At 59.4% G+C, this 57,671-nt stretch carries 48 protein-coding genes and 1 pseudogene (1 of these 49 running past the window's edge); 32 read left to right on the forward strand and 17 right to left on the reverse strand.

The window, feature by feature from the left end; genetic code table 11:
* The 4 genes and pseudogenes from QMX86_RS05645 to QMX86_RS05660 form a co-directional block, all read left to right on the forward strand.
* Positions 1-546 (forward strand): annotated as a pseudogene (locus QMX86_RS05645) (hypothetical protein); the annotation flags it as partial.
* A 143-nt stretch (positions 547-689) separates the two neighbouring features.
* On the forward strand, positions 690-4,337 hold the full coding sequence (locus QMX86_RS05650) for a Tc toxin subunit A (protein ID WP_282384442.1): 3,648 nt from the start codon (positions 690-692) through the stop codon (positions 4,335-4,337).
* A gap of 65 nt (positions 4,338-4,402) precedes the next feature.
* Complete coding sequence (locus QMX86_RS05655) at positions 4,403-8,530, forward strand: neuraminidase-like domain-containing protein (protein ID WP_282384443.1); 4,128 nt, start codon at positions 4,403-4,405, stop codon at positions 8,528-8,530.
* The gene (locus QMX86_RS05660) at positions 8,523-12,584 is read left to right on the forward strand and encodes a hypothetical protein (RefSeq protein ID WP_282384444.1); all 4,062 of its coding nucleotides are present in this window, start codon (positions 8,523-8,525) and stop codon (positions 12,582-12,584) included. The genes QMX86_RS05655 and QMX86_RS05660 overlap by 8 nt, the downstream gene beginning before the upstream one ends.
* 9 nt (positions 12,585-12,593) lie before the next feature.
* Here the strand turns inward: QMX86_RS05660 and QMX86_RS05665 are convergent, their stop codons facing one another.
* Genes QMX86_RS05665 through QMX86_RS05690 form a run of 6 tightly spaced genes read right to left on the reverse strand, consistent with a single transcriptional unit; the run spans position 12,594 to position 19,292 of the window.
* A complete protein-coding gene (locus QMX86_RS05665; protein WP_282384445.1) occupies positions 12,594-13,922 on the reverse strand; it encodes a DUF58 domain-containing protein in 1,329 nt (442 codons plus the stop codon).
* The gene (locus tag QMX86_RS05670) at positions 13,919-14,920 is read right to left on the reverse strand and encodes a MoxR family ATPase (RefSeq protein ID WP_110646271.1); all 1,002 of its coding nucleotides are present in this window, start codon (positions 14,918-14,920) and stop codon (positions 13,919-13,921) included. Before QMX86_RS05670 ends, QMX86_RS05665 begins: the two co-directional genes overlap by 4 nt.
* Entirely contained in the window at positions 14,917-16,080 is a 1,164-nt protein-coding gene (locus QMX86_RS05675) for a DUF4350 domain-containing protein (protein WP_282384446.1), read from the reverse strand. The genes QMX86_RS05670 and QMX86_RS05675 overlap by 4 nt, the downstream gene beginning before the upstream one ends.
* Positions 16,077-17,615 (reverse strand): DUF4129 domain-containing protein, encoded by a 1,539-nt coding sequence (locus QMX86_RS05680; protein WP_282384447.1) that lies wholly within the window; start codon positions 17,613-17,615, stop codon positions 16,077-16,079. Before QMX86_RS05680 ends, QMX86_RS05675 begins: the two co-directional genes overlap by 4 nt.
* Positions 17,602-18,579, reverse strand: a complete 978-nt coding sequence (locus tag QMX86_RS05685; protein ID WP_243242327.1) for a stage II sporulation protein M — start codon at positions 18,577-18,579, stop codon at positions 17,602-17,604. The genes QMX86_RS05680 and QMX86_RS05685 overlap by 14 nt, the downstream gene beginning before the upstream one ends.
* Positions 18,576-19,292 (reverse strand): RDD family protein, encoded by a 717-nt coding sequence (locus tag QMX86_RS05690; protein ID WP_130929637.1) that lies wholly within the window; start codon positions 19,290-19,292, stop codon positions 18,576-18,578. Before QMX86_RS05690 ends, QMX86_RS05685 begins: the two co-directional genes overlap by 4 nt.
* 267 nt (positions 19,293-19,559) lie before the next feature.
* Between QMX86_RS05690 and sbcB the strand changes: the two genes are divergently transcribed.
* The gene (gene sbcB / locus QMX86_RS05695) at positions 19,560-20,990 is read left to right on the forward strand and encodes an exodeoxyribonuclease I (protein ID WP_243242329.1); all 1,431 of its coding nucleotides are present in this window, start codon (positions 19,560-19,562) and stop codon (positions 20,988-20,990) included.
* Between the two features lie 98 nt (positions 20,991-21,088).
* Here sbcB and mvaT read toward each other — a convergent pair whose 3' ends face one another.
* Positions 21,089-21,466, reverse strand: a complete 378-nt coding sequence (mvaT, locus tag QMX86_RS05700; RefSeq protein WP_016773476.1) for a histone-like nucleoid-structuring protein MvaT — start codon at positions 21,464-21,466, stop codon at positions 21,089-21,091.
* A 337-nt stretch (positions 21,467-21,803) separates the two neighbouring features.
* Here mvaT and purU point away from each other — a divergent pair, with 337 nt between their 5' ends.
* A complete protein-coding gene (gene purU / locus QMX86_RS05705) occupies positions 21,804-22,652 on the forward strand; it encodes a formyltetrahydrofolate deformylase (protein WP_016773477.1) in 849 nt (282 codons plus the stop codon).
* Positions 22,653-22,733: 81 nt separating this feature from the next.
* Positions 22,734-22,910, forward strand: a complete 177-nt coding sequence (locus QMX86_RS05710) for a hypothetical protein (protein WP_167351306.1) — start codon at positions 22,734-22,736, stop codon at positions 22,908-22,910.
* Here the strand turns inward: QMX86_RS05710 and QMX86_RS05715 are convergent.
* The 4 genes from QMX86_RS05715 to QMX86_RS05730 all read right to left on the reverse strand — a co-directional run bounded on the left by QMX86_RS05715 (position 22,894) and on the right by QMX86_RS05730 (position 27,904).
* The gene (locus QMX86_RS05715; RefSeq protein ID WP_243242330.1) at positions 22,894-23,892 is read right to left on the reverse strand and encodes a lysylphosphatidylglycerol synthase transmembrane domain-containing protein; all 999 of its coding nucleotides are present in this window, start codon (positions 23,890-23,892) and stop codon (positions 22,894-22,896) included. The genes QMX86_RS05710 and QMX86_RS05715 overlap by 17 nt on opposite strands.
* Positions 23,889-24,659 carry a polysaccharide deacetylase family protein gene (locus QMX86_RS05720; RefSeq protein ID WP_282384448.1) on the reverse strand — a complete coding sequence of 257 codons (771 nt, stop codon included), beginning with the start codon at positions 24,657-24,659 and terminating at the stop codon, positions 23,889-23,891. Before QMX86_RS05720 ends, QMX86_RS05715 begins: the two co-directional genes overlap by 4 nt.
* Positions 24,652-25,743 (reverse strand): glycosyltransferase family 1 protein, encoded by a 1,092-nt coding sequence (locus tag QMX86_RS05725; RefSeq protein ID WP_282384451.1) that lies wholly within the window; start codon positions 25,741-25,743, stop codon positions 24,652-24,654. Before QMX86_RS05725 ends, QMX86_RS05720 begins: the two co-directional genes overlap by 8 nt.
* A 271-nt stretch (positions 25,744-26,014) precedes the next feature.
* Positions 26,015-27,904 (reverse strand): methyl-accepting chemotaxis protein, encoded by a 1,890-nt coding sequence (locus QMX86_RS05730; protein WP_282384449.1) that lies wholly within the window; start codon positions 27,902-27,904, stop codon positions 26,015-26,017.
* Between the two features lie 186 nt (positions 27,905-28,090).
* Between QMX86_RS05730 and QMX86_RS05735 the strand changes: the two genes are divergently transcribed.
* On the forward strand, positions 28,091-29,578 hold the full coding sequence (locus tag QMX86_RS05735) for a helicase HerA-like domain-containing protein (protein ID WP_282384450.1): 1,488 nt from the start codon (positions 28,091-28,093) through the stop codon (positions 29,576-29,578).
* Between the two features lie 91 nt (positions 29,579-29,669).
* Here QMX86_RS05735 and QMX86_RS05740 read toward each other — a convergent pair whose 3' ends face one another.
* Positions 29,670-30,125, reverse strand: a complete 456-nt coding sequence (locus QMX86_RS05740) for a DciA family protein (protein WP_071173369.1) — start codon at positions 30,123-30,125, stop codon at positions 29,670-29,672.
* Between the two features lie 308 nt (positions 30,126-30,433).
* Between QMX86_RS05740 and secA the strand changes: the two genes are divergently transcribed.
* The 4 genes from secA to QMX86_RS05760 all read left to right on the forward strand — a co-directional run bounded on the left by secA (position 30,434) and on the right by QMX86_RS05760 (position 36,272).
* Positions 30,434-33,175 (forward strand): preprotein translocase subunit SecA, encoded by a 2,742-nt coding sequence (gene secA, locus QMX86_RS05745; protein WP_038861039.1) that lies wholly within the window; start codon positions 30,434-30,436, stop codon positions 33,173-33,175.
* A gap of 122 nt (positions 33,176-33,297) precedes the next feature.
* The gene (gene argJ, locus QMX86_RS05750; protein WP_024014097.1) at positions 33,298-34,515 is read left to right on the forward strand and encodes a bifunctional glutamate N-acetyltransferase/amino-acid acetyltransferase ArgJ; all 1,218 of its coding nucleotides are present in this window, start codon (positions 33,298-33,300) and stop codon (positions 34,513-34,515) included.
* Positions 34,516-34,695: 180 nt separating this feature from the next.
* On the forward strand, positions 34,696-35,328 hold the full coding sequence (locus tag QMX86_RS05755; protein WP_282387354.1) for a glutathione S-transferase family protein: 633 nt from the start codon (positions 34,696-34,698) through the stop codon (positions 35,326-35,328).
* Entirely contained in the window at positions 35,325-36,272 is a 948-nt protein-coding gene (locus tag QMX86_RS05760; RefSeq protein ID WP_282387352.1) for a Nudix family hydrolase, read from the forward strand. Before QMX86_RS05755 ends, QMX86_RS05760 begins: the two co-directional genes overlap by 4 nt.
* Before the next feature lie 111 nt (positions 36,273-36,383).
* On the opposite strand, the gene QMX86_RS05765 is transcribed toward QMX86_RS05760, so the two are convergent.
* Genes QMX86_RS05765 through QMX86_RS05775 form a run of 3 tightly spaced genes read right to left on the reverse strand, consistent with a single transcriptional unit; the run spans position 36,384 to position 39,971 of the window.
* Positions 36,384-36,968 (reverse strand): cob(I)yrinic acid a,c-diamide adenosyltransferase, encoded by a 585-nt coding sequence (locus QMX86_RS05765; protein ID WP_282387350.1) that lies wholly within the window; start codon positions 36,966-36,968, stop codon positions 36,384-36,386.
* 3 nt (positions 36,969-36,971) lie between these two features.
* Positions 36,972-39,008 (reverse strand): HAMP domain-containing sensor histidine kinase, encoded by a 2,037-nt coding sequence (locus tag QMX86_RS05770; RefSeq protein ID WP_076563949.1) that lies wholly within the window; start codon positions 39,006-39,008, stop codon positions 36,972-36,974.
* A gap of 45 nt (positions 39,009-39,053) precedes the next feature.
* Complete coding sequence (locus tag QMX86_RS05775; protein ID WP_282387347.1) at positions 39,054-39,971, reverse strand: putative 2-dehydropantoate 2-reductase; 918 nt, start codon at positions 39,969-39,971, stop codon at positions 39,054-39,056.
* Positions 39,972-40,111: 140 nt separating this feature from the next.
* On the opposite strand from QMX86_RS05775, the gene QMX86_RS05780 reads away from it, so the two are divergent.
* Positions 40,112-40,597 (forward strand): YajQ family cyclic di-GMP-binding protein, encoded by a 486-nt coding sequence (locus QMX86_RS05780; protein WP_016773491.1) that lies wholly within the window; start codon positions 40,112-40,114, stop codon positions 40,595-40,597.
* 152 nt (positions 40,598-40,749) lie between these two features.
* On the forward strand, positions 40,750-41,592 hold the full coding sequence (locus QMX86_RS05785) for a mechanosensitive ion channel family protein (protein ID WP_016773492.1): 843 nt from the start codon (positions 40,750-40,752) through the stop codon (positions 41,590-41,592).
* A 224-nt stretch (positions 41,593-41,816) separates the two neighbouring features.
* Here QMX86_RS05785 and QMX86_RS05790 read toward each other — a convergent pair whose 3' ends face one another.
* A complete protein-coding gene (locus tag QMX86_RS05790; RefSeq protein ID WP_056787902.1) occupies positions 41,817-43,169 on the reverse strand; it encodes an OprD family porin in 1,353 nt (450 codons plus the stop codon).
* Positions 43,170-43,245: 76 nt separating this feature from the next.
* On the opposite strand from QMX86_RS05790, the gene QMX86_RS05795 reads away from it, so the two are divergent.
* The 3 genes from QMX86_RS05795 (at position 43,246) to QMX86_RS05805 (ending at position 44,695) form a co-directional block, all read left to right on the forward strand.
* On the forward strand, positions 43,246-43,608 hold the full coding sequence (locus QMX86_RS05795; protein WP_163032922.1) for a hypothetical protein: 363 nt from the start codon (positions 43,246-43,248) through the stop codon (positions 43,606-43,608).
* Between the two features lie 451 nt (positions 43,609-44,059).
* Entirely contained in the window at positions 44,060-44,485 is a 426-nt protein-coding gene (locus QMX86_RS05800; protein ID WP_016773494.1) for an HIT domain-containing protein, read from the forward strand.
* A 3-nt stretch (positions 44,486-44,488) separates the two neighbouring features.
* Positions 44,489-44,695, forward strand: coding sequence for a SlyX family protein (locus tag QMX86_RS05805; RefSeq protein WP_016773495.1), 207 nt, complete (start codon positions 44,489-44,491; stop codon positions 44,693-44,695).
* Between the two features lie 63 nt (positions 44,696-44,758).
* Here the strand turns inward: QMX86_RS05805 and QMX86_RS05810 are convergent, their stop codons facing one another.
* Positions 44,759-45,361, reverse strand: a complete 603-nt coding sequence (locus QMX86_RS05810; RefSeq protein ID WP_016773496.1) for a cold-shock protein — start codon at positions 45,359-45,361, stop codon at positions 44,759-44,761.
* Between the two features lie 311 nt (positions 45,362-45,672).
* Here QMX86_RS05810 and QMX86_RS05815 point away from each other — a divergent pair, with 311 nt between their 5' ends.
* The 15 genes from QMX86_RS05815 to ybgF all read left to right on the forward strand — a co-directional run.
* On the forward strand, positions 45,673-46,143 hold the full coding sequence (locus tag QMX86_RS05815) for a Dps family protein (RefSeq protein ID WP_016773497.1): 471 nt from the start codon (positions 45,673-45,675) through the stop codon (positions 46,141-46,143).
* Positions 46,144-46,324: 181 nt separating this feature from the next.
* On the forward strand, positions 46,325-46,663 hold the full coding sequence (locus tag QMX86_RS05820; protein WP_038861040.1) for a ribbon-helix-helix domain-containing protein: 339 nt from the start codon (positions 46,325-46,327) through the stop codon (positions 46,661-46,663).
* Between the two features lie 130 nt (positions 46,664-46,793).
* Positions 46,794-47,015, forward strand: a complete 222-nt coding sequence (locus QMX86_RS05825) for a zinc ribbon domain-containing protein (protein WP_016773499.1) — start codon at positions 46,794-46,796, stop codon at positions 47,013-47,015.
* Between the two features lie 98 nt (positions 47,016-47,113).
* Positions 47,114-48,889, forward strand: coding sequence for an aspartate--tRNA ligase (aspS, locus tag QMX86_RS05830; RefSeq protein WP_039758189.1), 1,776 nt, complete (start codon positions 47,114-47,116; stop codon positions 48,887-48,889).
* Positions 48,890-49,008: 119 nt separating this feature from the next.
* Complete coding sequence (locus QMX86_RS05835) at positions 49,009-49,755, forward strand: YebC/PmpR family DNA-binding transcriptional regulator (protein ID WP_024014089.1); 747 nt, start codon at positions 49,009-49,011, stop codon at positions 49,753-49,755.
* A 157-nt stretch (positions 49,756-49,912) separates the two neighbouring features.
* Positions 49,913-50,440: a crossover junction endodeoxyribonuclease RuvC gene (ruvC, locus tag QMX86_RS05840; protein ID WP_016773501.1), complete on the forward strand. Its 528-nt coding sequence runs from the start codon at positions 49,913-49,915 to the stop codon at positions 50,438-50,440.
* 114 nt (positions 50,441-50,554) lie between these two features.
* Entirely contained in the window at positions 50,555-51,163 is a 609-nt protein-coding gene (gene ruvA / locus QMX86_RS05845; protein WP_024014088.1) for a Holliday junction branch migration protein RuvA, read from the forward strand.
* Entirely contained in the window at positions 51,164-52,225 is a 1,062-nt protein-coding gene (gene ruvB / locus QMX86_RS05850; protein WP_282386146.1) for a Holliday junction branch migration DNA helicase RuvB, read from the forward strand. It abuts the gene before it with no gap.
* 127 nt (positions 52,226-52,352) lie between these two features.
* The gene (ybgC, locus tag QMX86_RS05855) at positions 52,353-52,820 is read left to right on the forward strand and encodes a tol-pal system-associated acyl-CoA thioesterase (RefSeq protein WP_041479792.1); all 468 of its coding nucleotides are present in this window, start codon (positions 52,353-52,355) and stop codon (positions 52,818-52,820) included.
* Entirely contained in the window at positions 52,810-53,505 is a 696-nt protein-coding gene (gene tolQ / locus QMX86_RS05860; protein ID WP_008080223.1) for a protein TolQ, read from the forward strand. Before ybgC ends, tolQ begins: the two co-directional genes overlap by 11 nt.
* Positions 53,506-53,528: 23 nt before the next feature.
* The gene (gene tolR / locus QMX86_RS05865; RefSeq protein ID WP_160767866.1) at positions 53,529-53,981 is read left to right on the forward strand and encodes a protein TolR; all 453 of its coding nucleotides are present in this window, start codon (positions 53,529-53,531) and stop codon (positions 53,979-53,981) included.
* Positions 53,981-55,057 (forward strand): cell envelope integrity protein TolA, encoded by a 1,077-nt coding sequence (tolA, locus tag QMX86_RS05870; RefSeq protein ID WP_016773505.1) that lies wholly within the window; start codon positions 53,981-53,983, stop codon positions 55,055-55,057. The genes tolR and tolA overlap by 1 nt, the downstream gene beginning before the upstream one ends.
* A 17-nt stretch (positions 55,058-55,074) precedes the next feature.
* Complete coding sequence (gene tolB / locus QMX86_RS05875; protein ID WP_163032924.1) at positions 55,075-56,355, forward strand: Tol-Pal system beta propeller repeat protein TolB; 1,281 nt, start codon at positions 55,075-55,077, stop codon at positions 56,353-56,355.
* Between the two features lie 52 nt (positions 56,356-56,407).
* Positions 56,408-56,905 carry a peptidoglycan-associated lipoprotein Pal gene (pal, locus tag QMX86_RS05880; RefSeq protein WP_003178634.1) on the forward strand — a complete coding sequence of 166 codons (498 nt, stop codon included), beginning with the start codon at positions 56,408-56,410 and terminating at the stop codon, positions 56,903-56,905.
* Positions 56,906-56,911: 6 nt separating this feature from the next.
* A protein-coding gene (ybgF, locus tag QMX86_RS05885) for a tol-pal system protein YbgF (protein WP_282386148.1) crosses the window boundary here: on the forward strand, positions 56,912-57,671 show its 5' portion. The gene runs 80 nt beyond the window's last position; 760 of the gene's 840 nt are visible here — the first part of the coding sequence; the start codon lies at positions 56,912-56,914; the stop codon falls past the right edge of the window.

Genomic DNA, 57,671 nt, shown 5'->3' on the forward strand with positions numbered 1-57,671 from the left:
CAGCAAGTGGTGGTATGCGGTTTTGGCGTGCCGGGCGATACGGTTACGGTGACGCTGGTCGGTGCCACGCGCTCAGAGCCGGCAAGTGGAATCGTGCAGGAAAATCGCACCTGGTCAGTGATGCTCGATGCAAGCCCGCCCGACGGAGGGCTTTATCGGCTGGAGGCAGTCGCATCTCTGGACGGGTTCGAATCATTTGAAACCCTGCGCTCGGTCATTTTGGGTACTTTTGTGCCAGCCCTCGACGAGCCGGCGCCGGGACGCTGGGTCAGCCATCCAGTGCAGTTCAGCGGCAAGGGCCGCCCGGGCGTGGGCGCCGTCGTGAGTTGGTACAACCCGGATGTGCAATGGGTGCCGCAGCTGCCCGTGGACGGTGAGCAATGGCGCGGAGACGCGGCGCGGGCACTGCCTCTGGGGGGGAACTGGTACCGATTCCGGCAGACGCTGACTGACGCAGCGGATGACGCAACGATGTCCGATTGGGCCGATAGTGCGCGTTTTGAAGTCGAAGGCGCGCGCCTTTCCACAACAATTCCTGAAGCCTGACTTCCGACGAACGGTTATCAAGCCTGTCATAAATGACAGTGGACTGAACGGCTTTCGCAGCGCTAAATCGTACTTACTGAATGTGCAGCCCGACGAAGGATGTCGGGCTGTGCGGGCCAGTTGTCGCCTAAAGGAATCTGATCATGGTTGATTCGCGCCGTCCCGCCCTGCAACTGTTCGACCAGTTGTTCAGCGAGAAACAACGAGCACAGGACGTCGGACTGCAGAACCTCGAGACTTACCTGGAAAACGGTGGATCAATTTATCCACTGGTTGAAAAGGGTGTTCAAGGCATGCTCCAGGAGCACCCGCAACTCAGCTTTGAGCAAGCGCAACAATTCTGGCGCGGCGCCAACAGCATAGCCACGTCTCAGCGGCGCCAGTTTATCGAGAGGACGCTGAGGGGGAACAGGGACGCGCCAAAGCGCAGCTCCAGCGGTTTGCTATCGATCGTGGACGGTCCCAATTATCACGCTCTGATCGGTACCGATTTTGCTGCACTGTGCCCGCCAGATGCGCTGGAGTCCATCTGGTCGCCAGTAGCCTATCTGATCGACTTGTTGCGCTGGGTTCGTGACCGTCTGGAGGGCATCAACAAGGAAGAAAAATATGCGCTGCATAACCGGCGCACGGATTTGCTGGCACTGAGCGTCGACTTCAATGCGGTTTATCAGTCGATCTCGTCTGTGGACATCATCGTCGAGGTGCTGGAGAAATTCATTGCGGCGAACACGGATGTCGAGTCGATCGAAGACGCGCTGATCGCAGCTCGCTACCCCAACGGCCTGCCTTATTACCAGCATTGGGTCACGATTGATGGTATCGCGCAGGTTCATGATCTGTCGGTGGGCGATTTTGAGCACCGGGTCGACCTTGCTTATCCGTATTTTCTGCAAACCAATGGTCGGGGTGCCAATACTGCAAAGGGTTTCGCCCACGCTTCGCGGCTTGGCCCTTATCAGCGCCTGTTGCTGACAGAAACCCGGGCGGATTTCGAAGATCGCGAAAGTTTCTTTGCGGATAACTTTGGTACCACCAAGCTCGACGAATACCGGTTACTCAATCAGGTGGTGTTCCTGGGTGAGCGCACCAAGCTCGACAGTCGGCAGATCGAAGCCCTGCTGTCGATTGGCGACTTTGCTCCGGTGCGCTCGACCAATGTTACCTATATGGATGACAAGCCCGAGCATCCGGAAAGCGAGCGCTCGGGGTCAATCTATATCAATGACAACACTGCGCCGGCGGTGCGTATCGATAATGCAAGCGAGCTTCGGCATCGATTGACGGCAAATCCCGACGAGTCCATCGGGTTCAATCGTTATGACCGACTGAATCGGATGGTGCGCCTGGCCAGCTGGACCGGATTGCCGTTCGATCAGGTAGACGTAGTGTTGGCAGCTGCCATCAGGGCGACTGCGCTCGGCAATCGGCCTGAAGACTCTTCAGACAAAATGGAAATAACCAATGGCGTCGTGCATGCACTTGGCTTGTTTCAAAAGTTGCGCGAGCGCTACCAATGCACTGCCGCGGACTTCGCGGTCTTTATCGGTGAGATGTCGGTTTATGGCCGCGGCGAAGCGCTTTCGCAGTTCGATCAGTCGTTCAATTTCGAATCAGGCTATCGCGAACCTTTCAAGCTCGACAACGGTGCGTTTGCGGTAACACCTGTGCCTGGCATGGTGGATCTGACGATCAGCCAGCTCTGCAGTGGCCTGGCGATTGATCCGCAGACTTATTACGTTCTGGCGAAAACAGTGGCCAAGGCTTACGGCTTGACCGAAACACTGAATCGCAACGCAGCGATCATCTCAAGTTTTTATCGTTTGGTGTCGCTGCCCCGGCTGTTGAACATCACACCGGTTGAAGGTGTACTGATGCTGTCGATGCTGGGCGGCGATGAGTGGATCAACCGCTTCGCCGGTGTCCCTGTCATTCACGATGTTCCGGACGGTTTACCGGATGCGCTGGAACTGATCGAGGCTATGCAAAGTTGCGTGCAGTGGTGCGTGCAAAACAGTCTGCCGGTGTCGTGGATGTTGCAGCATGCGGTCAACGCGCCACCGGTACAGGAACTGTCCGAACAGGATGAGCAGTTTTTCGAGCAGATTCGCAATTTGCTGCCGACGGCACAGCTGTCCAATAGCACTTTCCTCATGGCTGGCGTACCGACCGCCGGTGCTACTGACTGGATCGAATTCCTCGCGACGTCCGCCGACAGCCTGGGGCCGATAACCGATTTGTATGGGCTGATCCTGCCCTATGAGCAAGACGCTGAAACGTATCCGGCCTTCGTCCTTCAAAAGATCTCATGGGCGGTCAATAGCGCCTTGGGTGAGATCGAGCCAGCATTGCGGCAGAACATCATCACCAGCATGGTCAGTGCTTTTCTACAGATGCGCGATGCTCAGACTTCGCTGGTAAGGGAGACGCTGGCTTCATACGCCGGCGTGGGTGTGGATCAAGCGTTGCTGGTCCTGGATTGGGCAGGCGTCACGGTGCATCAATTACTCCTGCATGTATTGGAGCGAACCGATACGCAAGCCGAGGCGTCCGGCCGTACACGCGACCGAGCCGCAAGCGCATCATTTGATCTGCTGGCTGAAATTCGCCGGCGCAGTGAGGTGGTGTCGACACTTGGGTTAAGCGCCGCGCTGTTGCAGGAATATCTGGATAGCGGCTACAAGGACTGGCTTGTTCAGGCCGACAAACATACGTTGACGGTGCGCACTCTTTATTACCTGACGACGCTCACTCGCGCTTTTGCCCTCGCTTCAGCCGCGAGCGGCCAATCGCCACAGAAGCTTTTGGATTACCTGCGTCAGGTCAACGCATTGCCGGCAGTCAGTGGTGATGCGAAAAGGCTTGCGCAACAGGCGTCTGCCATCAAGCTGGCGAATTTTTTTGGCTGGAGCGTGCAGGACGTGCGCGAATGTGTCAGCCGCATCGATGTCGACGGGATTCTGAAGAACCTCAGCCAGCTCGATTTGTTGATGCGCGTGCTGACGCTGTCCACCGCGACCGGTATGGATGCCTTAACGATTTTTCTGATCGGTAATCTGCCCGAGACGGTCGATAAAAGTTCCTACGCCAAGGCCGCTGAACATGCCCTGCTCGGCGAGTCCGGTGCGCAGGCGCCAATTGTGCATGCACCGGGCGACGTCACAGGGCTGGTCACGATGACGTGCGAAGTGGTGGATAACAGCACCGTTGTGGCCAATAAGCCAGGCGAAAAGGTCACTTACAAGGTGACCCTCAAAGACGCCAACGGGGAGCCGCTGAGTGGCGTCACCGTCCATTGGCGCGCCACATTGGGCACCATTAAAGACGACACCACCCTGATCGACGGGACGCTTGTGGCTGAGTTTATTCCCGGCAAGGTCATGGGGCACGACACGCCAGTGCTCTGGCTGGATTTGTTCGAGCCGCAATATGCCCCTTCCATCGAGATCACAGCCGATTTCGCTACGCTGTTTTTCCCGCTTGAGGAACTTTCACCTACGCCTCTGGATACAGTGGAATACGGCCATGAAGTAGAACTTTATGCGGTGCTGGAAGACGCCTACGGAAACCGCGGACAGAACTCGCTGGTGGAGTGGTTCTGGACAATCGAAGCGCCCGCGAAGAGGGATGCCGTCACTATTCGGCCGGCGCAGGGTTTCACTGATCGGCAGGGGCTTACACGGGTTTTTGTTTCAAGCAGGACGGGCGGCACATTCGAGTTCAGTGTTCGTACTCAGTCTGGGGAAAGCGAAAGAATATTCACCAATGCCATCACGTTCGCCCGGAGCTAGTGGCAGGACGTTGCGTACTGCCTGGCGAACGTTTGTCCCCGGGCCATATTCCAAGGAGCGAGATCATGGCACTGAGTAACATTGGCGGGCTGCTGGAAAAACGTCGCTCGGCCCTGCTCGAATACTGCATTGGTCAAGTGGCCAATACCCGATACCCGTTTCTGAAAACGCCTGAAGATCTGTTTGAATTGCTGCGCATCGACCCGCTTGACACCTATCAGGTGAAGAGTTCCAGAGTTGCCGAAGCGACAAGCTGTGTGCAGCAGTACATTCATGCGGTGTATCGAAAGCTGGAGCCAGGCTTTGGAGATCATGAGTTCGACAAGCGTCATCTGCACGAATGGATTTTTTACAGCAATTATTCCGATTGGTCGGCGATGCAAAAAATTCCATGCTATCCGGAAAATTTCATCATTCCATCAGTGCGACTGCGCAAAACCAGTCTGTTCAGAAATCTGGAAAACAACCTTAACCAGGCCCGTTTGAACAACGATACCGTGCAGGCTGCGCTGCAGGAGTATCTACAGGCATTCGAAAAAATCTGCGATCTCGATGTGATCAGCTGTTTCATGGATGGCATGACACCGGCCAAAGCCGATTACTACTTCTTGGGGCGGCAGCGAGTGCAGCCGTTTCAGTATTTTTGGCGCAAGGCCGAGATCGAACTGAGCCCGGCCAGCGCGGCGGTCAACCCGGCGGCCTGGAGTGAATGGCAAGCGGTGGAAATCCCCACCACCAATCAGGTGCTGGATATCCGCCCGGTGTTCTGGAATGGCCGGTTATGTGTGGTCTGGGCCGAATGGCGTGACGCGGTCGTCGGCAGCGCAGCGGAGGCTTTCAGCCCGAGCAAATTGGTGATCAATCTGGCATTCATGACACAGAACGGGCAGTGGTCGGCGCCGTTGTGTGTGCACAGTTCAGAGTGCAAGGACAACCTTTTGGCGAGCCCCCCCCGACTGATTGCGACTGTGCATGCTGATTACCTTAATCCGAAGGGCAAGTTGGGGATTCTGTTAAGTGGCAAGTTCTCTAAGAAGTCACCCGCAGATTCTCCACCGGAAGATTCTGCTGAAACGGATCTGAAAGTGCATGCGATTTACGACGTGCTGATGCGCCCCCTCCTGGACGGTGGCGCGTGGCTGGATCTGGCACTCGAGGAGCGATTCGTCAGCAGCGATACGGTTCAGCACCCGCTCGACATTCAGGTTACTGCTGTCCCTCGCATAACGAGCCATGGTTCCCTGACTCCCTATCTTGGTCTGAACGTTATGGCAACGCGCGTCGATGACAACGATGTGCTGACGGTTCAGGGTTTCTGCAGTCCCACGGGACTTGAAAGCGCTACGTTGAATATGGTGCTGCAAGTGACGGGATCGTCTGATATCGATCCGCCGCCGATTAGTGAACTCCAGGATGCAAGCGGTGGCTGGACAACTCAAGCGTGGACTTCCCGGCGGGCGAAAGGCACATGGGCTACGCCAGTCACGGTCTTATTCGCCTCTCCCAGTTCCCCTACAGGACAGAAAGAGTTCGACCTGACGATTGTCGATCTCATGGACTTCGTCCCGCCAACTCTGCACAGGAGCAGTGCAGGCACGGCACAGTTCCTGTCATTCAATCAAGCTGGACTGGCGTTGAAATACGTTCGGCTCAATTCATTATTCGGTTCGGAACTGGTGAGGTGTTCGAATATTTCCGTGGACGCCGTGCTGGACTGGTCCAACCAGTTCATTCTCGAACCGTCGCCGACCGGCGCAGAATTTGTTGAACTCAATGGTCCCTTCAACGGTGCCAACGGTCTGAATTTCTGGGAATTGTTTTTTCACCTGCCGCATTTGATAGCCACCCGGTTGCGTGATGAAGAGCGCTTCCAGGAAGCGCAGGACTGGCTGCATTACGTGTTCGATCCACAGGCAACCCAGGATCGGAAAGATCCGCCGGTCCCGATCATGAACCCGAAACCGGCGTACTGGCGTTGCCGGCCTCTGGATATAGAGGGGGCGGGAAGTAATCCGGGGTGGGAAATCCAGAATCCCTCTGATCCGGATGCCATTGGCTATGCCGCACCCGCGCATTTTCAGATCCTGATGTTCACTGACTATGTGGAAAACCTGATGGCGTGGGGCGATTGGTATTACCGCCAATTGACCCGTGACAGTCTGGTGGCCGCCAAGCTTTGCTACGTCCAGGCCGGGTTTCTGATGGGCAAGGCGCCCACCGCCGACACAGCGACTCGTTGGCAGACCGCCACCGTTGAAAACCTTCTGGCCCAGAGTGATTCACGACCGCCTCTTGAAGCGCTTGAAAATACGCAGGATTTCAACCTGGCGGATTACCCGATCGCTTCCGATACCCCGCCGATGCTGGGATTGTTGGCAAGCAAACCTTTTGAAATTCCGATCAATCAATCGCTGCTCGACCTGTTTGCAAGGCCGCAGCAACGGCTTGGTTACCTGCGCGACAATCTCACCATCGATGGCAAACCGCTGGACATATTGCTGTTCAGCCCGATGACGGATCCCAGGCAATTGCTCCGCGATCTGGCCGCTGGCAGCGCGGCCGGACCCAGACCGATGGGGGGGCGGCTGGTGGTCAATGCCTACCGTTGGCGTGTCACGTTCGAAGTCGCACTGCGTGGGGTACAGAGTCTGCGGGATTTCGGCAGTCTGGTGCTGCGACTGCTTGAACAACGCGACCGTGCCGAACAAGAGGAACTGCAGCAGAACCATTTGCTGGAGTTGGGCCGTTACGCCGAAACGGTGCAGGAACAATCCATCGCCCAACTGGAGGCGAATGTAACAGCGCTGCAGCAAAGCCGGGCAATGGCGCAGGAGCGGGCCGATGCCTATGCAGCGCGTTACAACGAGAACGTTTCGCCGATCGAGTATCAGGTCATGGCCAGCCTGCAGCAGTCGAAAACATCAGCCCTGCAGGCCAAAGCCGTCAGAGTGGCAGGGGGCGTCATCGCGGCGTTGCCGAAAATCTATGGTACTTCCAACGGTGGCTTCAAGCCCGAACACGCATTCGATGCAATGGCTTTCGGTTTTGACGTCTCTTCGTCACTGCTGCAAATCGACGCCGACCGACAAGCCACGACCGAAGGCTATCGTCGCCGCCGCACTGAATGGGCGCTGCAACGCGATCAGGCGCTGGCGGAGGTGGACGCAATCAATGCGCAGATCGAAGCGCAAAGCCATGCGGTCAACGCAGCAAGATCCAGCCTTGAACAGACGCTTCGGGCCAACAGTCAAGCGTTGACCATGTTCAACTTCCTAAAAAAACGCGCGAGCAATGCCGAGTTGTTCGGCTGGATGCTTGGCCAGCTAAAAGCCCTGCACTACCAGGCGTACGACGCGGTCGTCAGTCTGTGCCTCAGTGCGCAGGCTTCGCTGGCTGCTGAAACCGGCGATTATGATGCACCGGTCCCTTTGCCTCAGGCCTGGCTCGATCACCGTTATGGTCTGGGCTCTGGCGAACAGTTGCACATGTATCTGCTGGACCAGGAACGCAGGCGCTTGCAAAGCTACGAGCGGCGGCTGGAGCTGGTCAAAACAGTTTCCTTGCGGCAGTTGTGCGACGACGGCATCGAGCCTCAAGAGGGCGTGAGCAGTTGGGCAGATGCACACCAGCAATTGATGGCAACAGGTGTATTGGAGTTCAGACTGACCCAATTGCTGTTCGACCGGGATTACCCCGGCCATTTCTGCAGGCAGATCAGTTCAGTGGAGGTGGATCTGCCTGTCCTGACCGGTCCTTACGAGGATGTCCGGGCAACCTTGCTGCAGATCAGTAGCGTGACGGCGACCCGGCCCACCACACAGTCTGTGCAGTACCTGCATACGCCGACCTCAGGTGTACCTGGCGATCTGGTGTTCAACCTGCGCAGCGCTCAGCAGATCGTTTTATCGGTAGGGCTTTCCGACAGTGGCCTGACCCACCAGAAACCTGATGAAGGTTTACTCAACCCGTTTGAATGCACGGGTGCGGTTTCCCACTGGCGACTGAGTTTTCCTCGACCGCTAAAACAGCCACAAGCTGCAATGCTCAAATCCTTGACCGATATCATTATCCGCGTGCGCTACACCGCCAAAGCCGGCGAGCCGACGTTCGCCCAAAAAGTCACAGACCTGGTTACCAAGGCTGAAAACGCCAGTTTGAAGATGCCAGTCGAAGGAGCAGGCGACCATGAGTGAGCCCGTCGTGCAAAACAATCAGAATCTGGTGCTCAATGGTGACTTCAACGATCGGCTCAAAGAGTGGCGCCCCAGCGGGATGATTGGCCTGGCGAGAGAATTCTATGCTGACGAGTTAGTCAATTTCATGGAGGTCGGTGTCGGGGCTTCGGCTACACAGGTAATCAAGGCACCCAAGACCCCCGGCGCCCGCGCGGGTTACGAACTGACGTTTCTATGCGAACTGCGTCCCGGAGTTTCATGGTCGGGCGAATCGGGCTGGTTGCACATCCGCAAGAGCGGCGATGTGTTAATGAGCATCGAACTCACGGCAGAAGAAGGCCGGAAACAGGTGCACGAAGACGCCGGACTGGGGGCGGAGCAGCCGCTGGAATTCAAGCCGCGGGTGTATCAAAGATCACTGGATCATTTGGCGTTCGTCGAAGATGACGAATTGAGCTTCGAGGTCAGCGGTGTCCCGCGCAACGCGGGCGACCGTAGTTCGACAATCTGCATCACTCGAATCGACCTGCAACTGAAGCTTGAACCGTTGCAACTGCAGACGGTGCGACTGGATGACGAAGTTCTGCCACCAGGCCAGACGTTACACCTTTGCCTGGGCGCTTCCCTTGGCGATGACCCGGACGGCTCTTTGTACATTGCGCATCGTCTGTCTTTTACCCCTGTAGACGGCAGCGTCTGGCTGGGTACGGATATCGCACTGATCATTCAGGGCAACCCATTGGAAGCAGTCAAGGCCACCCCTGACTGGGGAGTCGATCAACCGCTGCTGTCGCAGTGGTCGCTCGACTGCCCGGATATGGGAGAAGAGAAAAGTCATGACTTCACAATAAACCTGGTGAACCAGTACAACACCGAGCCTTATGCGATTGACGTGTCGCTGGGGCATCATCGATTGGCGCTTCGCGAAGTGCAGACCGCGGCGTATTACCCCGTCCTCGAGTATGCACAAAGCGTCCGGTTGGGCGTGCAGGTCCTTTCGTTCTACACCGGCCGTTCGCTTGATGGTCGAGAGGTCAGGTGGACGAGTATCGGGCAGGGCGTGCAGGGCACCGCAGTCACTGATGAACAGGGCCTGGCTTACTTCGATTTCGTCCCTGAGCAAGCCGGCGATTTTGTCATCACAGCGTCGGTCGACAGCGCTTATTACGGCAATGGCGAGGTGACTCACGAATTTCCAGTCACGGTGCTGGCGACCGACCCCTGGCGCGACTTGCATTGCGTTGTCGAAGAGCAGGTAACCCTGTGGGGCGCGACCGGTTATCCCAATCGCGGCACTGATTACCCCTTCATCGTGCGCTTGCCCGCCGACAGCCCTCTGCTGGCGACTGATCTATCGCTGCACTGGAGCGGCGTCGGGCATGAAGAGTTGAAGGTCACGGTCAACCCGCCACTCCAGCAACCGGTCGCTTTCAATGGCGACGATAGTCTCTGGACGCTGGCCTGCGAGGACTGGCTGGATGGTCGCTTCGAACTGTCATTGGTCTGCTCGAAGTTGTTACTGCCATCGCCGCGTAAACCCATGTCGCTGGCGCGCAACAAGGTCAGGATCGCTGACACGCGCGGCCCGAATATTTCGCCGGTTGTCGAGAACTACGAAAAGACCTTGATGCGAGTGCAGGTGGTGCATGTCACTGACAAAGGTGCCGGTGAGCCGGTAATTGATGCGTTCGTCGACTGGCAAACCCCCGAGGGTATTGTCGAGTCTCGTACTGGCAGCGGTGGCTGGGCCAGCCTGTATTACCGGCCGTTGAAGGCTTTGAGCAACGAGACGATTACCGCCAGTGTGAGAGCCTACGAAGGCGGGCCGGCAGATGGACACACGTTTTCGGTCACGGCGTTTGCACGAGACGAGTGGAAGGACAAGGTCAGGATCACGTTTGATGGCTTTCAAATTTCCAGTGACGGAATCGCTTGCAAGCGAGGCAAGACGCACATCCTGACGATCCGTGCATTTGAGAACAGCCCGCTGATTGGCGAGGCAATTACGCTCGGTTGGCGCAACGCAAAGCCAGAGATCGGGCTTGCGGTGAGCGACCTTGATATGCCGAGAATATTGCGCGAAGGGGAAGATCTGAGTTGGTTGTTCAGCTCTGATCGTATCGAAAGTACCAGCAGTATTTTCGAGGTAAGTTTGCTCACCGACACTCTCACGAACAAGGATTTTTCTTGCCGACTGTTATCACCTGACCTCCATGAAGAAATGACCGTGGTCCTGGATCAGATGACCGATCTCAGGGGGCAGCCGCTCTTTCCGTGTATTGGCGCTATACATCGCTATATCTTCCGCACCAATGCGCTGAGTCCTTTAGTGGGTATCCCCATGGATCTGATATGGACTGGAAGCCCGGCGGCAGAGCTCGGAGTCGAGTTGAGCCCACCCCCCAAAAGCGAAAATGTTGTGGACGACAGCGGGTTTACCTGGACGCTGGACTGTTCAAAAAGTACCAAACCCGGGGTTTTCAAACTTCAGTTCATTATCAGTTTCTTTGGCTTGAGCGACATCAATACGATGACCCTGGGCCACAATAAAATCACGATCGAAGACGCCCGTGCATCTGCGGTGGATCCAGTCATTGGGCAGGATCCTGCGTGGATGTGGCTGAAGGTACGCTCCCCTTATCGTCCCGACCTCCCTCTGGAGCAAGTGCCTGTTCAATGGACAGCCGACGGCAGCACCGAAGTGCACGGGACGGCTGCCGATGGCTGGAGTGGTTTTCCCTTTGCGCCAACCACGGCAGGTGAGCATGTGGTGACAGCGGCGGTTATCAGCCCTTATGACCGTTTTGAAGAGCGCCGCTCCATGCAGGTTCTAGCGCTGGAAGGGGATCCGTGGGACGGATTCGAATACAGTTTCGACTCCCGACCGTTTCAGCCACTGGGCCATAGCGCTGAATTCCCTCGGCGCAACGGGCAGCACCAATTGCGCGTGAGTGCTCCGCCGGGCAGTGCGCTGCATGACCAATATCTGACACTGGGCATGACCGGCACCGGGCCGGCGGAATTGGGCTTGCGCTTCGAGGAACCACGTCTGGGTGATCCCAGGTTTTTTTCGGAAGCTGGAATGACCTATCGGTTCAACGCGGGCGACCTCAAGGACGGGAGTTTCGGCTTGCGCTTTGCCTCGGCGCGGTTGGCCAGGCTTTCTCCAGTTATTGCGATGTCGCTGGGGCAAGGCGAACAGGTGGTAAAGATCGCCGAGCGTTCGCGAAGCAGTCAGACACTGCTCTGGGGCGAGGCGGTGTCGGAGCAGGTCGTCATTGTTTCGGCCATCAGTAACAGGCCAATGGTGGGGATGAAGGTTGTCTGGCGCAGTCCGGACCTTGGTGAGGTGACCACTACTACCAACTTCTACGGTGAAGCGCGGATACGGTTCGTGCCGACAACACCGGGTGCGGCGCAACTGACCGCCACGGTGGGCGATGCGCTGTATTCGGAGTCGATTTCCTTACCGTTTTTGCTGCACGAGCCCCGGGAGATCAAGGAACTGGTCAGCGATGATCCGAGCGGGTATCCGGGGCAACAGATGACCGCGCAAGTCCTGGTCGTTTCAGCCAGTACCGCGCAACCCTTGGCCAATGTCGAAGTGATGTGGGAGTACGACCGCACCTCGCTGCCGACAACCCTGACGGATGTTGAAGGCAAGGCAACGGCGCGCATTGTCCTGGAAGGAGCAGGCGAGGCTGCGTTGCGGGCGTCGGTAAAGGGTGGTTTGGCTGGCTGGGTGGTAAAAACGCTCTGGTTGACCGTCACTGAGCGTCCAGCAGCGGTGGAATCCGTTGTTGCGTCGCCTAATCCGGTTCCCTTGCAGACCTACGTCTCCATGACCGCGCTGATTGTGGCCAAGGAGGGGCGAGAGCCCATGCCCAGACGGAAAATCCTTGTTTCCACTAATGGAGCACCGTTCACTGAGTCGTTTACCGATCACAACGGGCGATACCAGGCTCACTGGCGGCCGATGAACCTTACGGATCAGATTTCGCTGGTCGTCAAAGTAGAAAACAGCGACGGCACTTCGGACAGCGACGCTGTGTATGTTGCAGTCACCAACTGATCGAATCTGTCAGATCGCAGCGGTCTTTTTCCAGCTCATGTAGCTTGTCACCAGTCCGGCCCCCAGCTCGGCGGGCCGAACATCCATCACTGCAACGCCATGGGCAGTCAGCCGCTCATGGAGTTGCGAGCGGTCATTGAGAAAATCGATGGTGCCGCAGTAGGCGAGTGCCTCGGGCAACGTTTGTACCGTGCTCTGGCGCAATGTATCCAACGCCTGTTCACGCAGGCTCGCCACCAGCACCCGATGTTGCGCGCTCAACCGTTTGACCGCGCCCAGCACTTGATCATCGTCATCGCGCAAGTTGGTCACCAGCACTACCAGCGCCCGGCGCTTTTGGCGGGCCAACAACTGGTTGGCGGCAGCCTGGTAATCAGCAGGGCGCTGGGTGCTCCGAAGGTCATAAACAGCGTTGAGCAAAACGTTCAGTTGGCCGCTGCCTTTGACTGGTGCGACATGGCGCGGCTCATCAACGGCAAAGGTACTCATGCCCACCGCATCCCCTTGGCGCAACGCCACATAACTGAGCAGCAGGCAGGCATTGAGCGCGTGATCGAAGTGCGACAGCTCACCATCGTGACTGCGCATCTGCCGGCCGCAATCGAGCAGGAAGATGACCTGTTGATCGCGTTCATCTTCGTACTCGCGGGCAATCGGCGTGCGCTGGCGGGCGGTGGCTTTCCAGTCGATCTGGCGCAGGCTGTCGCCCTCGCGAAATTCGCGCAGCTGATGAAATTCCTGACCCTGCCCGCGACGTTGCCGCTGACGTATGCCGAGCTGGCTGAGCCAGTTGTCGACGGCGCGCAACTCACCGCCGTAAAGCCGGGCGAAGTCCGGGTAGACACGGGTCTCGTCGCCGACGCTGAGCAGGCGTTTGCCGGACCATAATCCCAAGGGGCTGGGCAGGTTGACTTCGCACTGTTCGAAGCTGAAATGCCCGCGTTCGAAAGGGCGCAGACGGTAGCTGATCTGGCTGACATGGCCGGGTTGAAGCTCGACAAGCATCGGCAGATGTTCAAACGCGAGGCCGTCGGGAACGTGGTCGAAGAGTCCAATGGCCAGTGGCTCGGCAAACTCATGGGCGATTTGCAGCTTCACCTCTCCCCAGCGCCCGAGCGCCAGGCTGCCGGGCATCTGCCGTTTGATGCGCGGCGAGGGCAGGCGTCTGAGGCGCACAGCGTCGATCACCGCCAAGGCCAGCAGCGCCAGGAGCAATCCCCAGTTGATCGAAATCAGGCTGGACGGGAGGTCGATCTGCAACGCCTGCAAGGCGCCGAGCACGATACTGATAACTGCCAGCAGGGCCAGCCAGATCAGCAGCAGCCGAGACGGTTTCACAGGCGCGGCGCCGGCACTTGATCGAGCAATTGCGTGAGCACCTGATCGACCTGCAGGCCTTCGATATCCAGCTCCGGCGCGATGCGCACGCGATGACGCAACACCGCCAGCGCGCAGCCTTTGATGTCATCCGGGATTACAAACTCGCCGCCGCGCAACAACGCCCGGGCACGGGCACAACGAACCAGTGCAATCGAGGCGCGTGGCCCGGCGCCGAGGGTCAGCCCCGGCCAAGTGCGCGTGCTGCGCGCCAGGCGCACGGCGTAATCAAGGACCTGATCGTCCAGCGGCAGATCGCTGGCAATACGCTGCAACGCCTGCACGTCTTTGGCTTGCAACACTGTGCGCAGCGGTTGCACATCGAGCATGTCGGCGCGGGTCGAACGACAGACCTGACGGACCATGTTCAGCTCCTGATCGGCGTCGGGATAATCCATGCGCACCTTGAGCATGAAGCGGTCGAGTTCGGCTTCCGGCAGCGGATAGGTGCCTTCCTGTTCGATCGGGTTCTGCGTTGCCAACACCATGAACGGTTGCGCGATGGGCAAGGCGCGACCCTCGAGCGTCACCTGGCGCTCCTGCATGGCTTCGAGCAATGCCGCCTGGGTTTTTGCCGGGGCGCGGTTGATCTCGTCGGCCAGCAGCAGGTTGGTGAACAGCGGGCCTTTGCGCAGCTTGAACTGCTCGGTCTGCAGGTCATACACGGCGTGGCCGGTAACGTCGCTGGGCATCAGATCCGGGGTGAACTGGATGCGTGCAAACTCGCCGCCGAAGCATCGCGCCAATGCCCGCACCAGCAAGGTCTTGCCCAGCCCGGGCACGCCTTCGAGCAGCACGTGGCCGCCGGCGATCAGCGCGGTCAGGACATCGTCGACCACCGCATCCTGGCCGATCAGCGCCTTGTTCAATTCATTGCGCACTGCCTGCGCCAGCTGGCTGGCGCGCTGGCGTTGCTGGGCGGCGTGCGTCACGCTGCCGGGCTCGATCTGTTCAGTCATAACGCGTTCCTCAAGGTTTGCAGATGAGCGACCTGACGGCTGAATTCGGCGCTGGACAAACGCTGCTTCGGACGTGGGCTCAGGGCCTGGCTGATGGCCCGGGTGGGTTGCCGGGTCAGGCGCGATAACGCCAGCCATTGCTCGGCCACATTCAATTGATCGAAACCGGGATGGCGGCGGCGGGCGCGGCGCAGGATGTCTTGCTGCAAGGCTTGCAGCAGCGCCTGCTGGCCGTTGTGGCGCAGCAGGAAGTCGGCACTGGCACGCAGATGCTCCAGCAGTTGGCGGCGACCCGCTGGCGCCGGCATTTGCACCGGGCCGTGACGCGCGCCGGCCTGCCACAACCACAGGCCGATCAAGCCGAGCAGGGCGACTATGGCCTGCGGGAAGTAGCGCCAGAGCAAGGTCCACAAACCATCGTGCGTCGTGTCGTAAATCAGCGTGACGTCGGTGTCGGCGCTCAGATACCAGAGCAGCCAGGCGTTGTCGTATTTGCCGATAGCGCCGGTTTTCCACAGCTCGGCATCGGTGACCACGGTGATCGTGCCGAGGCCGTACACCCGTTGCATCATGTGCGTGGCTTTGGCGCTGTTGGCCCAGGCTTGCGCGACATTGTTCGGGTCGTCGAGGTGGAAGTAGGTGTCGAAACCGGCGTAGGCCGGCGCGTCTTCGTCTTCCAGATACAGTTTGGTCAGTTTCGGGAAGCGGTCCTTTTCCCCGCCCTCGGGAGGATCTTTCAAGTCCTTGCTCAGCGATTGGTGCAGTTGCACCTTATCGAGCAGCAGATCATTGCTTTGCCCGGTTTGCGCATCCCACAGCGACTCGGCGACGAATACCAGACGTCCGCCGGCGCGAGTCCAGTTCAACACTTGATCGACTTCACGCGGCGTCATCCGCGCGCGCTCGCCGAACAACAACAAGGTGTGGCTATGCGGATCGATCTGCGGCAGCACCGCCAGGGTCTCGGCGTGACTGACCGCGAGGCCGCGCTCGCGCAGGAACATTTCTGCCGCCAGATAAGGATTGGCTTGCGCGGCAGGCGAGGGGCCGTGATCGACGGTTTCCTGATAGGGCCGGGCCTTGAGGTAAAGAAACAGACTCAAGCCGCCCAGCAGCAGAAGCGCCAGCGCAGCCAACGACCAGCCGATGCGCCGGTTCAATGCCTGGATCCTTTGCCGAACAATTCACGCCAGCCGTTGCACAGCTCTGCTTGCAGGTGCGCCGCTGGAAGTCGGTGCCCGTAGGCCATGTTCTGCCAGTGAACAGTGAGGTTGCGGCTGTAGGCGAGCAGGTCCGGGCGTTGTAATTGCTCGATGCGGTTGAGGATCTGGCTCTCGGTGTCGGCGGCTTTCAGCGTCAGGTTGAAATCATGCAGCAGACGGCTGAGCAGGCCGCGATAGAGCAGGCCCAGCGCGGCGCGAGGTTCGCTCAGCCACAATTGTTCGGCGCTGGCGGCGATGTCATCCGGCAGGGTTTCGCGATTGAGATCCAGGCCAAAGACTTGTGGCGGCGCCGGCGGTTTGCTGCGCGCTGGCAGGTTCGGGCGGCGGCTGACGAAAGCCCGGAGGAATTCGCGATAACGCCAGACCAGCCAGCCTAGCGCAGCAATCAGCGCGCCCCACAACAGCACCTCAATCACGCCGGCGAGGGTATCGAGGTGTCGACCGTCGAGCCAGCCGAGCAGGGCTTTCAGCCACTGCGGTGCCTCACCCGCTTGCGCGTCCTTGGCCGGGCTTGCCGGGTCGTCGCCAAAGCGATAACGGGTGACGCTCTCCTTGTTCTTGAACGGCGGTTGTTCGAGCAGCGACTCAATGCTGTCGCGCGAGGCCTGACTGGTCAGCGGCTGATTGAGCAACCGTGGAGCATCCGGCGCATCGCTGGCCCACACCGGTTGCAGGTTCGGCAGCAGCAGACACGCCGCCAGCAACACGCCGAGCACGCCGTTGTTCAAGCGCTGGCGCAAACGGCGGAAGACCAGCTCGATGTCCCAGGCTTCCAGTTGTGTGCGGCGGTTCAGGTACAGGCTGAAACCGCAGGCGACATACACCGGTCCCCAGGCCACCAGGATCAGCGCATAAAAAACGTTGGTCAGGTGCTCCAGCCAGCGCCAATCCTGATCGGCGGCTAGCAGAAGCGATTGCCAGTCCCAGTCGGTCTCGATCTGCTGCGGCAAGAGCATGTAGAACAGCAGCATCAAGCCGATCCACAGTGCGGTTTCCAGATGCACGCCAATAATCGTCAACCATTGCGCGGCGCCGCCGTTGCGTTGCAGCAGCACCTGCAGACGTTGTTGTCTGGCCTCGCCGTCGAGACCTTCGAGTTGCGTCACCGGCAGCACAAAGCTGCGACTCAGGCTCAGCCGGCGCCAGGTCAGACTGGCCAGCAGTTGCGGCTTGAGCAGGCGCGGCCACTCGCGCAAGGCTTGTCTGAGGGTTGGCGTTTCACCGAACAGTGCTTTGGAGAGGATGTACAGCGGCAGGCGTTCGTAGGCCGGTTTCAGCCACCAGAAAATGAACACCGCCAGTGATGGCGAATCCCACAGCAACAGGCTGAGCAGGGCGAACAGCGGCAGGGTGACGATCGCCCAACTGGTCATCAACAACCGCCGATGCTGCTGGCTCATCAACACGCCCAGATCCATGGCTTCCCAGGTCGTGCGCGGGCGGATCACTACGCTGGCGTCACTCAGGCGCATGGCGGGTCCTTCCGGCAAACAGCAGATACACCGCAACGGCCAGCCACAGCGCGGTGCCGACGGCGTATTTGGTCAGCGGCGTGACACTGGTTTTCGACGACCAGTAAGCCTCGATGAAGGCTGCGATCAACAGGAACAGCATGGCCCCACACACCAGCAACACGCTTTTGCGCGCCGCCAAGCGCAGCGCCTCGCCACATGTCAGGCGTCCGGGGGCGATCAGCGCCCAGCCCAGCTTCAGGCCCGCCGCTCCGGCGAGGGCGATGGCGCTCAGTTCGAACGCACCGTGGCCGATCACGAACGACCAGAAGGTCTGGCCGAAACCGATCTCGCTGAGATGCCCGGCCACCGCGCCGATGATCATGCCGTTGTATAGCAGAAAGAATCCGCTGCCCACGCCCATCAACAAACCGCTGGCGAATGTCTGAAAGGCGATGCCCGTGTTGTGCATGACGTAATAGCCGAACATCACCCAGTCTTCGCTGGCCGCCCGTTCGGCCGAGCGTCCGAGGTGGCCGGCGACGGGGTCGTACATGCCTTGCATCTCGCGCACCTGTTCGGCCGGGATCAGGTTGTAGATCAGTTCCGGGTTCAGATAAACCAGCACGCCGAAACCGATCAGGCTGCCGAAGAACAACAGGCTGGCGGCCGCAACAAAGCGCCACTGTTCGCGCACCAGTCGCGGGAAGTCGGCGAGGATAAAGCTGATGATGAGCGCCCCGAGGCGACTGCGATGCCGATAGAGCTGTTGATGGCCGCGCAGCACTTGCTGCTGTAATGAATCGATCAGAAAACTGCTGTAGCCACGCGCCTGGGCCAGAGCCAGATGTTGGCAGAGACGTCGATAGGCCTTGGGGAAATCGCTGACTTGCGCTGTCTCCTTGCCTTGTTCGAGGCGTTCGAGCGCCACGGCGAAGCGCTCCCATTCGGCCTTGTGGCGACTTTCGAACAGGCTCTGCTTCATGGGGTCGGCCCCAACAGGCCGCGCGCGATGCCGTTGAGTTCAGACACGGCTTTGGGCGCAGAGATGTGCAGCGGCTGCGCCAGCAATGCCGCCAGCTCGTTAACCCGTGCGGGAGAGAGTTCGGCCTGACGCTCGGCGAAACCGAGCATGGCCCGTTGTTCGCTCAGGGTGAGTGGGACAGGGCAGCGACGAGGTTCAGCGTCAGGCAGTTGCGGTCGGCTCAGCGGCCGTTCGCTGTAAACCACCAACGTGCCGGCGGCAATGTCGCCGAGGCGTTTGAAGGTCGGGTGTTGCAGGCAACTGAGCGCACCGAGGAAATAGCCGAAGGGCAGTAGATCGACAAAGCGCAGCAGGTTGCGCAATAGCGAGGCCGACCAGCCGATCGGCGTGCCGTCATCGTGCACCACGCGCAAACCCAGCCATTGCTTGCCCGGCGAACGGCCCTGACGCAGCACCTCGAACAGCACCATGTACCACCAGCTGATGGCAAACAGTAGCAAGGAACCGAGGCCCATGCCGAGCTTGCCGAGAAACGCCAGTGCGATGAACAGCACACCGAGGATCAAGCCGCGAATGCCCAGATCGATGGCAAACGCCACGGCGCGCACCATTAACCCGGCGGGGCGCAACGGCAGATCGATGCCTTCCGGCGTTTCGACCTGATGGCGCGTATCCAGCGGTGCTTTCCTTCGCGGTGCTGTGGGCTCGAGCATGGGCTACCTGATCTTCGCCTGTTCGGGGTGCAAGTGCGCCTGATGCTAGCAGCCTCTCGGGTGTGGGAGCGAGCCTGCTCGCGAATGTAGTGGGTCAGTCAGCCTGTGGGCAACTGACAGAACGCCTTCGCGGGCAGGCTCGCATCCACAAGGGCAATGCATTCCAGTTGTAGGAATCTGGAGAAGTTGCTGGTCCAGGGCTGCGAGGCTGGCCGTGGCAACCCTGAAACGCCTAGACTTCGCCGATCTTCTGTTCAGGATTCGCCCGTGACTTCAATCTTCTGGTACGACTACGAAACCACTGGCATCAATCCGCGCAACGACCGACCGCTGCAGGTGGCCGGGATTCGCACCGACCATGCGCTCAACGAGATCGACGAGCCAGTCAACCTCTATTGCCAGCCCAGCGAAGATATCCTGCCGCACCCGGCGGCATGCGCGATCACTGGCATCACCCCCGGCCAGCTCGCTGAAAAAGGCCTGAGCGAAGCTGATTTCATGACTCGCGTGCATGCGCAACTGGCCGCACCGGGCACCTGTGGCGCCGGTTACAACACCTTGCGTTTCGACGATGAGATGACTCGCTACAGCCTGTATCGCAATTTCTTCGACCCCTATGCCCGTGAATGGCAGGGTGGCAACAGTCGCTGGGATCTGATCGACGTAGTGCGCGCCGCTTACGCATTGCGCCCCGATGGTCTGGTCTGGCCGACCGATGATGAAGGCCGCGTGACCCTCAAGCTCGAACGCCTCACGGCGGCCAACAATATCGATCACGGCCACGCCCACGAAGCCCTGTCGGATGTGCGCGCCACCATCGCGTTGGCGCGGCTGATTCGCGAGAAACAACCCAAGCTCTACGAGTGGCTGTTCCAGTTGCGCAGCAAACAGAAGGTGATGGATCAGATCCGCCTGTTGCAGCCACTGGTGCATGTGTCCGGGCGTTTCTCGGCGGCGCGCAGTTATGTCGGCGTGGTGCTGCCGCTGGCCTGGCACCCGAAGAATCGCAACGCCCTGATCGTCTGTGATCTGCATCTTGATCCGCAGGGGTTGCTGGACCTCGATGCGCAAGCCTTGCGTCAGCGTCTTTATACCCGTCGCGATGAGTTGGCCGAAGGTGAGTTACCGGTACCGCTCAAGCTGATTCATATCAATCGTTGTCCGGTTGTAGCGCCGCTGGCGGTATTGCGCGCACAAGACCAGCAGCGCCTTGGGCTGGACATGGCGCTTTATCAGGAGCGGGCAGTGCGACTAACTGACGCACAACAAGTCTGGAAAGATAAAGTCGCGGCGATTTATGCCAGCGAAGATTTCACTCCCAGCGAAGATCCCGAGCAGCAGTTGTACGATGGATTTATCGGTGATCGTGATCGTCGTTTATGCGAACAAGTTCGAACGGCGGATCCTGCGCAGTTGGCGCAAGAGCAGTGGCCTTTCGATGATGAACGTTTGCCTGAATTACTTTTTCGATATCGAGCACGCAACTTTCCGGACACCCTGGATGTGGCCGAGCAAGAGCGCTGGAAATTATTCTGTCAGCAGCGCCTGACGCAACCCGAGGCAGGTGCGCCGAATACCGTGCAGTCATTTATCGAGGCGGCAGAGCAATGGTCGCTTAGTGCGTCACCGATGCAGCGAGAGGTGCTCAATGACTGGCAGAATTATGTCCAGGCATTACGCAAACGTTTGAATCTGTGAAATCGAACATGCCCGGACAATAAATTACGGGCATAAAAAAACGCCAGCGCTGGCTGGCGTTCTTTTGTTCGCGGATCGCTCTGCGAAGGCGTTGCGGCTTAGCCCAGCAGGGTAGCCCAGCCTTCAACCACATCGCCGCCCCACTTGGCTTTCCACTCTTTCAGAGTCTTGTGGTTGCCACCTTTGGTTTCGATGACTTCACCGTTGTGCGGGTTTTTGTATTGCTTAACTTTGCGTGCACGCTTGGTGCCGGTAGTTTTCACTGCGCCGCCGCGTGGAGCCTTGGATTTTGCTTCTGGATCCAGCAGCGCGATGATGTCACGCAGCGACTTGGAGTATTCACCCATCAGCGTGCGCAGTTTGCCTTCGAATTCCAGTTCGGCTTGCAGTTTATCGTCTTCGGACAGGTTCTTCAGACGGGCTTGCAGCTCTTTGATGGCTTCTTCGGTGGCGCGATATTCGTTGATCAAGGACATGAGTACTACCTTTTGTAGAATGCTGAATGACAGGGGACAGTGCCGCAATAATAGTCAGGCTGTTTCATCAAGTAAACATTTAGATCGGCTTTTTATTTAAATGAGTTACAGGAATTAGCCGCGCTTTGAATGTTCCGTTAAATAATGTGATGCAGTCAGCACAGATATTTACAGTTGTCTGACAAAAGCCCTTCTAAAGCGTCACGGTCTTGACGTAAGACCTGCGTCAGAAAGCCGTTTCACCATGCTTTGTCCCACCCGGCGCGTATGCGTACTGCAGTTTTCCTGCGCAGTCGCTAGAATGGCGGCCTTTGTGAAGTTCTGGAGTTTCCCCCTCATGCGCACTTTTCGGCTGGTGATCTCTTGCCCGGACCGCGTTGGCATCGTTGCCAAAGTCAGTAATTTTCTGGCCTCTCATAATGGCTGGATCACCGAAGCGAGCCACCACTCTGACAATCAAGTGGGCTGGTTCTTCATGCGTCACGAAATCCGTGCCGATTCGCTGCCGTTCGGTATTGAAGAGTTGCGCGAGAAGTTCGCGCCGATCGCCGAAGAGTTCTCGATGGACTGGCGCATCACCGACACCGAGCAGAAAAAACGCGTAGTGCTGATGGCCAGCCGCGAATCCCACTGCCTGGCCGACCTGCTGCACCGCTGGCACAGCGATGAACTGGATTGCGAAATCTCCTGCGTGATCTCCAACCACGACGACCTGCGCAGCATGGTCGAGTGGCACGGCATTCCTTACTACCACGTTCCGGTCAATCCGCAGGACAAGCAGCCGGCATTCGACGAAGTATCGCGGCTGGTCAAACAGCACGACGCCGAAGTGGTGGTGCTGGCGCGCTACATGCAGATCCTGCCGCCGGACATGTGCCGCGAATACGCGCACAAAGTCATTAACATCCACCACAGCTTCCTGCCATCGTTCGTCGGCGCCAAGCCGTATCACCAGGCGTCGCTGCGTGGGGTCAAACTGATCGGCGCAACCTGCCATTACGTGACCGAAGAGCTGGACGCCGGCCCGATCATCGAGCAGGACGTGGTGCGTGTCAGCCACAGCGACAGCATCGAAGACATGGTGCGTTTCGGCCGTGACGTCGAGAAGATGGTGCTGGCCCGTGGCCTGCGTTATCACCTGGAAGACCGCGTGCTGGTGCACGGCAACAAGACGGTTGTGTTCTGATCGAGCACGACACGCTTGAAAAACCAGGGGCCTGGGCGTTGAATCGCTCAGGCCCTTGTCATTTGAGCCCGAGGAAAAGCCATGAACGATCCACTGGACAAAGCCACTTCAAAAGCGCCCGCCACCCTCGGCGAGGGTTGCCTGAGTCGTTACGATCCGGATGACATGAGCCCGGACGACGGCACCGAATTCCCCGGTGCCGCCGAACTTTGGGAGCAGCTCCAGCAAGAGCAGGACGAACCTAAGAAGCCTGCCTGACGTTCATCAACTTCTTCAGCAACGGCTTGCCCAGCATCAACACGAACACCGGGCCGCCAACCAGCAGATAGAAGTAATACGTCACCACGCGCCAGATCAGGATCGCCGCCGCTGCGGTGGATTTTCCCACCATCGGCGCGAGCAGCGCAGCCGAGGTCAGCTCTGCCGCACCGGCACCGCCGGGTAACAGACTGAACTGGCCGGCGCCAAGCGAGAGCATCTGCACCAGAAAGCTCCACGCCCACTGCAAATCCGCGCCGAGCCCGCGCAGGGCCAGATACAGCACGCTGTAGCGCAGCAGCCAGTGCACGCAGGTCAGAGCAAAAACCTGAACCAGCGTTTGCCAGGGCAGTTTCAAGGTATCGGTAAATGCCGCGAGAAAGTGCAGCAACTTGCGCGCCCAGCGACGGCGAGTACTTGTCGTGATGTTCATCCCCGCCAACAGCCGCCCGCTCAGGCGAATCAGCGCTCGGTGATAACGCGCGATCAACACGCAACTCAACAAACCCCCAAACAGCGAAACGGCGCTGACGGTCAGCAGCCACTCGAGACGATCGCTCAGGTGCTGGAACAGCGCGTAAATCAGAATCCCGCTCAGGGCGCAGAGAAAGAACAGCAGATCGCTGAGCTGATCCATGGCAAACACCGCGCTGCCCCGCGCCGGACGCACGCCGCAACGAGCGAGCAGAGCCATGATCGTCAGCGGCCCGCCGCTGCCGCCGGGCGTGGCGCAGTACGCGAACTCGGCGGCCATCACCACGCCGAGGCTTTTCAATGGCGCGACCTTTTCACGCTGGTCGCCGAGCAACAAACGCAGGCGCAACGTATTGATGCCCCAGCACAGCAGAATCATGCCGAACATGATCAACAGCCAGTTCAGCGGGAAGCTGCGCAAGCGCGACCAGGTTTCGCCGCCGCCGAGCAGTACCGGAATCAGCACCGCCGCCAGCAGGCCGATCAGCAACAACAGGCTGCGCTTCATGCTGCGCGTTCCAGCTGACCGCGCTGTCGGGCGAGCCACTCGATCTTGGTCAGCGGCACGCGTCCCTCCGCCAGCAGGCGTTGCAGCGTGTGCAACCAGTAATCGCGAGAAAAGCGGTGACGCATGTCCACCGGATGCAGCCCCAGACGAATCACCGATGCCTCGCGCCAGCGCTGTTCACGCTGGTCGCTGAGGATTTTCGACAAGCCGCGCCGCCAGGCACTGCGCGCACTCCACACCAGCCCCGGTGCAGCGATGGCGCTGAAGTCGGGCAAGCGATAAAGGTGCTGCGGATCGCTGGTGTAGCTGAGCGGCAATTCGCGCAAGGCCTGGCGGGTGCCGTCGCTCATCAGCCAGGCCGGGGCGACGAAACCCTGCACCGGCCAGTCGTAGCGCTGAAACATCTCCAGACCCGCATGCAGGCGGGCCAAGGCTGCTTCGCGGGACAAGCGATAGAACTCGCCTTCATGGGTGTAGACCCGGCGCATGAACCAGTCGCGCGGGGTGTTTGGCATGGGTTCCTGATCGTCGTGGTAGTAGCCGTGCAGCGCCAGTTCATCGCCTCGGGCGACCCTGGCATCGAGCACTCGGCGAAACGCCGGGTTGGCATCAAGGGCATCGTGGCGATGGAAATCCGGTACCACCAGCCACGTCATCGGCACATCACCCAAGGCATCGACAGCCTCGACGAAGGGCTGGTAATCCGCCCAGGTCGAGGGCGCCACATCATGCAACACCAGGCAAACAGCTTTCATTTCTTCAACCATTGGCCACCCGTGGCAGCGAATGGCCGAGCACCGCGTGATAGTGGCTGAGCAGACTGTCGACCACGGTGTCCCAGGCGTAATGCCGTTCGACGTGCTGACGCGCCTGTTGACCGAGGCGAGCACAGCCGCGACTGAACAGTTCACGCACGGCATTGGCCATGGCCTGCGGATTGTTCGGCGCACAGAGCAGGCCGCAGGAATCGTTGACGATTTCTTCAAACGCCCCGGCCGCCACCGCCACCACGGGAATGCCGCAGGCCATGGCCTCAAGGATGACCAGGCCGAAGGTTTCCTGGTCGCCGGCATGCAGCAGCGCATCGGCGCTGGCCATCAGCCGCGCGACTTTCGGCGCCGGGCAGAATTCGTCGATAACGCTGACGTTGTCCGGCACCGCCGCAGGCATCGACGAGCCGACCAACAACAAGTGATAACGAGGGCCGAGGCGTTGCATGCACTTGAGCAGCACCGGCAGGTTTTTCTCCTTGGAACCGCGCCCGGCAAAGATCAGCAGGCGCGTGTCTTCGGCAATGCCCAGCTCAGCCCGCAGGCCAGGATCGCGGGCGTCGGGATGGAAAGTGTGCAAATCCACGCCCAGCGGTTGCACATGAACATTGCGCACCCCGAGCCCGATGAGCTTGTCGGCCATGACCTGGCTCGGGGCGAGGACACGATCGAAATTGCCGTACAGACGAGTCACGTAAGCCTCGACATTCGGCGTGACCCAATGGCCCATGCGATTGCCCGCCAGCAGCGGCAGATCCGAGTGATAAAAGCCGATCACCGGCACATCCAGCTGCCGCCGCGCATCCAGCGCTGCCCATGCGGTGAGGTAGGGATCGCCGACTTCGATCAGATCCGGCTGCAATTCCTGCAGGACGTTTCGCCATGGCGCCAGCCGCAGGGGGAAGCGATAACCTTTGCCGAAGGGCAGGGCGGGCGCCGGAACCGTGTAAATGCCGTCATGTTCACCCAGTCTCGCGCCGGGGATCAGCAGGCTGTGGCGAATGGCGTTGCGCTCGCCAAGGCGACGGTGTTTGGCATCCAGATAAGTCCGCACGCCTCCGCTGGCCGGGGCGTAGAACATGGTGATGTCGGCGATATGCACGGTGAGCAACCCTCCGCTGTGTCGTTCTCCCTTGATTGACCTTTATCCAGAATAGATGTTCGGTCGGGATTGCGCGCCCCTCACCCTAGCCCTCTCCCGGAGGGAGAGGGGACTGATCGGAGTGTTTGGGATTGTTGCGATGTCCTGCGATATCGAGCCGAACGCTCGCATTGAAAAGCTTGAAGATCGGCTCCCTTTCCCCTCGCCCCCTTGGGGGAGAGGGTTGGGGTGAGGGGGTAGGCTTTTGATCTTAAATCCTGAAGCTGCCCACCAGTTGCTTGAGACGCGAAGCCTGCTGCTCCAGATCCGAGCACGCGCGCAAGGTCGCTTGCAGGTTCTCCACGCCCTCCTGGTTCAGCGTGTTGATCTCGGTGATATCGACATTGATCGACTCGACCACAGCGGTTTGTTCTTCGGTCGCTGTCGCCACCGACTGGTTCATCCCGTCAATCTCGCCAATGCGCAGGGTCACGCTGTTCAGGCGTTCGCCGGCGAGGTTGGCGATCTCGACGCTGTCCTGGCTGTGGCGCTGGCTGTCGCTCATGGTGCTCACCGATTCCCGGGCGCCGACTTGCAGCTCCTCGATCATGGTCTGCACCTGCTGTGCCGATTCCTGCGTGCGGTGCGCCAGGTTGCGCACTTCGTCGGCCACCACGGCGAAACCACGACCGGCCTCACCGGCGCGCGCCGCTTCGATCGCCGCGTTCAGCGCCAACAGGTTGGTCTGCTGGGAAATACTGGTGATCACTTCGAGAATCTGGCCGATGTTGACGGTCTTGCTGTTCAGCGACTCGATGTTGGTGCTGGACGCGCTGAGCATGCTCGACAGCTGGTTCATCGCCTTGATGCTGCGCTCCACCACTTGCTGGCCATCCTCGGCCAGACCCCGGGCGTCGCTGGCCTGATTCGACGCTTGGGCGGCGTTGCGGGCGATTTCCTGGGCGGCGGCGCCGAGCTGATTGATCGCGGCGGCAACACTGCTGGTGCGCGAAGCTTGCTGGTCAGAGTTGTACATCGACGAGTTTGACGCTGCGACCACGCGCAGCGCGACCTCGTTGACCTGGCCGGTGGCCGAGGACACTTCGCGGATCGAACCGTGAATACGTTCGACGAAACGGTTGAACGCGGTGCCGAGGATGCCGAATTCATCGTTATTGACGATGTTCAGGCGTTTGGTCAGGTCGCCCTCGCCGTCGGCGATGTCTTCCATGGCGCGGGTCATCACGTGCAGCGGCTGGATCAGCAGGCGGATCAGCATGCCGAGCAGGGCGATGATGATTGCCACGGCAATAATGGTTGCGATTACCGCTGAGGTACGGAATTCGCTGAGCATCGAGTAGGCCTGATCCTTGTCGATCGACAGGCCGATGTACCAGTTCACCGACGGCAGGCCCTTGATCGGGGCGAAGGTGACGATGCGGGTTTTGCCGTCGACGCTCACTTCGCTGAAATCGCTGCTGATGCGCGGCGTGTCCTGGGGGTAGGCTTCTTTGAGCGATTTCATCACCAAAGCCTTGTCCGGATGAACGAGGATCTTGCCGTCGGCACTGATCAGAAACGCATAGCCCATGCCGTCGAAATCCCGTGCGGCGAGGGTGTCGACCAGCGATTGCAGGCTGAGGTCACCACCGACCACGCCAACGCTCTGCCCGGCCTTTTTCGACGCGGTGGCGATGGAAATGATCAACTGGCTGGTGGCCGCATCGATGTAGGGTTCGGTCAGGGTCGAGGTGCTGCTGCTTTCGGCACCTTTATACCAAGGGCGTACGCGCGGATCGAAACCGTCCGGCATCTTCACGTCCGGGCGGATGGTGAAGTGGCCAGTGGCATCGCCCAGATAGGTGGCCATGAACGTCGAGGTCAGGCTTTTCTGTTCCAGCAGGCTGGCGACCGTGGCAGGTTCCGGGTTGATGGCGATGTTCTGCGCGGCGTTCTCGATCAGCAGGATGCGCCCGCTGAGCCAGGTCTGGATGTTGCCGGCGGTGACCTCGCCCATTTCATTGAGGTAGTTGTTCAGATCATCGCGGATCGCATTGCGTTGCAGCCAGTCGTTGTACAACGTGAACGAGGCGAAAGCGGCAATGACGATGAGAGCGGCGGCAAGCAAAATCTTATGGCTGAAGCGCAGGTTTTTGTTCATGGCTTGGGGTTCCGCTAAGGTCTTAATGTCCTGGGCGTGCTTTGATAGAGACGCGCACTATGGGCAAGGTTGAAAAACTGATATTTCCGGCTCTCCTTAGGGAAATGTCCGACCCGATTTTCTGATGGGTCTATCCAATTTATGTATCGGCCATGTGTCATCAAAGATTAACCATTGGGTGAGAAAATGCCTGACTCTTCGCAACTCGTTATCGGCGCTGATCCGGCCGCGCAACCCATCGCTCAGGCCATGCGCCTGGCCAACCGCCACGGGCTGATCGCTGGCGCCACCGGCACCGGTAAAACCGTGACATTGCAGCGTCTGGCCGAAGCGTTCAGCGACGCCGGTGTGGCGGTGTTCGCCGCCGACATCAAGGGCGACCTCTGCGGCCTCGGCGCCGCTGGCAACCCGCAGGGCAAAGTGGCCGAGCGCATCGCCGGCATGCCCTGGCTCGGTCACACGCCGCAGGCTTATCCCGTCACGCTGTGGGACATCCACGGCGAATCCGGACACCCGCTGCGCACCACCCTGAGCGAAATGGGTCCGCTACTGATCGGCAGCCTGCTCGAGCTGACCGACAGTCAGCAGTCGGCGCTGTACGCGGCCTTCAAAGTGGCGGATCGCGAAGGGTTGTTGCTGCTGGATCTCAAGGATCTGAAAGCGCTGCTCAATCACCTCAAGGACAACCCGCAGTTGCTCGGCGAAGACGCGGCGCTGATGACCACCGGTTCCAGCCAGGCGCTGCTGCGCCGTTTGGCGACGCTGGAACAGCAGGGCGCCGAAGCCTTGTTCGGCGAGCCGGCGCTGCAACTTGAAGACATCCTGCAACCGGGCGCCGATGGCCGGGGACGCATCCATCTGCTCGACGCCAGCCGTCTGGTGCACGAGGCGCCGAAGGTTTACGCAACGTTCCTGCTGTGGCTGCTGGCCGAGTTGTTCGAGCAACTACCCGAGCGCGGCGATGCTGACAAGCCGCTGCTGGCGCTGTTCTTCGATGAGGCGCACTTGTTGTTCGGCGACACGCCCAAGGCGTTGCAGGAACGCCTGGAGCAAGTGGTGCGTTTGATTCGTTCCAAAGGCGTGGGCGTGTACTTCGTCACCCAGTCGCCGGCGGATCTGCCGGATGACGTGCTGGCGCAGTTGGGCTTGCGCATTCAACACGGCCTGCGTGCGTTCACCGCCAAAGAGCAGAAATCCCTGCGTGCGGTTGCGGATGGCTTTCGGCCGAATCCGGCGTTCGACAGTCTGTCGGTGCTGACTGAGTTAGGTATTGGTGAGGCGCTGATCGGCACGCTGACCGAGAAGGGCACGCCGGAAATGGTCCAGCGTGTGTTGGTGGCACCGCCGCAGTCGCGGATCGGCCCGCTGACCGAAACCGAGCGCACCGTGCTGATCGCCGGCTCACCGTTCAAGGGCCGTTATGACAAGCCGATCGACCGCGAGTCGGCCTATGAAATCCTGATGGGACGCAAAGGGCTGGCGCCCGAGGCTGAAACACCAGCGGGCAAAGCGGCGGCCGAAGAGCCGAGCCTGGCTGACCGCGCGGGAGATTTCCTCGGCACGGCGGCAGGCCAGGCGCTGAAATCAGCGATGCGCCAGGCGGCTAATAACCTTGGCAAGCAGTTGGTGCGGGGGTTGATGGGCTCTCTGCTCGGAGGCAGCAAGCGCCGCTAAAAAGCAAAGATCGCAGCCTTCGGCAGCTCCTACAGTTGAAATGCATTCATTCTGTAGGAGTTGCCGCAGGCTGCGATCTTTTGCTTTTGCTTCAGGCTTTACCTTTGGCATGCGCCGCCAACCGCTCCAGCGCCGCGCGCAATCCCGGATCGCTGATCCCGTCGGCCGTCGACTGAATCGTCTCCGCCGCACTGCTCGACAGATCCATGGTGTGTCCAACCGCCCGATGCTGGACGATCGGCGGGCGCACGCTGAATTTGATCCGCGTCAGGTTGGCGAACTCTTCGAACAACTGCAGTTGTCGTTGCAGACGTTTCTGCTGATAGCGCAGGCGCGTTGCCCAATGGCCGTCAGTGACCACCAGCGACAGCTCGCCTTCGCGCCACTTGGCCACCCGGCAATGCTCGCGGGCAGCCGGTTGCAGCTGACTTTCGAGCAGGCGCTGCAAATGCTCCAGACGCTGGGCATGGCCGAGGATGGCTTTCAGCGGTTTGGCTTCGCGTAACAGAACGGCGGGTGCTCTGGCCGTGAGAGGGCGAAACGCCATGATCGAACACCTGAAGAAACAGAGGCGCCATGGTAGCAGAAAGCTGCGGAACCTCTGGGCCATTGCTTTTGTCCCTGATTTGCTCATTAAATCAACGCCTGACTTCTTTCCCCCGACGGGTTGAAGTTGAGCAAAACGCCCCTATTTTAAGTGAGCCCCGTCAAAGCGCAGTGCCAGCATCGTGGAACATCGCCACTTTCCTCACCACCGTTTCCGGGTAGAATGCTCGTTCGCATGCGGCCATGAGGGCTGCACGGGCGACTCACGGGGCCGCCCTCCATCCCTTTAGTGTGGAAGATCCTGCCGATATGTTTGCGCCTTTGTTAAAGAAACTTTTTGGAAGCAAGAACGAGCGTGAAGTCAAACGCATGCTCAAGACGGTGCAGCTCGTCAATGCCTTCGAAGAGCAAATGGTGGCCCTTTCGGACGATCAATTGCGCGCCAAGACCGCCGAGTTCAAGGCCCGTATCGCCAAAGGGGAAACCCTCGACAAGCTGTTGCCGGAAGCCTTCGCCGTCGCCCGCGAGGCCGGCAAGCGTGTGATGGGCATGCGCCACTTCGACGTACAACTCGTCGGCGGCATGACCCTGCACGAGGGCAAGATTGCCGAAATGCGCACCGGTGAGGGCAAGACCCTCGTGGCCACCCTGGGTGTTTACCTCAACGCACTCTCCGGCAAGGGCGTGCACGTTGTGACCGTGAACGACTACCTGGCCCGCCGTGACGCCAACTGGATGCGCCCGCTGTATGAATTCCTCGGCCTGACCGTCGGCGTCGTGACGCCGTTCCAGCCGCCGGAAGAGAAGCGCGCCGCCTACGCCGCCGACATCACCTACGGCACCAACAACGAATTCGGTTTCGACTACCTGCGCGACAACATGGCGTTCAGCATGGATGAAAAATTCCAGCGCGAACTCAACTTTGCCGTGATCGACGAAGTCGACTCCATCCTCATCGACGAAGCGCGTACTCCGCTGATCATTTCCGGTCAGGCCGAAGACAGCTCCAAGCTGTACATGGAGATCAACAAACTGATCCCGCAGCTGGAACTGCACGTCGAGGAAGTTGAAGGCCAGGTCACCAAGGCCGGTCACTACACCGTTGACGAAAAGACCCGTCAGGTCGAACTCAACGAAGCCGGTCACCAGTTCATCGAAGAAATGCTCACCCGCGTCGGCCTGCTGGCCGAAGGCGAGAGCCTGTACTCGGCGCACAACCTTGGCCTGCTGACTCATGTCTACGCCGGTCTGCGTGCGCACAAGCTGTTCAACCGCAACATCGAATACATCGTGCAGGACGGTCAGGTCGTACTGGTCGACGAACACACCGGTCGGACCATGCCGGGTCGTCGTCTGTCCGAAGGCCTGCACCAGGCTATCGAAGCCAAGGAAGGTCTGAACATTCAGGCCGAGAGCCAGACCCTGGCCTCGACCACCTTCCAGAACTACTTCCGTCTGTACACCAAGCTGTCCGGCATGACCGGTACCGCCGACACCGAAGCGTTCGAATTCCACCAGATCTATGGTCTGGAAGTCATGGTCATTCCGCCGAACAAACCGTTGGCGCGTAAAGACTACAACGACCTGGTGTTCCTCACCGCCGAAGAGAAATACGCGGCGATCGTGGCCGACATCAAGGAAAGCATGGCTGCCGGTCGTCCGGTGCTGGTGGGTACCGCGACCATCGAGACGTCCGAGCACATGTCCGAATTGCTCGTCAAAGAAGGCATCGAACACAAGGTTCTCAACGCCAAGTTCCACGAAAAAGAAGCTGAAATCATCGCTCAGGCCGGTCGTCCGGGTGCGCTGACCATCGCCACCAACATGGCCGGTCGTGGTACCGACATCCTGTTGGGCGGCAACTGGGAAGTGGAAGTCGCTTCGCTGGAAAACCCGACTCCCGAGCAGATCGCGCAGATCAAGGCCGACTGGCAGAAGCGTCACCAGCAAGTGCTGGAGTCCGGCGGCTTGCAGGTAATTGCTTCCGAGCGTCACGAATCGCGCCGTATCGACAACCAGCTGCGTGGCCGTGCCGGCCGTCAGGGCGATGCCGGTTCGAGCCGCTTCTACCTGTCGCTGGAAGACAGCCTGATGCGCATCTTCGCCTCTGACCGGGTGAAGAACTTCATGAAAGCCCTGGGCATGCAGCCGGGCGAAGCGATCGAGCACCGCATGGTGACCAACGCAATCGAGAAGGCGCAGCGCAAGGTTGAAGGCCGCAACTTCGACATCCGCAAGCAACTGCTCGAGTTCGACGACGTCAACAACGAACAGCGTAAAGTGATCTATCACATGCGTAACACGTTGCTGGCCGCCGACAACATCGGCGAAACCATCGCCGACTTCCGTCAGGACGTGCTCAACGCTACCGTCAGCGCGCACATTCCGCCGCAATCGCTGCCAGAGCAGTGGGACGTGGCCGGTCTGGAAGCGTCGATCGAAAGCGATTTCGGCGTGAAACTGCCGATCCAGCAATGGCTCGACGAAGACGATCACCTGTACGAAGAAACCCTGCGCGAGAAGCTCATGACCGAGCTGATGGCGGCGTACAACGAGAAAGAAGATCAGGCCGGTGCCGAGGCGCTGCGCTCGTTCGAGAAGCAGATCGTCCTGCGCGTACTCGACGACCTGTGGAAAGACCACCTGTCGACCATGGATCACCTGCGTCACGGCATTCACCTGCGTGGCTATGCGCAGAAGAACCCGAAGCAGGAATACAAGCGCGAGTCGTTCACGCTGTTCTCCGAGCTGCTCGATTCGATCAAGCGCGACTCGATCCGCGTGCTCTCGCACGTTCAGGTGCGTCGCGAAGATCCGGAAGCCGAAGAGCAACGCCTGCGTCAGGAAGCCGAAGCACTGGCGGCGCGCATGCAGTTCGAACACGCCGAAGCGCCTGGGCTGGATCAGCCGGAAGCGTTGGGTGAAGAGGTCGATGTGGCACTGGCCACCGCCGCTGCCCCTGTGCGCAACGAGCAGAAGCTGGGCCGCAACGAGCTGTGCTACTGCGGTTCGGGCAAGAAATACAAGCATTGCCACGGGCAGATCCAGTAAAACCCGTTTCAATCGCTGAACACCCCGCGCCGCGACCGGCTCCTGCCGTCGCGGCGTTTTGCCATTTATCCCACCGTCCTTTCCCGTGGCGGTGCTGACATCATTGAGTAAGGAGCGCATTCATGGCTGTTGGTCTTGGTCCTTTGCCAACGTTGCACCCGGTTGCCGGTTTTGAACTCGGTATCGCCTCGGCCGGCATCAAGCGCCCGGGGCGCAAGGATGTAGTGGTGATGCGCTGTGCTGAAGGTTCGACCGTGGCTGGCGTGTTCACCCTGAACGCGTTCTGCGCCGCGCCGGTTATCCTGGCGAAAAAACGCGTACAGAACGCCGTGCGTTACTTGTTGACCAACACCGGCAATGCCAACGCCGGCACCGGCGAGCCTGGCTTGGCGGCTGCCGAGCGCACCACCGCTAAGTTGGCCGAGCTGACCGGCGTCGATGCCAGCCAGATTCTGCCGTACTCCACTGGCGTGATCGGCGAGCCGCTGCCGGTCGAGAAGATCGAAGGCGCACTGCAAGCTGCGCTGGACGACCTGTCGGAGAACAACTGGGAAGCCGCCGCCACCGGCATCATGACCACCGACACGCTGCCCAAGGGCGCCAGCCGCCAGTTCGAGCATGACGGCGTGACCATCACTGTCACCGGCATCAGCAAAGGCGCCGGCATGATTCGCCCGAACATGGCGACCATGCTGGGTTACATCGCCACCGATGCCAAAGTCTCCCGCGAGGTGCTGCACAACCTGATGCTCGATGGCGCCAACAAGTCGTTCAATCGCATCACCATCGACGGCGATACCTCGACCAACGACTGCTGCATGCTGATCGCCACCGGTAAAGCCGCGCTGCCCGAGATCACCCGCGCTGAAGGCGAGCTGTTCGCCAAGCTGAAACAGGCGGTGTTCGAAGTGTGCATGGACGTCGCCCAGGCCATCGTGCGCGACGGCGAAGGCGCAACCAAGTTTGTTACCGTCGAAGTGAATGGCGGCGGCAATCATCAGGAATGCCTGGACGTCGGTTACACCGTGGCCCACTCGCCGCTGATCAAGACCGCGCTGTTCGCCTCTGACCCGAACTGGGGCCGTATCCTCGCTGCCGTGGGCCGTGCCGGCGTGCCGGACCTGGACGTGAGCAAGATCGACGTGTTCCTCGGCGACGTGTGCATCGCCAGCCGTGGCGCTCGCGCAGCGACCTACACTGAAGCACAGGGGGCGGCGGTGATGCAGCAGGAAGAAATCACCATTCGCATCGAACTGGGTCGCGGCGATTGCAGCGAAACCATCTGGACCACCGACCTGTCGCATGAGTACGTGAAGATCAACGCTGAATACCGTACTTGATTCAAGGTGTGGGAGTGGGCTGCCGGCCTCTTCGCGGGCAAGCCCGCTCCCACAGTGATTGCGGTCGTTCACAAATGCCGTGTACACCACCAAAACCTGTGGGAGCGGGCTTGCCCGCGATGACGGACGACCAGACGCCAGACATTCTGGATTGTTTCCCTGACGAAAAGGCGCCACACCATGTCCCTGCACCTGATCATCGGCGACAAACTGCTTTCCTCCTGGTCCCTGCGTGCGGCACTGGCGCTGGACCTGACCGGCGCACCCTACAGCGAAGAGCTGATCAAGCTCGGCAAGCCCGACACCCGCGAGCTCCTGCTCAAGCATTCGCCGACCGGCAAGGTGCCGCTGCTGCAAACCGCCCGTGGCACCATCGCCGATTCGCTGGCCATCGCCGAATACCTCGCCGAACAGTCTCCGTCCGAGCAACTCTGGCCGAGCGATACCTTCGCCCGCGCCCAGGCCCGCTCGGCCTGCGCACAAATGCACAGCGGCTTCTTCGCCATGCGTAACCACATGCCGTTCAACCTCAGCCAGGACGCCCCGCTGAGCCCGGTGCCGCCAGAAGTGAAGGTCGATATCGAACGCATGCTCGCGCTATGGGCCGAATGCCGTGCGGCGGCGACGGAAGAGGGACCGTACCTGTTCGGTCGTGTCAGTCTTGCCGATGCGTTTTTCGCGCCGATCGCCGTGCGCTTGCGCACCTATCAGGTGAAGTTGCCGGCAGTCGACGAAGCGTATGTTGAAACCGTCTACCAATGGCCCGCCTTCAAGGCGTGGCAAAAGGCTGGACTGGAGGAATTGAATCCGTGAAACGCGTCCATGTCGCCGCTGCCGTCATCCGTGACGGTGCCGGCAAAATTCTTATCGCCCGCCGTGCCGACACCCAGCATCAGGGCGGCTTGTGGGAATTTCCCGGTGGCAAGGTCGAGGCTGACGAATCAGTCCAATCGGCACTGGCTCGCGAGCTGCACGAAGAGCTGGGCATCGTCGTTGATGCTGCCCGGCCGCTGATCAAGGTTCGCCACGATTACCCGGACAAACAGGTGTTGCTGGATGTCTGGGAAGTCTCAGCGTTCAGTGGTGAACCTCACGGCGCTGAAGGCCAGCCACTGGCCTGGGTCAGCGCCAAAGAGTTAATCAACTACGAGTTCCCGGCGGCCAATCAGCCGATCGTCGCGGCAGCGCGCTTGCCTGCCGAATACCTGATCACACCGGAAGATCTGGAAGGCCCGGCACTGTTGCGCGGCATCCAGAAGGCGATCGCCGGCGGCATCAAATTGATCCAGCTGCGCGCACCCAACGGCTACGACCCGAAATACCGTGATCTGGCGGTGGATGCGGTGGGCCTGTGCGCCGGCAAGGCGCAGTTGATGATCAAAGGGCCTTTCGAATGGCTCGGCGATTTCCCGTCTGCCGGCTGGCACATCACCGCAGCCCAACTGCGTAAATACGCAGCGGCAGGACGTCCGTTGCCAGCCGAGCGCTGGCTCGCGGCGTCGTGCCATAACGCCGAAGAACTGGCGCTGGCCGAGCAGATGGGCGTCGACTTTGTCACCCTGTCCCCGGTGCAGCCGACGCTGACGCACCCGGATGCACAGCCGTTGGGGTGGGAGCAGGCGCAGGCGTTGATCGACGGTTTCAGTAAACCGGTGTTTCTGCTCGGTGGAGTAGGCCCGGCGGAGCGCGAGAAAGCCTGGGGTGTTGGGGCTCAGGGTGTGGCGGGGATTCGGGCGTTCTGGCCTGATTCTCTATAGCAGCTACTGGCTCTATCGCGAGCAGGCTCACTCCTACAATGACCGCGTTTCAACTGAAGAAATACGGTCACTGTGGGAGCGAGCCTGCTCGCGAAGGCGCCCTGACAGGCGCTACTTTCCTTCAGGTTTTGCAGCCGGCTGCCACAAAATCTCCGCCACCCCCTGCCGCCGCGCAATCAACCGCGCCACAACAAACAGCAAATCCGACAACCGATTGATATACGCCAGGCCAACCCCGGCCAACGGCTCCAGCGCATTCAAATGCTGACAGCGGCGTTCGGCACTGCGCGCCAGACTGCGGCAGACATGTGCCTGCGCAATCAGCATCGAACCACCCGGCAAGATGAAATTCTCCAGCGGCCCCAGCTCTTCATTCCACACATCGATGGCCGCTTCCAGCCGCTCTATTTCGGCCTCGTTCAACGCCTGATATTCCGGCATCGCCAATTCGCCACCGAGGTCGAACAGGCGGTGCTGACACGGCGCCAATACGTCGATGATTTCATTCAGTCCCGGATGCACTTCGCGCTCGGCGAGCAAACCGGCGAGCAACACGCCGACCTGACTGTTCAGCGTATCGACCTCGCCGATCGCCTCGATGCGCGGGTGATCCTTGGGGACGCGACGGCCGTCACCGAGGCTGGTTTCGCCTTTGTCGCCGGTGCGGGTGTAGATCTTCGACAAGCGAAAGCCCATGGGTTACCTCGGTAGTGAATTGGTTTCGGTGGTCAACGGCGCAGGCTGCACCAGCGGCAGACGTAGAGTGAAGCAAGTGCCCTGGCCGGGCGCCGACTGCACTTCCATCTGGCCTTTGTGATTGTTGGTGATGATGAAGTACGACACCGACAGGCCAAGGCCGGTGCCCTGGCCGATTTCCTTGGTGGTAAAGAACGGCTCGAAGGTACGCTTGCGCACGTTCTCGCTCATGCCGATGCCGTTGTCCTCGACCTGAATCTCGGCCCACGGCGGATTGAGTCTGGTGCGCAAAATGATCCGGCCCGGCTCGCTGTCGTCTTCGCGCTGATGAATCGCCTGCGCGGCGTTTTTCAGCAGGTTGAGCAACACCTGTTCCAACTCGTTGGCGGTGCCCGGGACCGGACCGAGGGCAGGGTCGAACTGACGAATGATCGCCTGGCCCTTGAAGTCGAAGCCGATGGCCAGGTCGAAGTCGTTACCGGCGATTTCCACGGCTTGATCAATCAATGCCGGCAGATCGCACGGCGCCATTTGCCGTGTGCTGCGGCGGCTGAAGCTGAGCATGTGCGTGACGATTTTCGCCGCGCGGGCGCCGGCCTGTTGAATGCCGTCGAGCAATTGCGGGACTTCGCGGCCTTGCAGGTAGCGGTTCACCGTGTCCAGTTCGATACCCAGTTGTTCGGCGGTCTCGATGTTCTTCGGCAGATCCGCCGACAGACGCCGACGAATGTTCTGCACGTTGTGCAGGATCGCGCCGAGCGGGTTGTTGATTTCATGGGCCATGCCGGCCGCAAGTCCACCGACGGAGAGCATTTTCTCCGACTGCACCATCATTTCTTCCAGCGACAGACGCTGGGTGATGTCGTCGATACGGATCACCACGCCACGCCCGGCACCGCCCATCAGCGGATAAAACGTCAGCGCATAATGCTTGGGTTCATCGTCCTTGAACCAGGTCACCCGATCGACTTTGGCCACGGTGTGCTGTTCGACGGTGGCCTTGAGCTGCGGCAAAAACGGTTTCAGCGGTTCGAAGGCGAGGAAGATCGGCTGGTTCAGCGCCTCATCCAGGCGTGTGCCGGAGAGAGCGCTGGCTTCCTGATTCCATTGAGTGACGTAAAGCTGCTCGTCGAGAGCGATGAGCGCCGACGGCATCGAGTCGATGATGCTGTTGAGGTAATTCTGGAAGCCGGTGAGCTTCTTTTCGATCTTGCTGCGCACCTGGACTTCCAGCTCCAGTTTGCGGTTGGTATGGCGGGTTTCCTCGGCCAACCCCTGCGCCTGATCGTAGGCGGCCTGCGAGTCGTCGCGGGCGCGTTTCAATTGCTGCTCGCGGGCTTCGATGCGCGAGAGCATGGTGTTGAACGCCTCGGCCAGACTGCCGATTTCGTCATGGTTGCCGCGCGCGGCGCGCAGGGCGTAGTTCTCTTCGCGAGTGACCTGCCGGGACAATTCCTCCAGCTGATGAATCGGCCGGGTAATCAGACGTTTGATCTGCCGGGCAATCACCAGCCACAGCAGTACGCTGAAGATCAGGATGCCGAGGCTGGCGGTCAGAGTGCCGGTGTAGAACGCCATCGGCAGTTCGCTGCTGGCGACCAGCAACAGATGCCCCGGCGCGGCACCGGGGCGGGGCAGGGTGATCAGTTGGTTGCTGCGAAACTCGGTGAGTTGCCAGGCTTCGACGTGGCGGTAGCGCTCGGGGAGACTGAGTTTCTCGCCGCGCTGCACTTGCGCCAGGCGTTCGCCCTTGCCGTCGTACAGGGCGGCGGCGCGCAGCGGTGAATAACTGTCGAGCTCCTTGAGCAGGCGCTCGGCGCTGCGCGGCGACTCCAGCGCATCGCTGACCAGACTCGGATTGGCGATCAGCCGGCCGATGGTCTGCAGGGCCTGAGGCGCCATGCTTTCCTGAGAAATGTAGTAGGCGGCGCTGATAAAGGTCAGGTTGGCGACCAGCAGAACCGTGGTCAACAACACCAGCAGGGCGGCCAGCAGTTTCTGGCCGACCGGCAGGTTTTCAAGGCGCTGGCGCAATGGCATCAGGTTTATCGCAGCAGGGGAACAAGTCGTCAGCCTAGCGGCTGCTCAGTCACTGGGCAATCCACGGTTGCGCAGATGCGCCACCAAACGTTGCTGCAACTGGTGCAGATGCGGCAGATGCAACTGATGGCGCTCGGCGATTTTGCAGGCGTAGCCCAACAGATAGCTGATCTCGGTGCGGCGCTGGTTGGCGACGTCCTGATACATCGAAGAGTAATTGGCGGCGGTGGCGTGGATCACTCGTTCGACTTCCGATTGCAGATTGTCCGCCGCAGCAGGTTGGCCGCAGCGTTCGAGCAGTTCGGTCAATTCGGCGCAGAGTGTGGCAACTTCGCAGTGATGCTCGCTCAGCCCGCCGTTACGGCAGTTGTGCAATACGGTCAGCGGGTTGATCGCGCAGTTCAGCGCCAGTTTGCGCCACAGGCGAGTAAGGATGTCGGCGCTCCATTCATGGGGAATGTTCGCCGCTTGCAGATCGTCCAGCCAGACCGGCGCCAGCGGATTTGCGCCATCGCCCAGCCAGTTGAACCCGTGACCGGCGAACACTACGCGCCAATCGCCGTCACGGAACGCACCCTCGGTGCTGGAGGCGCTGATGCAGCGCGCCTGCGGCACCCGCGCGGCGACGGCGTCCTGACTGCCGAGGCCGTTTTGCAGGAGGATCAGTTCGGCGTCGGGAGCGAGGCGGGAAGCGAGGCGGGCGACGGCCTCTTCGGCGTCATAGGCCTTGCACGCAACCAGCAATCGGCGAATCGGCTCGGGGCTGTCCGGGGTTTCGCCGGGAACTGCATAGGTATGAGCTTGTCCGTTTTCTACCAGGGTCAAGCCGCCCACTGCCTCGTAGCTGTGCAAACGCGCCGCATCGCGCAGGATCAGTTGCACAGGCAAGCCGGCCCGGGCCAGACGTGTCGCCCAGAGTGTGCCGAGGCTGCCGGCGCCAAGTACGTGCCAGGTGGTCGACATCAGTTTTTTGCTCGATTGCTTGCAGGCATGTGCGGCTCGCCGTATCGGTAGGAAAAGACCCGTTATAATGAGCCCGATTTTAACCGCAAGCCAAGCGCGCTCCATGCACATCGAGCGCGCCTTTTTATTGGAGAGATTACATGCCGTCGTTCGACGTGGTATCCGAACTGGACAAACACGAACTCACCAACGCGGTCGAGAACGCCGTGAAGGAACTCGATCGTCGTTATGACCTGAAAGGCAAAGGCAGCTTCGAGTTCAAGGAAAAAGACCTGACCGTCAGCCTCACCGCCGAAGCCGCTTTCCAGCTCGAAGCGATGATCGAAATCCTCAAGCTGGCGCTAACCAAGCGCAAGATCGACGTGCAGTGCCTCGAGGTCAAGGACGCCTACGCTTCGGGCAAACTGATGAAGCAGGACGCCATCCTCAAGGAAGGCATCGACAAAGAGCTGGCAAAGAAAATCGTCGGCCACATCAAGGAAGCCAAGCTCAAGGTCCAGGCTGCCATTCAGGGCGAGCAGGTGCGTGTCACCGGCAAGAAGCGCGACGACCTGCAGGAAGCCATCGCGGCGCTGCGTGCCAAGGAATTCGGCATGCCGCTGCAGTTCAACAACTTCCGCGACTAAGCTTGGTCTGAAGGCTATGTGGGAGCGACCCTGCTCGCGAATGCGGTGTTTCATTCAGCGAAAAGTTGACTGACACGCCGCATTCGCGAGCAGGCTCGCTCCCACAGTTGTTTTGAATACACCCCGGGAAGCCGGAAATCAGGAGATAGAACATGGATTTGAATGCGGAAGTGGACCACCTGGTCAAGGCGTCCCAGGCGTGGATCCCGATGATCATGGAATACGGCAGCCGCGTACTGCTGGCAGTGATTACCCTGGCGATCGGCTGGTGGCTGATCAACAAGGTCACGCAAAAACTCGGCGGTCTGCTCGCTCTGCGCAATGCCGATCTGGCGCTGCAAGGCTTTATCAGCAGCCTGGCCAACATCATTCTCAAGGTGTTGCTGATTGTCAGCGTCGCGTCGATGATCGGCGTCGAAACCACCTCGTTCGTCGCGGCCATCGGTGCTGCGGGTCTGGCGATTGGCTTGGCCTTGCAGGGCAGCCTGGCGAACTTCGCTGGCGGCGTGCTGATTCTGCTGTTCCGCCCGTTCCGCATCGGTGACTGGATCGAAGCCCAAGGTGTAGCGGGTACTGTCGACAGCATCCAGATTTTCCACACCGTGCTGCGTACCGGCGACAACAAGACCATCATCCTGCCCAACGGCAACCTGTCGAACGGCATCATCACCAACACCAACCGCCAGCCAACCCGCAAAGTCGTGTTCGATGTGGGCGTGGATTACGAAGCGGATCTGCAGAAGGCCCGTCAGGTATTGCTGGATCTGGCCAAGGATCCCCGCGTCATGCAGGACCCGGAGCCACAGGCAGTGATTTCGACATTGGGCGACAGTTCGATCACTGTTTCCCTGCGCGTATGGGTTAAAACTGCGGACTATTGGGATGTGATGTTCATGTTCAATGAACAGGCGCGAGATCGTTTGAAGGCTGCCGGGATTGATATTCCATTTCCGCAGCGGGTTATACGCGTAGTGCAGGAATCTGCCACGCAGTAAGCGTCTTTGAAGTTGGCTTGGCAGTCAGCAACTAATATAAAACCCGAGCAGTGTGCACACTCTCGGGTTTTTTTTGGCGCGATAAAACTATGCTGGCTAATAAGTAGCTGGCTAATGTTTGTCTGTTTGATCAGTTATTCATCCATAAAAAAAACCGCCCTCCTGATTCAGGCGGGCGGTTTTGTTAGAGCAGAGCTCTACAGTACGTCAGCTTCGCAACCTTATTAGAGGATGTTCAGTGGGTACTCGATGATCAGACGGGTGTCGTTGTTATCAGACGAGTAACCGCTGTAGGCACCGTTGGAGCGGTACATGGCGTAACGCAGACGGAACGACAGGTCTTTGGCCGGACCTTCCTGAACCACGTACTTGGACTCGGCGTTCCACTCGTTCTCTTTACCTTCACCCAGACCGTTGGTCTTGATGTTGTCACCCATCACATAACGGGTCATGAAGCTCAGGCCAGGTACGCCGTAAGTCTTCATGTTCAGGTCATAGCGAGCCTGCCACGATTTTTCTTCGCGGCCCACGAAGTCGGAAATCTGGATGGAGTTGGCCACGAAAATTGTACTGTTGCCGTCAACACCATAGTAGTAAGCGTTGTCGCCGCTCGACTGCTGGTAAGCAACGGTGAACTTGTGGGCGCCCAAGCTGTAAGCTGCTGCCAAGGACCACAGGTTGTTGTCTACGCCACGGGTATCGTTGTCGTCGGTCTCGTCGCCAATTGCACTGACCAAGTCGCCGCGTTTGTCGCCTTTGGTGTGGTAACCGTTGAAGTCGAAGTTCAGCGACTGCTCGTCGTTGATCGGCAAGGTGTAGTTGAGGTTGACGTAGTACTTCTTGAAGTAGTCTTCAGCGTCGGAAGCAGCCAATGCACCGGTGAAATTGTCTGTGAAGGCGTAGCTGGCACCGAAGATGTTGATGCTGGTCAGGCCTTTGCCGCCATTGCCATCTTCATCCGGCAGACCGGCGATGCTGTCGCGGCCCATGCCGGTCTGCTTGCTCAGCGCTGTGAAGCGACCTGCGCTCAGTTCCAGACCTTTGATCTCTTTGGAAGTGATCAGGGTACCGGTGGCGACTTCTGGCAGCAGACGGCTGTCGTCAGTGGCGAAAACCGGGCTGGCAACGAATTGCTGACCGTATTTCAGAACGGTGTCGGATACACGGAATTTGACTGCGCCGCCGACCTTGCCCTGGGATTTCTCAGGGTTGCCATCGCTGTCGTTGGCGAACAAGCCGTTACCACGACGACCCGAGCCGCCGTCCAGTTTTACCGAACCCATGGCCATGGCGTCGAGACCGAAGCCTACGGTGCCTTGAGTGAAGCCCGACTCGTAAGTCAGCAGTTGGCTGAGACCGCTATCCTGGCGATAGCCACTTTTGAAAGTGCCGTCACCGTTGGAAACGTTGCCCGCGCCATTTTTGTAGTCGCGGTTCATGTATTCGAAACGAGTCTTCAGTTTCAGGCTCTGATCTTCCAGGAAACCTTTGGCTTCATCCTGAGAAGACGCCATTGCGAACTGCGAGGTGCCTGCTGCAACAGCCAGGGCGATCATGCTCCACTTCATCACGCGCATCGTGATTTGCTCCTTTGGTTTTTAGAAGAGTACTGCCGTCCCACCTGTTTTATTATCTGGGCGGCTCTTTCTTTTTGTGTCGGCGCAAACTTATATCACGCCGACATTGTTGGCGATACTTGCGAAATCAACCTTTCAGCTTCTTTACGGCGTTGTCGCAGAAGGAGCGCTGGATGTCGCAAATCCACAGTACCGATGCAACCGGGCTGACAACTTTATCGCTGTTTCCGGGCCTTTTTGCATCGCTAAAAAAGAGTCCCTGGCAAAACACTTGAATCTCCATCGGGCAACCCTGCCACTGTTTTTATTGGCTTCAGGCGACCACTTCCAGTGGTGCGCTTATAGTCCATACCTTTACGAATGCAACAAGCGTGCACAAACCGCAAAAACGCTGCGGTTATTTTTCTGGGTGCAGCTCTCAGATGTGAAAACCTTGTGAAAACGGGGTCTCGGGGCTGTTTTGTTACGGACTTGACGACGATCCCCCAATGGTGTTGCAACGCACCAAAGCCGCGCAGGACAACCAAAAACGTTACCGGTTCACCCCGCATTGAGTATTTGGCGGATGCCCGACCCACTGAGCGTAGACGTGTTGTGCAGTTTTGGTGCAAAAAAATCACAATCGGGCCCGAGTAAAACTGGCGCCGCCCGATTCGAGGGTCGACAGATCAGGGGTTTTCATGCGGATCTTCACGTCAAGGCTCATGTCCGGGGCTGTATTGGTGCGTCGGCGAGATAAATGTCTTATGTCGGCGCGCTTACTGAATTACTGTCGGAGGGAAGCGTGAAGCCCGCTGCATTCGCAGGTATGCTGCCGTTCTGTCGCTTGGCGCGCTGCTTTCACGGCGCCGCCGCTAAGCTGAGTCATAGGATCAGCGGGAGTGCTCACAGTGTTTGCTTTGGATTCACGACTTCAACAGGACGCCCTGGTCATCGGCGACTTTCCGTTGTGCCGGCTGTTGCTGTCCAACGACAGCAATTACCCTTGGTTCATCCTGGTACCTCGTCGCGAGGATATCAGCGAGTTGTTTCAGTTGGATGTCGCCGATCAGCAACAGCTATGGCGGGAAACCACCACCCTTGCCGAGTTACTCAAGGATTCGTTCGACGCCGACAAGCTGAACGTGGCAACCCTGGGTAACGTTGTCAGTCAGTTGCACATGCATGTCATTGTGCGTAAACGCGATGACGCCGCCTGGCCGGCTCCGGTCTGGGGCAGGCACCCGGCCAAGCCGTACAGCGCGGAACAGGTAGCAGCCATTCGCGAGCGCTTGCGTCTGGTGCTGACCGAAGAATTCACCTTTGTGGAGGGCTGAGTCATGAGCCTTGAAGAACGCGTTACCGATCTGGAAAGCCGTCTGGCCTTTCAGGATGACACCATTCAGGCTTTGAACGATGTGCTGGTGGCCCAGCAGAGAGTCATCGAGCGCCTGCAATTGCAGATGGAGGCGCTGATCAAGCGTCACGAAGAAATGGTCGGGCAGTTTGGTGCTTTCGAAGAAGACGCACCACCGCCGCATTATTGAGCCATTCGGCAGGCATAAAAAAACCGCGGACAGCCAGGCTGTTCGCGGTTTTTTTGCTTTGGATCAGCGACGTGGCAGAGCGGCGATCACGTCCTCGGCTTGCAGGCCCTTGTCGCGGTTCATCACCGAGAACTCGACGCGCTGGCCTTCGACCAGAACACGGTGGCCTTCGCCACGAATGGCGCGAAAGTGCACGAAAATATCATCGCCGGAATCCCGGGAGATAAACCCGAAACCCTTGGAAGTGTTGAACCACTTCACGGTGCCGGTATCGCGATTGCTCATGTCATAGGTAGTCGGCGCAGCGGCCGGTGACGATTTGTAGAAGCTGACAGCCAAATGCAGCAGCACGGCAACCAGGGCGATCACCAGGCTGAACAACACCGCCGGCTGGCCAGCGATGACCGGCATCGGCGCGATCAGGGTCAAAGTTTGCAGGACGACAGTCAGTACCAGCAGGGCGCTGACCAGATTTTGCAGATGCTGGCGCGGGCCTTTGTTCCAGTAGGGAATCACTGGAGCGATGACCAGGTTCAGCAGGCCGAAAAAGGCCAGGTAAAGTGCATCGGGCTGTTGCAGGTAAGGAACGGCTTCGGCTTTCAGGCTGGGTATGAACGACAGCAGCAAGGCTGCTGCGCCCATTAGCAGGTGGACGATTTTCAACATTTTGATTGGCTCACGTTATGACGGCTCACAAGGAAGAGCTGAAGGCGCACGGTTCGCTTCAGGACAAAATAAGAGGCGGTGGACACGTACACGGCATCAGCCTATGCGCAACGCCCCGGAAAATAGGGCATGGCGACACACTGCCTATTTAACAGCAAAGCCTGCGGCTACTCAAATCAGCCCGGCCAGCGGCAGAGAAACGGTCGATTTGTCGCAGTCAGATCACGGATTGATAGCTGCGAGCGGGCGCGTGCCTTGCTAAAGTGGGGCTGAACCTGCTGGATGAATTCAATCACTGTTAGGGGGTAAGCATGGCAATTGATATCGGTATCAGTGAAGAAGACCGCAAATCCATCGTCGAAGGGCTGTCGCGACTGCTGTCGGACACCTATGTGCTGTATCTGAAAACCCATAACTTTCACTGGAACGTCACCGGCCCGATGTTCCGCACGCTGCACCTGATGTTCGAAGAGCAATACAACGAGCTGGCGCTGGCCGTCGATTCGATCGCCGAGCGTATCCGTGCGTTGGGCTTCCCGGCGCCGGGTGCCTACGCGACCTACGCGCGTCTTTCTTCTATTAAAGAAGAGGTCGGCGTGCCAAGCGCCGAAGACATGATCAAGCAATTGGTCGAAGGTCAGGAAGCGGTGACCCGTACCGCGCGCGGCATTTTCCCGCTGCTGGACAAGGTCAGCGACGAGCCGACCGCTGACCTGCTGACCCAGCGCATGCAAGTGCACGAGAAAACTGCGTGGATGCTGCGCGCGCTGCTCGAGGAATGACCCGGTCGCTGCGGACGGCGTGAGGTCGTCCGCGTCCTGTCCAGACTCTTACCGTTGTCGTTGGCTTATCCTACGAGGCTGGTCAACAAGTCGTATGGCGCTGACTTTGTCACTGGGTTTTTATGAAGGCGCAGGATGTTGCCTTATAAATCAGCAGTCATGGCAAAGGAGTGTCAACGCTATGGTAGAAGGAGACAGGCGAAGCGACAGGATGTCGGCTTCGCGGCACGTAATTAAAGTCGACCCGTTTGTCAGCGAGTTCGACATGAATCTGATCCGGCCGTTGTCGCGATCGATTCGCCTCAACGGTTTTGCGACCTGCCTGCGCCTGGAGCAGGTCTACTGGAATATTCTCGGCGGCATGGCCGAGGACAATCATTGTTCGGTCAGCACACTGTTATCCCACGTCGATCGTGAGGTGCATCTGCGTTACGGCGGGGTGAAGAATTTCAGTGCGCTGGTACGGGTGGTTTGCGTCATGAACGGGATCAAAGATCTCGCACCCGCCGTTTCGCGCTGAAACGGCGGTTGCAACGAGGTTGCAGGCTGTGCAGTGTTACGGCTGCACAGCCTGCATTTAATCGATATAATCCCGCGCTTTCGCCGCAAAGCCCTGCGCGCGGCAGCAATCTGATCGCCGAGACACCCCCATGCCAATGTACGATTACCAATGTGCTTCCTGTGGTCATCAGTTGGAAGCTATCCAGAAGATCAGCGACGCACCGTTGGTCGATTGCCCTGCCTGCCAGGCGCCCGAACTGAAGAAGCAGCTGTCCATGCCGGGTTTTCGCCTCAGCGGCAACGGTTGGTACGAGACCGACTTCAAGACCGGAGCCAAGAAGAATCTGGCCGGTGGCGACAAAGCTGACTAGGGTTCAAACCCTGAACGAACGACACGCGTGAGTTTCCGCCTTGCTTGATCGCGGCGGGATCTCCACCGAATTTCGAATTACGAGAAGCGAACCACACCATGATGCGCAGCCACTATTGCGGCCAACTGAACGAAAGCCTGGAAGGCCAGGAAATTACCCTTTGCGGATGGGTTCACCGTCGCCGCGACCACGGCGGGGTGATTTTCCTCGACATCCGTGATCGTGATGGTCTGGCCCAGGTGGTGTTCGATCCGGATCGCGCCGAGAGCTTCGCCGCCGCCGACCGCGTGCGCAGCGAATACGTCGTGAAGATCACCGGCAAGGTGCGTCTGCGTCCGGCCGGCGCAACCAACGCCAACATGGCCTCGGGCATGATCGAAGTGCTCGGTTATGAACTGGAAGTGCTGAACGAGTCGGAAACCCCGCCGTTCCCGCTCAACGAGTTCTCCGACGTCGGCGAAGAAACCCGCCTGCGCTATCGCTTCCTCGACCTGCGTCGTCCGGAAATGGCCGAGAAGCTGCGTCTGCGTTCGCGCATGACCACCAGCATCCGTCGCTTCCTCGACGAGAACGGCTTCCTCGACGTCGAAACGCCGATCCTGACCCGGGCCACTCCGGAAGGTGCGCGTGACTATCTGGTGCCGAGCCGTACCCACGCCGGTTCGTTCTTCGCCCTGCCGCAATCGCCGCAGCTGTTCAAGCAACTGCTGATGGTGGCCGGCTTCGACCGTTACTACCAGATCGCCAAGTGCTTCCGTGACGAAGACTTGCGTGCCGACCGTCAGCCGGAATTCACCCAGATCGACATCGAGACCAGCTTCCTCGATGAAAAAGAGATCATGGGCCTGACCGAGCAGATGATCCGCAACCTGTTCAAGGAAGTGCTGAACCTGGAGTTCGGCGAATTCCCGCACATGACCTTCGAAGAAGCCATGCGCCGCTACGGTTCGGACAAGCCGGACCTGCGTATTCCACTGGAACTGGTCGACGTTGCCGACCAGCTCAAGGAAGTCGAATTCAAGGTGTTCAGCGGCCCGGCCAACGATCCGAAGTGCCGCATCGCCGCACTGCGTGTTCCAGGCGGGGCGAGCATGCCGCGCAAGCAGATCGACGACTACACCAAGTTCGTCGGCATCTACGGTGCCAAGGGCCTGGCGTACATCAAGGTCAACGAGCGTGCCGCCGGTGTTGAAGGTCTGCAATCGCCGATCGTGAAGAACATCCCGGAAGACAAGCTCAACGTGATCCTCGATCGCGTTGGCGCAGTCGATGGCGACATCGTGTTCTTCGGTGCCGACAAGGCCAAGATCGTCAGCGAAGCCCTGGGCGCGCTGCGTATCAAACTCGGTCACGACCTCAAGCTGCTGACCTGCGAGTGGGCGCCAATGTGGGTCGTCGACTTCCCGATGTTCGAAGAGAACGACGACGGCAGCTTCTCGGCGCTGCACCACCCGTTCACTGCACCGAAGTGCACCCCGCAGGAACTCGAAGCCAACCCGGCCGGCGCACTGTCCCGTGCGTACGACATGGTGTTGAACGGCACCGAGCTGGGCGGCGGTTCGATCCGTATCCACCGCAAGGAAATGCAGCAAGCGGTATTCCGCCTGCTGGGCATCAACGAAGCGGAACAGGAAGAGAAGTTCGGCTTCCTGCTCGACGCGCTGAAGTACGGTGCACCGCCGCACGGTGGTCTGGCCTTCGGTCTGGACCGTCTGGTGATGCTGATGACCGGCGCCCAGTCGATCCGTGAAGTGATCGCCTTCCCGAAAACCCAGAGTGCTGCCGACGTGATGACGCAGGCTCCGGGCGTAGTGGATGCCAAGGCATTGCGCGAGCTGCACATTCGCCTGCGCGAGACGCCAAAGGCTGAGTAAGACGGGCCTGAAGGCGTATCTTCGGATGCGCCTTTTTTCTTTCTCAGGTCGAATTTTTCAATTGCCGGCCGCTGCCTTGGCGGGGCGGGCAAGGTTTCAAAGAGCATTCGGAGCAAGTTATGGCAGGTCATTCCAAGTGGGCAAACATCAAGCACCGCAAAGAACGTCAGGATGCCAAGAGGGGCAAGATCTTCACCAAGTGGATCCGTGAACTGACCGTTGCGGCCCGTCAGGGTGGCGGTGATCCGGGTTCCAACCCGCGTCTGCGTCTGGCTCTGGACAAGGCGTTGAGCGCGAACATGAGCCGCGACATCATCGACCGTGCCGTCGCGCGCGGTGCCGGTGCTACTGAAGCGGACAACGTTGAAGAACTGACCTACGAAGGTTACGGTCCGGGCGGCGTGGCGGTGATGGTCGAGTGCATGACCGACAACCGCAACCGTACCGCCGCAGCCGTGCGTCATGCGTTCAGCAAGTGTGGCGGCAACCTCGGCACCGACGGTTCGGTGGCCTATCTGTTCGAGCGCAAGGGCCAGATCAGTTTCGCCCCGGGTGTCGATGAAGACGCACTGACCGAAGCGGCGCTGGAAGCCGATGCCGATGACGTGGTCACCCACGAAGACGGTTCGATCGACGTGTTTACCTCGTTCACCGGTTTCTATGCGGTGCGCAACGCGCTGGAAGCGGCCGGGTTCAAGGGCGATGATGCGGAAATCGTCATGCAGCCGACCACCAGCGCCGAGCTGGATCTGGAAGGGGCGGAGAAGGTGCTCAAGCTGATCGACATGCTTGAGGACCTGGATGACGTGCAGAACGTCTATTCCAACGCGGATATCCCGGAAGACGTCGCCGCTCAGCTTGGTTGATGTAAATAGAAAGGTTGCAGTTTTTTGCTGGCTCTACACTTCCTCTGTAGGAGCTGCCGAAGGCTGCGATCTTTTGATCTTTTAAAAACACAAAGATCGCAGCCTTCGGCAGCTCCTACATGTACCCTCAGCTTTCGCATCATTTTCTGCAGGCTTTATGACTCTAATTCTTGGTATCGACCCCGGTTCGCGCATCACCGGTTACGGGATCGTTCGCGATACCGGGCGGGGCGGTTGCATCTATGTGGCCTCGGGCTGCATTCGCACCGGCTCCGGCGAGCTGCATGAGCGTCTGCAAATCGTCTATCGCGGCGTGCGCGAAATCATCAAGACCTACGGCCCGGTGACCATGGGCATCGAAAAGGTGTTCATGGCGAAAAACGCCGACTCGGCGCTGAAGCTCGGACAGGCACGGGGCGCTGCGATTGTCGCCGGCGCCGAAGAGTGTCTGGAAATCGCCGAGTACACCGCCACGCAAGTCAAACAGGCCGTCGTCGGCACCGGTGCGGCCAATAAGGAGCAGGTGCAGATGATGGTCATGCACATGCTCAAGTTGACCAGCAAGCCGCAGATCGACGCCTCCGACGCCCTCGCGATCGCCATTTGCCATGCGCACACGCGCTCAAGCCTGCTACCGCACGGGCTGGGAACCGCACGCAGTCGTGGCGGGCGCCTGCGTCTCTGATAGCATCAGCATCAATTTTCCTGAAAGTGGCTTTGCGGTGCCTGTGTTGCCGGCGCGCAAGCCACCTTCAATCGTCGCCAGCCCACGGCTGGCCAGCGCTCAAGGATTCAAAACGTGATTGGACGCTTGCGCGGCACCCTGGCTGAGAAACAGCCGCCGCACCTGATTCTCGATGTCAATGGCCTCGGCTATGAGGTGGAAGTGCCGATGACCACGCTTTATCGGTTGCCGTCGGTCGGTGAACCACTGACCCTGCACACCCATTTGGTCGTACGCGAAGATGCGCAATTGCTCTATGGTTTTGCCGGCAAGCGTGAGCGAGACTTCTTTCGCGAGCTGATCCGTCTCAACGGGGTCGGACCGAAACTGGCGCTGGCGTTGATGTCGAGCCTGGAAGTCGATGAGCTGGTGCGCTGCGTGCAGTCTCAGGATACTTCGGCGTTGACCAAGGTCCCGGGGGTTGGCAAGAAGACCGCCGAGCGTCTGCTGGTGGAATTGAAAGATCGCTTCAAGGCCTGGGAAACCTCGCCGGCGATGTTCGCGCTGGTGCCGAATCAGCCGGACGGCCCGGCGCCGGTCAACAGCGCCGAGACCGATGCGGTCAGCGCGTTGATCTCGTTGGGCTACAAGCCGCAGGAAGCGAGCAAGGCGATTTCCGCGATCAAAGACAAGAACCTGAGCAGCGAAGACCTGATCCGCCGCGCTCTGAAGGGAATGATTTAAGTGATTGAAGCTGATCGTCTGATCGCCGCCGCGCACAGCCCGCGCGAGCGCGAAGAAGTCCAGGATCGGGCCATCCGCCCGGTCAGTCTGGCCGACTACATTGGCCAGCCGACCGTGCGCGAGCAGATGGAGCTGTTCATCCAGGCTGCCCGTGGCCGCAGTGAATCCCTCGATCACACCCTGATCTTCGGCCCACCGGGGCTGGGCAAGACTACGCTGGCCAACATCATTGCCCAGGAAATGGGTGTGTCGATCAAGAGCACCTCCGGGCCAGTGCTGGAACGCCCGGGTGATCTGGCCGCGTTGCTGACCAATCTTGAGCCGCACGACGTGTTGTTCATCGACGAAATCCATCGTCTGTCGCCGATCGTTGAAGAAGTGCTGTATCCGGCGATGGAAGATTTTCAGCTCGACATCATGATTGGCGAGGGGCCGGCGGCGCGTTCGATCAAACTCGATCTGCCGCCGTTCACTCTGGTCGGCGCCACCACCCGCGCCGGCATGCTGACCAATCCGTTGCGAGATCGCTTCGGTATCGTCCAGCGCCTGGAGTTCTACAGCACGGCGGATCTGGCAACGATCGTCAGTCGTTCGGCGGCGATTCTCGGTCTGCCGCTGGACCCGGAAGGTTCGTTCGAGATCGCCCGTCGCGCCCGTGGCACGCCGCGAATTGCCAACCGTCTGCTGCGTCGGGTGCGCGACTTTGCCGAAGTCCGCGCCAAGGGCCACATCACCAAAGCGGTGGCGGATCTGGCGCTGAACCTGCTGGACGTCGATGAACACGGTTTCGATCATCAGGATCGACGCCTGCTGCTGACCATGATCGAGAAGTTCGACGGCGGCCCGGTCGGTATCGACAGTCTGGCGGCGGCGATCAGTGAAGAACGCCATACCATTGAAGACGTGCTCGAACCGTATCTGATCCAGCAGGGCTATATCATGCGCACGCCTCGGGGCAGGGTAGTGACTCGGCATGCCTATTTGCATTTCGGTTTGAATGTTCCGTCACGCATGGGCGAGATGCCCATGGCAGACGAGTTTCTCGACGCCGTCGACGATTGATACACATTTGTTGGTGATTTATTCAGGGTTTGTACTGTCAGACGACGGTACTTTTGCGTTAAAGCTTTGAAACCACGAAAAACAGTTGTCTGGCCGGATTGGCAACCTGAGGAGTAAGCACTAGAGTATGCGCGCGCAAAACGGGCTTGAGCCGTTCGCACATCGTTGTCGCGTTTATTACGAGGACACCGATGCGGGCGGCATCGTGTATTACGTTAATTACCTCAAGTTTATGGAACGGGCTCGAACCGAGCGGCTACGGGAACTGGGCTTTGCCCAATCTGTGCTTGCCGGAGAGGACCTGTTGTTCGTCGTGCATTCCAGCGAAGCGCGCTATCACGCGCCGGCGCGACTGGATGACGAACTGCTGGTAAGCGCTGATGTAATCGAATTGAACCGTGCCAGCCTGCGCTTCAAGCAGCAGGTCAGGCGGGCCACGGATAATGTACTGCTCTGCGAAGGGCAGTTTTTGGTGGCCTGCGTGCGCACCGACAGTTTGAAACCCCGGGCCCTTCCCGAAGACCTGCGTGCGGCCTTCGCCGACGCGGTCGGCCCGGGTACACACTCAAAGCAGGAGATAAAGCGTGGAAGCTAACGTCGTCGACCATTCCTCCATGTGGAGCCTGGTCAGCAATGCCAGCATCGTGGTGCAGTTGGTAATGTTGACCCTGGTGGCCGCATCGGTGACCTCATGGATCATGATCTTTCAGCGCAGCAACTTGCTGCGCGCCGGTCGACGCGCCCTGGAGAGCTTCGAAGAGCGCTTCTGGTCGGGTATCGACCTGTCCAAACTGTACCGTCAGGCTGGCAGCAACCCTGATCCGGATTCGGGCGTGGAGCAGATCTTCCGTGCCGGCTTCAAGGAATTCTCCCGTCTGCGTCAGCAGCCAGGTGTCGATCCTGAAGCCGTGATGGAAGGTGTCGCTCGTGCGATGCGCGTGGCCATCTCGCGCGAAGAAGAGAAGCTCGAGCAGAGCCTGCCGTTCCTCGCCACTGTTGGTTCGGTCAGCCCGTACATCGGTCTGTTCGGTACCGTGTGGGGGATCATGAACTCCTTCCGCGGTCTGGCCAGCGCTCAGCAAGCGACCCTCGCCACCGTTGCTCCGGGTATCGCCGAAGCCCTGATCGCCACCGCGATCGGCCTGTTCGCTGCGATCCCGGCGGTCATCGCTTACAACCGTTTTGCTGCGCGCAGCGAAACCTTGCTGGGCCGCTACTACACCTTCGCCGATGAATTCCAGGCGATCCTGCACCGCAAAGTGCACACCAGCGAAGAATAAGCAGGTATTTCCCGATGGCTTTAATCGCTCGAGCTCGCAAAAAGCGCAAGCCGGTCGCCGAGATGAACGTGGTGCCCTACATCGACGTGATGTTGGTGCTGCTGGTCATCTTCATGGTGACCGCGCCGATGCTCAATCAGGGCGTGAAAGTTGATCTGCCCAAGGTTTCCAGCGAAGCCTTGCCGCAGGACAACAACACCCAGGTCCTGACCATTTCGATCAAGGCTGACAAGACCTACTACTGGAACCTTGGCAGCGAAGTCGACACCGAGAAGCAACAGGACAGGGCCATGACCCTGCCACAGATGACTGACGCGGTGACCAAGATCATTCGCGCCGGCACCGAGGGCGGCAAACGCACCCAGGTGTTCATTCGTGGTGACAAGACTGTCGACTACGGCGCCGTCATGGGCGCCATGGGCGGGTTGCAGAAAGCCGGGGTCGGTAACGTTGGTCTGATTACCGAGGCCCCCTGATGCAGCAACAGCGAGAGCCGTCCGCCTCGGAAAGCTATTTCTGGCCTAGTGTTCTGGCAATTGTCCTGCACGTGCTGGTGTTCGGCATGCTGTTCGTCAGTTTTGCCTTCACGCCCGAACTGCCGCCGGCCAAGCCGATCGTCCAGGCGACTCTGTACCAGCTGAAATCGAAAAGTCAGGCGACCACCCAGACCAATCAGAAGATTGCGGGTGAGGCGAAGAAATCCGCCGCGCGCCAGACCGAAGTCGAACAGATGGAACAGAAAAAGATCGAGCAGGAAGCGGTGAAGGCGGCGGAACAAAAGAAAGAGGAAGCGGCTCAAAAGGCCGAGGAAGCCAAGAAGGCCGACGAGGCGAAAAAAGCCGACGAGGCGAAAAAGGCTGATGAAGCCAAGAAAGCCGACGACGCGAAGAAAGCCGAAGCGAAAAAGGCCGAAGAGAAACAATTGGCTGATATAGCCAAGAAGAAGGCCGAAGACGAAGCGAAGAAGGCTGCTGAGGAAGAGGCGAAGAAAGCCGCTGCCGAAGAAGCCAAGAAGAAGATCGTCGAAGACGCGAAGAAGAAAGCCGCCGAAGACGCCAAGAAGAAAGCTGAAGCTGAAGAGGCGAAGAAGAAAGTCGCCGAAGACGCGAAGAAGAAAGCTGCTGCCGATGCTGCGAAGAAGAAAGCGCAGGAAGCGGCACGCAAATCTGCCGAAGACAAAAAGGCCCAGGCCCTGGCAGATCTGCTTTCCGACACGCCGCAGCGTCAGCAGGCCCTGGCCGATGAGCAGGGTGACGAGGTTGCCGGCAGTTTCGATGACCTGATTCGCGCTCGCGCAGCAGAAGGCTGGGCTCGTCCTCCTTCGGCGCGCAAAGGCATGACGGTCGTGCTGCAAATCGGCATGTTGCCGGACGGCACGGTGACTTCGGTCAGCGTGGCCAAGTCCAGTGGTGACGGTCCGTTCGATGCTTCGGCAGTCGCGGCAGTGAAGAATATTGGACGTTTGACAGAAATGCAGGGAATGAAGCCGAGCGATTTCGCTCCGTATCGTTCATTCAAGATGACATTCACACCTGAGGATCTAGCCTTGTGAGAAACCTTCTTCGAGGAATGCTGGTCGTGATCTGCTGCATGGCAGGGATCGCGGCGGCAGATGAAAAGAACATTCTGGTCACCAGCGGCAGCGATCGGGCCACTCCGATCGCCGTCGTACCGTTCGGCATGCAGGGCGGCGCCGTGCTGCCGGATGACATGGCTGAAATCATTGGCAACGACTTGCGCAACTCGGGCTATTACTCGCCGATTCCGAAAGCCAACATGATCAGCCAGCCAAGCCAGCCGAGCGAAATCATCTTCCGTGACTGGAAGGCGGTGGGTGCTCAGTACATGATGGTCGGCAGCATCGCTCCAGCGGGCGGTCGCCTGCAGGTGCAGTGGGCACTGTTCAACGTCGCCACCGAGCAGAAAGTGGCGGACGGCAGTGTTTCCGGTACGACCGACCAGATCCGTGACATGGCGCACTTCATCTCCGATCAGTCGTTCCAGAAGCTGACCGGTATTGATGGTGCTTTCTCGACGCGTCTGCTGTACGTAACAGCCGAGCGTTTCTCCGAGAAGAACACCCGTTACACCCTGCAACGCTCCGACTATGACGGTGCCCGCGCAGTGACTCTGCTGCAATCGCGCGAGCCGATCCTGTCGCCGCGTTTCGCACCGGATGGCAAGCGTATTGCCTACGTGTCGTTCGAGCAGAAGCGTCCGCGCATCTTCATGCAGAACATCGACACCGGTCGCCGTGAGCAGATCACCAACTTCGAAGGCCTCAACGGCGCGCCAGCCTGGTCGCCGGACGGCAATCGCCTGGCGTTCGTGCTGTCGAAAGACGGTAACCCGGACATCTACGTAATGAACCTCGGTTCGCGTCAGATCAGCCGCGTAACCAACGGCCAGGGCATCAATACCGAACCGTTCTGGGGCAAGGATGGCTCGACCATCTATTTCACCTCGGACCGTGGCGGCAAGCCGCAAATCTATAAAACCAGCGTCGGTGGCGGTGGTGCCGAGCGTGTGACGTTCGTGGGCAACTACAACGCCAACCCGAAACTTTCGGCTGATGAAAAGACTTTGGTGATGATTCATCGTCAGGATGGCTTCACCAATTTCAAGGTGGCAGCTCAGGATCTGCAGCGGGGTAGTGTAAAGATCCTCACTGATAGCACTCTGGACGAGTCACCTACTGTTGCGCCCAACGGCACCATGGTAATCTACGCCACCCGCCAACAGGGCCGGGGAGTCTTGATGCTCGTGTCCATTAATGGACGCGTGAGGCTCCCGCTTCCTACCGCTCAAGGCGAAGTCAGAGAACCGTCCTGGTCCCCTTACCTGAAGTGAGCGGGCGCTACACGTTTTACTTAACACACTGGGGTTCATTAGGAGTTTCACGATGGAAATGCTGAAGTTTGGTAAATTTGCTGCGCTGGCTCTGGCCATGGCTGTAGCTGTAGGTTGCTCGTCCAAAGGCGGCGACAACGCCGGTGAAGGCGCTGTTGATCCAAACGCTGGTTACGGCGCAAACACTGGTGCCGTTGACGGTTCCCTGAGCGAAGAAGCTGCTCTGCGCGCAATCACCACCTTCTACTTCGAATACGACAGCTCGGACCTGAAGCCAGAAGCCATGCGCGCTCTGGACGTTCACGCCAAAGACCTGAAAGCAAACGGCGCTCGCGTTGTTCTGGAAGGCAACACCGACGAACGTGGTACTCGTGAGTACAACATGGCACTGGGCGAGCGTCGTGCGAAAGCCGTTCAGCGCTACCTGGTACTGCAAGGTGTTTCCCCAGCTCAGCTGGAACTGGTTTCCTACGGCGAAGAGCGTCCAGTTGCTACCGGCAACGACGAGCAGTCCTGGGCCCAGAACCGTCGCGTCGAACTGCGTAAGTAATTCGATATGCGAACGTGCCGTCGTGCTGTAACTATTCTGGCTCTCAGCCTCGCGCCGCTTGCGGCGTGGGCTGCGGTTCCTGTGGTCGATGACAACTCCGGTTATAACAATAGCGGGAGCAGTTATCCGCCTGCGGGTTACGGTACGAACGGCGCCTATGCCGGGGGAGCGGCTTCGGCCCCTGCCTCGGCACAAGGCATGCTGTTCAACCAATTGCAACAGATGCAGGATCAGATCTCGCGCCAACAGGGCGTGATCGAAGAACTGCAGAATCAGGTTTCGCGCATGAAGCAGGAATCCCTGGAGCGATACCAGGATCTTGATCGGCGCATAGGATCCGGCGTTGCACCAGCCGCGACTCCCGAGAATTCTTCTGCCGGTGGCGATGCAAGTGCTGCTGCCGGTGCTGCCGCAGGCGCGGGTACTGCTGCGGCAGCCCAGGCCCCTGCCGCGGGTAGCGAACCGGCTGATCCGGCCAAGGAAAAGCTGTATTACGATGCCGCTTTCGACCTGATCAAAGCCAAGGATTTCGACAAGGCCAGCCAGGCCTTCGCCGCTTTCCTGCGCAAATACCCCAACAGCCAGTACGCGGGCAACGCCCAGTACTGGTTGGGCGAAGTGAACCTGGCCAAGGGTGATCTGCAAGGTGCAGGTCAGGCCTTTGCCAAGGTTTCGCAGCTGTATCCCAAGCACAACAAAGTGCCGGACTCGCTGTACAAGCTGGCTGACGTAGAGCGCCGCCTCGGTCACACCGACAAGGTCAAAG

Source organism: Pseudomonas sp. PS01270 (genome assembly GCF_029959775.1).
Lineage (GTDB): Bacteria > Pseudomonadota > Gammaproteobacteria > Pseudomonadales > Pseudomonadaceae > Aquipseudomonas > Aquipseudomonas atacamensis.

What these genes read in the sequence shown, in the direction of transcription:
- tolB (WP_163032924.1), top strand. Translation starts at nt 55,075, where the DNA reads ATGCTGGTCGTGATCTGCTGCATGGCAGGGATCGCGGCGGCAGATGAA.
- secA (WP_038861039.1), top strand. Translation starts at nt 30,434, where the DNA reads ATGTTTGCGCCTTTGTTAAAGAAACTTTTTGGAAGCAAGAACGAGCGT.
- QMX86_RS05835 (WP_024014089.1), top strand. Translation starts at nt 49,009, where the DNA reads ATGGCAGGTCATTCCAAGTGGGCAAACATCAAGCACCGCAAAGAACGT.
- QMX86_RS05655 (WP_282384443.1), top strand. Translation starts at nt 4,403, where the DNA reads ATGGCACTGAGTAACATTGGCGGGCTGCTGGAAAAACGTCGCTCGGCC.
- QMX86_RS05810 (WP_016773496.1), bottom strand. Translation starts at nt 45,361, where the DNA reads ATGTTGAAAATCGTCCACCTGCTAATGGGCGCAGCAGCCTTGCTGCTG.
- QMX86_RS05710 (WP_167351306.1), top strand. Translation starts at nt 22,734, where the DNA reads ATGAACGATCCACTGGACAAAGCCACTTCAAAAGCGCCCGCCACCCTC.
- purU (WP_016773477.1), top strand. Translation starts at nt 21,804, where the DNA reads ATGCGCACTTTTCGGCTGGTGATCTCTTGCCCGGACCGCGTTGGCATC.
- QMX86_RS05775 (WP_282387347.1), bottom strand. Translation starts at nt 39,971, where the DNA reads ATGTCGACCACCTGGCACGTACTTGGCGCCGGCAGCCTCGGCACACTC.
- QMX86_RS05660 (WP_282384444.1), top strand. Translation starts at nt 8,523, where the DNA reads ATGAGTGAGCCCGTCGTGCAAAACAATCAGAATCTGGTGCTCAATGGT.
- QMX86_RS05740 (WP_071173369.1), bottom strand. Translation starts at nt 30,125, where the DNA reads ATGGCGTTTCGCCCTCTCACGGCCAGAGCACCCGCCGTTCTGTTACGC.
- argJ (WP_024014097.1), top strand. Translation starts at nt 33,298, where the DNA reads ATGGCTGTTGGTCTTGGTCCTTTGCCAACGTTGCACCCGGTTGCCGGT.
- QMX86_RS05730 (WP_282384449.1), bottom strand. Translation starts at nt 27,904, where the DNA reads ATGAACAAAAACCTGCGCTTCAGCCATAAGATTTTGCTTGCCGCCGCT.
- QMX86_RS05815 (WP_016773497.1), top strand. Translation starts at nt 45,673, where the DNA reads ATGGCAATTGATATCGGTATCAGTGAAGAAGACCGCAAATCCATCGTC.
- pal (WP_003178634.1), top strand. Translation starts at nt 56,408, where the DNA reads ATGGAAATGCTGAAGTTTGGTAAATTTGCTGCGCTGGCTCTGGCCATG.
- ruvC (WP_016773501.1), top strand. Translation starts at nt 49,913, where the DNA reads ATGACTCTAATTCTTGGTATCGACCCCGGTTCGCGCATCACCGGTTAC.
- QMX86_RS05670 (WP_110646271.1), bottom strand. Translation starts at nt 14,920, where the DNA reads ATGACTGAACAGATCGAGCCCGGCAGCGTGACGCACGCCGCCCAGCAA.
- QMX86_RS05650 (WP_282384442.1), top strand. Translation starts at nt 690, where the DNA reads ATGGTTGATTCGCGCCGTCCCGCCCTGCAACTGTTCGACCAGTTGTTC.
- QMX86_RS05690 (WP_130929637.1), bottom strand. Translation starts at nt 19,292, where the DNA reads ATGCTCGAGCCCACAGCACCGCGAAGGAAAGCACCGCTGGATACGCGC.
- QMX86_RS05685 (WP_243242327.1), bottom strand. Translation starts at nt 18,579, where the DNA reads ATGAAGCAGAGCCTGTTCGAAAGTCGCCACAAGGCCGAATGGGAGCGC.
- QMX86_RS05790 (WP_056787902.1), bottom strand. Translation starts at nt 43,169, where the DNA reads ATGCGCGTGATGAAGTGGAGCATGATCGCCCTGGCTGTTGCAGCAGGC.
- QMX86_RS05720 (WP_282384448.1), bottom strand. Translation starts at nt 24,659, where the DNA reads ATGGTTGAAGAAATGAAAGCTGTTTGCCTGGTGTTGCATGATGTGGCG.
- QMX86_RS05780 (WP_016773491.1), top strand. Translation starts at nt 40,112, where the DNA reads ATGCCGTCGTTCGACGTGGTATCCGAACTGGACAAACACGAACTCACC.
- QMX86_RS05725 (WP_282384451.1), bottom strand. Translation starts at nt 25,743, where the DNA reads ATGTTCTACGCCCCGGCCAGCGGAGGCGTGCGGACTTATCTGGATGCC.
- ybgC (WP_041479792.1), top strand. Translation starts at nt 52,353, where the DNA reads ATGCGCGCGCAAAACGGGCTTGAGCCGTTCGCACATCGTTGTCGCGTT.
- QMX86_RS05715 (WP_243242330.1), bottom strand. Translation starts at nt 23,892, where the DNA reads ATGAAGCGCAGCCTGTTGTTGCTGATCGGCCTGCTGGCGGCGGTGCTG.
- QMX86_RS05680 (WP_282384447.1), bottom strand. Translation starts at nt 17,615, where the DNA reads ATGCGCCTGAGTGACGCCAGCGTAGTGATCCGCCCGCGCACGACCTGG.
- QMX86_RS05805 (WP_016773495.1), top strand. Translation starts at nt 44,489, where the DNA reads ATGAGCCTTGAAGAACGCGTTACCGATCTGGAAAGCCGTCTGGCCTTT.
- mvaT (WP_016773476.1), bottom strand. Translation starts at nt 21,466, where the DNA reads ATGTCCTTGATCAACGAATATCGCGCCACCGAAGAAGCCATCAAAGAG.
- QMX86_RS05825 (WP_016773499.1), top strand. Translation starts at nt 46,794, where the DNA reads ATGCCAATGTACGATTACCAATGTGCTTCCTGTGGTCATCAGTTGGAA.
- QMX86_RS05785 (WP_016773492.1), top strand. Translation starts at nt 40,750, where the DNA reads ATGGATTTGAATGCGGAAGTGGACCACCTGGTCAAGGCGTCCCAGGCG.
- QMX86_RS05770 (WP_076563949.1), bottom strand. Translation starts at nt 39,008, where the DNA reads ATGCCATTGCGCCAGCGCCTTGAAAACCTGCCGGTCGGCCAGAAACTG.
- QMX86_RS05820 (WP_038861040.1), top strand. Translation starts at nt 46,325, where the DNA reads ATGGTAGAAGGAGACAGGCGAAGCGACAGGATGTCGGCTTCGCGGCAC.
- QMX86_RS05735 (WP_282384450.1), top strand. Translation starts at nt 28,091, where the DNA reads ATGCCTGACTCTTCGCAACTCGTTATCGGCGCTGATCCGGCCGCGCAA.
- QMX86_RS05765 (WP_282387350.1), bottom strand. Translation starts at nt 36,968, where the DNA reads ATGGGCTTTCGCTTGTCGAAGATCTACACCCGCACCGGCGACAAAGGC.
- tolA (WP_016773505.1), top strand. Translation starts at nt 53,981, where the DNA reads ATGCAGCAACAGCGAGAGCCGTCCGCCTCGGAAAGCTATTTCTGGCCT.
- QMX86_RS05755 (WP_282387354.1), top strand. Translation starts at nt 34,696, where the DNA reads ATGTCCCTGCACCTGATCATCGGCGACAAACTGCTTTCCTCCTGGTCC.
- aspS (WP_039758189.1), top strand. Translation starts at nt 47,114, where the DNA reads ATGATGCGCAGCCACTATTGCGGCCAACTGAACGAAAGCCTGGAAGGC.